This window comes from Candidatus Pelagibacter ubique HIMB140, from assembly GCF_025558165.1.
Classification (GTDB): Bacteria; Pseudomonadota; Alphaproteobacteria; order Pelagibacterales; family Pelagibacteraceae; genus Pelagibacter; species Pelagibacter ubique_T.
In genome coordinates this window covers 1,380,858-1,437,930 of the sequence record NZ_LAMZ01000001.1, presented here as the reverse complement: position 1 = coordinate 1,437,930, position 57,073 = coordinate 1,380,858, and the positions used below count along the sequence as shown (strand labels likewise).

At 31.4% G+C, this 57,073-nt stretch carries 60 protein-coding genes and 1 tRNA gene (1 of these 61 running past the window's edge); 31 read left to right on the top strand and 30 right to left on the bottom strand.

The genetic code is table 11. The annotated features are described in order from the left end of the window. Window positions 1–9: 9 nt before the first annotated feature. Window positions 10–86, bottom strand: a tRNA-Met gene (locus VP90_RS07675). Window positions 87–144: 58 nt separating this feature from the next. Between VP90_RS07675 and VP90_RS07670 the strand changes: the two genes are divergently transcribed. After that, window positions 145–618, top strand: a complete 474-nt coding sequence (locus VP90_RS07670) for a DM13 domain-containing protein (RefSeq protein WP_262590523.1) — start codon at window positions 145–147, stop codon at window positions 616–618. A 9-nt stretch (window positions 619–627) separates the two neighbouring features. Here the strand turns inward: VP90_RS07670 and VP90_RS07665 are convergent, their stop codons facing one another. The 3 genes from VP90_RS07665 to VP90_RS07655 are packed head-to-tail and all read right to left on the bottom strand — an operon-like array spanning window position 628 to window position 5,570. After that, window positions 628–3,072: a GcvT family protein gene (locus VP90_RS07665; protein WP_262590522.1), complete on the bottom strand. Its 2,445-nt coding sequence runs from the start codon at window positions 3,070–3,072 to the stop codon at window positions 628–630. Window positions 3,073–3,074: 2 nt separating this feature from the next. Next, window positions 3,075–4,193, bottom strand: coding sequence for an alanine dehydrogenase (ald, locus tag VP90_RS07660; protein ID WP_262590521.1), 1,119 nt, complete (start codon window positions 4,191–4,193; stop codon window positions 3,075–3,077). 30 nt (window positions 4,194–4,223) lie between these two features. Further along, window positions 4,224–5,570 carry an aspartate aminotransferase family protein gene (locus VP90_RS07655; protein WP_075505902.1) on the bottom strand — a complete coding sequence of 449 codons (1,347 nt, stop codon included), beginning with the start codon at window positions 5,568–5,570 and terminating at the stop codon, window positions 4,224–4,226. A 201-nt stretch (window positions 5,571–5,771) separates the two neighbouring features. On the opposite strand from VP90_RS07655, the gene VP90_RS07650 reads away from it, so the two are divergent. The 4 genes from VP90_RS07650 to VP90_RS07635 all read left to right on the top strand — a co-directional run bounded on the left by VP90_RS07650 (window position 5,772) and on the right by VP90_RS07635 (window position 10,527). After that, window positions 5,772–6,713: an ABC transporter substrate-binding protein gene (locus VP90_RS07650; RefSeq protein ID WP_262590520.1), complete on the top strand. Its 942-nt coding sequence runs from the start codon at window positions 5,772–5,774 to the stop codon at window positions 6,711–6,713. Window positions 6,714–6,799: 86 nt separating this feature from the next. Next, window positions 6,800–7,597, top strand: a complete 798-nt coding sequence (locus VP90_RS07645) for an ABC transporter ATP-binding protein (RefSeq protein WP_262590519.1) — start codon at window positions 6,800–6,802, stop codon at window positions 7,595–7,597. Further along, the gene (locus VP90_RS07640; RefSeq protein WP_262590518.1) at window positions 7,597–9,522 is read left to right on the top strand and encodes an ABC transporter permease; all 1,926 of its coding nucleotides are present in this window, start codon (window positions 7,597–7,599) and stop codon (window positions 9,520–9,522) included. The genes VP90_RS07645 and VP90_RS07640 overlap by 1 nt, the downstream gene beginning before the upstream one ends. After that, complete coding sequence (locus tag VP90_RS07635) at window positions 9,523–10,527, top strand: Ldh family oxidoreductase (protein WP_262590517.1); 1,005 nt, start codon at window positions 9,523–9,525, stop codon at window positions 10,525–10,527. Here VP90_RS07635 and VP90_RS07630 read toward each other — a convergent pair. Further along, complete coding sequence (locus VP90_RS07630; RefSeq protein ID WP_262590516.1) at window positions 10,516–10,713, bottom strand: hypothetical protein; 198 nt, start codon at window positions 10,711–10,713, stop codon at window positions 10,516–10,518. The two genes, VP90_RS07635 and VP90_RS07630, sit on opposite strands and share 12 nt — an antisense overlap. 116 nt (window positions 10,714–10,829) lie before the next feature. On the opposite strand from VP90_RS07630, the gene VP90_RS07625 reads away from it, so the two are divergent. Then, window positions 10,830–11,786, top strand: a complete 957-nt coding sequence (locus VP90_RS07625; RefSeq protein WP_262590515.1) for a MarR family transcriptional regulator — start codon at window positions 10,830–10,832, stop codon at window positions 11,784–11,786. Here the strand turns inward: VP90_RS07625 and VP90_RS07620 are convergent. After that, window positions 11,779–12,627 carry a bile acid:sodium symporter family protein gene (locus tag VP90_RS07620; RefSeq protein ID WP_262590514.1) on the bottom strand — a complete coding sequence of 283 codons (849 nt, stop codon included), beginning with the start codon at window positions 12,625–12,627 and terminating at the stop codon, window positions 11,779–11,781. The genes VP90_RS07625 and VP90_RS07620 overlap by 8 nt on opposite strands. Window positions 12,628–12,782: 155 nt before the next feature. On the opposite strand from VP90_RS07620, the gene VP90_RS07615 reads away from it, so the two are divergent. From VP90_RS07615 to VP90_RS07590, 6 genes are all read left to right on the top strand, one after another. Beyond that, on the top strand, window positions 12,783–13,820 hold the full coding sequence (locus tag VP90_RS07615) for an ABC transporter substrate-binding protein (RefSeq protein ID WP_262590513.1): 1,038 nt from the start codon (window positions 12,783–12,785) through the stop codon (window positions 13,818–13,820). Between the two features lie 12 nt (window positions 13,821–13,832). Then, entirely contained in the window at window positions 13,833–16,025 is a 2,193-nt protein-coding gene (locus VP90_RS07610) for an ABC transporter permease (RefSeq protein ID WP_262590512.1), read from the top strand. A gap of 3 nt (window positions 16,026–16,028) precedes the next feature. Then, window positions 16,029–17,084, top strand: coding sequence for an ABC transporter ATP-binding protein (locus VP90_RS07605; protein WP_262590511.1), 1,056 nt, complete (start codon window positions 16,029–16,031; stop codon window positions 17,082–17,084). A gap of 4 nt (window positions 17,085–17,088) precedes the next feature. Beyond that, window positions 17,089–18,000, top strand: a complete 912-nt coding sequence (locus VP90_RS07600) for a bifunctional enoyl-CoA hydratase/phosphate acetyltransferase (RefSeq protein WP_262590510.1) — start codon at window positions 17,089–17,091, stop codon at window positions 17,998–18,000. A gap of 61 nt (window positions 18,001–18,061) precedes the next feature. Further along, entirely contained in the window at window positions 18,062–19,342 is a 1,281-nt protein-coding gene (gene hisD / locus VP90_RS07595) for a histidinol dehydrogenase (protein ID WP_262590509.1), read from the top strand. A 24-nt stretch (window positions 19,343–19,366) separates the two neighbouring features. Then, the gene (locus VP90_RS07590) at window positions 19,367–19,732 is read left to right on the top strand and encodes a rhodanese-like domain-containing protein (protein ID WP_262590508.1); all 366 of its coding nucleotides are present in this window, start codon (window positions 19,367–19,369) and stop codon (window positions 19,730–19,732) included. On the opposite strand, the gene VP90_RS07585 is transcribed toward VP90_RS07590, so the two are convergent. Then, on the bottom strand, window positions 19,729–20,814 hold the full coding sequence (locus VP90_RS07585; RefSeq protein WP_262590507.1) for an ester cyclase: 1,086 nt from the start codon (window positions 20,812–20,814) through the stop codon (window positions 19,729–19,731). The genes VP90_RS07590 and VP90_RS07585 overlap by 4 nt on opposite strands. A gap of 49 nt (window positions 20,815–20,863) precedes the next feature. Between VP90_RS07585 and VP90_RS07580 the strand changes: the two genes are divergently transcribed. From VP90_RS07580 to VP90_RS07550, 7 genes are all read left to right on the top strand, one after another. Beyond that, window positions 20,864–21,808, top strand: coding sequence for a cupin domain-containing protein (locus VP90_RS07580; protein ID WP_262590506.1), 945 nt, complete (start codon window positions 20,864–20,866; stop codon window positions 21,806–21,808). Further along, window positions 21,778–22,770: an ester cyclase gene (locus tag VP90_RS07575; protein WP_262590505.1), complete on the top strand. Its 993-nt coding sequence runs from the start codon at window positions 21,778–21,780 to the stop codon at window positions 22,768–22,770. Before VP90_RS07580 ends, VP90_RS07575 begins: the two co-directional genes overlap by 31 nt. A gap of 3 nt (window positions 22,771–22,773) precedes the next feature. After that, the gene (locus VP90_RS07570) at window positions 22,774–23,901 is read left to right on the top strand and encodes a cobalamin-independent methionine synthase II family protein (protein WP_262590504.1); all 1,128 of its coding nucleotides are present in this window, start codon (window positions 22,774–22,776) and stop codon (window positions 23,899–23,901) included. An 85-nt stretch (window positions 23,902–23,986) separates the two neighbouring features. After that, a complete protein-coding gene (locus VP90_RS07565) occupies window positions 23,987–25,207 on the top strand; it encodes an ABC transporter substrate-binding protein (RefSeq protein ID WP_262590503.1) in 1,221 nt (406 codons plus the stop codon). 48 nt (window positions 25,208–25,255) lie between these two features. Then, the gene (locus VP90_RS07560) at window positions 25,256–26,284 is read left to right on the top strand and encodes a carbohydrate ABC transporter permease (protein ID WP_262590502.1); all 1,029 of its coding nucleotides are present in this window, start codon (window positions 25,256–25,258) and stop codon (window positions 26,282–26,284) included. Between the two features lie 2 nt (window positions 26,285–26,286). Beyond that, window positions 26,287–27,168, top strand: a complete 882-nt coding sequence (locus VP90_RS07555) for a carbohydrate ABC transporter permease (protein WP_075505887.1) — start codon at window positions 26,287–26,289, stop codon at window positions 27,166–27,168. Beyond that, the gene (locus VP90_RS07550; protein WP_262590501.1) at window positions 27,165–27,830 is read left to right on the top strand and encodes an HAD-IA family hydrolase; all 666 of its coding nucleotides are present in this window, start codon (window positions 27,165–27,167) and stop codon (window positions 27,828–27,830) included. Before VP90_RS07555 ends, VP90_RS07550 begins: the two co-directional genes overlap by 4 nt. Here the strand turns inward: VP90_RS07550 and VP90_RS07545 are convergent. The 6 genes from VP90_RS07545 to VP90_RS07520 form a co-directional block, all read right to left on the bottom strand. Then, the gene (locus tag VP90_RS07545; RefSeq protein WP_262590500.1) at window positions 27,817–28,572 is read right to left on the bottom strand and encodes an alpha/beta fold hydrolase; all 756 of its coding nucleotides are present in this window, start codon (window positions 28,570–28,572) and stop codon (window positions 27,817–27,819) included. The two genes, VP90_RS07550 and VP90_RS07545, sit on opposite strands and share 14 nt — an antisense overlap. Beyond that, complete coding sequence (locus tag VP90_RS07540) at window positions 28,569–29,186, bottom strand: LysE/ArgO family amino acid transporter (RefSeq protein WP_262590499.1); 618 nt, start codon at window positions 29,184–29,186, stop codon at window positions 28,569–28,571. Before VP90_RS07540 ends, VP90_RS07545 begins: the two co-directional genes overlap by 4 nt. Before the next feature lie 9 nt (window positions 29,187–29,195). After that, entirely contained in the window at window positions 29,196–30,701 is a 1,506-nt protein-coding gene (locus VP90_RS07535; RefSeq protein WP_262590498.1) for an ABC transporter permease, read from the bottom strand. Further along, a complete protein-coding gene (locus VP90_RS07530; protein WP_262590497.1) occupies window positions 30,691–31,752 on the bottom strand; it encodes a quaternary amine ABC transporter ATP-binding protein in 1,062 nt (353 codons plus the stop codon). Before VP90_RS07530 ends, VP90_RS07535 begins: the two co-directional genes overlap by 11 nt. Before the next feature lie 68 nt (window positions 31,753–31,820). After that, window positions 31,821–32,783 (bottom strand): glycine betaine ABC transporter substrate-binding protein, encoded by a 963-nt coding sequence (locus tag VP90_RS07525; protein WP_262590496.1) that lies wholly within the window; start codon window positions 32,781–32,783, stop codon window positions 31,821–31,823. A 92-nt stretch (window positions 32,784–32,875) separates the two neighbouring features. Continuing rightward, on the bottom strand, window positions 32,876–33,286 hold the full coding sequence (locus tag VP90_RS07520; protein WP_145595791.1) for a VOC family protein: 411 nt from the start codon (window positions 33,284–33,286) through the stop codon (window positions 32,876–32,878). 73 nt (window positions 33,287–33,359) lie between these two features. Between VP90_RS07520 and epsC the strand changes: the two genes are divergently transcribed. Then, window positions 33,360–33,944, top strand: a complete 585-nt coding sequence (gene epsC / locus VP90_RS07515) for a serine O-acetyltransferase EpsC (RefSeq protein ID WP_262590495.1) — start codon at window positions 33,360–33,362, stop codon at window positions 33,942–33,944. Further along, a complete protein-coding gene (locus VP90_RS07510) occupies window positions 33,937–34,938 on the top strand; it encodes a cysteine synthase A (protein ID WP_262590494.1) in 1,002 nt (333 codons plus the stop codon). The genes epsC and VP90_RS07510 overlap by 8 nt, the downstream gene beginning before the upstream one ends. Here VP90_RS07510 and VP90_RS07505 read toward each other — a convergent pair. Next, window positions 34,935–35,351, bottom strand: coding sequence for a hypothetical protein (locus VP90_RS07505; protein ID WP_262590493.1), 417 nt, complete (start codon window positions 35,349–35,351; stop codon window positions 34,935–34,937). The two genes, VP90_RS07510 and VP90_RS07505, sit on opposite strands and share 4 nt — an antisense overlap. A 163-nt stretch (window positions 35,352–35,514) precedes the next feature. Between VP90_RS07505 and VP90_RS07500 the strand changes: the two genes are divergently transcribed. Genes VP90_RS07500 through VP90_RS07470 form a run of 7 tightly spaced genes read left to right on the top strand, consistent with a single transcriptional unit; the run spans window position 35,515 to window position 38,028 of the window. Further along, the gene (locus tag VP90_RS07500) at window positions 35,515–35,943 is read left to right on the top strand and encodes a hypothetical protein (RefSeq protein WP_262590492.1); all 429 of its coding nucleotides are present in this window, start codon (window positions 35,515–35,517) and stop codon (window positions 35,941–35,943) included. Window positions 35,944–35,956: 13 nt separating this feature from the next. After that, on the top strand, window positions 35,957–36,331 hold the full coding sequence (locus tag VP90_RS07495) for a hypothetical protein (protein WP_262590491.1): 375 nt from the start codon (window positions 35,957–35,959) through the stop codon (window positions 36,329–36,331). A 14-nt stretch (window positions 36,332–36,345) separates the two neighbouring features. Next, window positions 36,346–36,636 (top strand): hypothetical protein, encoded by a 291-nt coding sequence (locus VP90_RS07490; protein WP_262590490.1) that lies wholly within the window; start codon window positions 36,346–36,348, stop codon window positions 36,634–36,636. 26 nt (window positions 36,637–36,662) lie between these two features. Then, complete coding sequence (locus VP90_RS07485; protein ID WP_262590489.1) at window positions 36,663–36,986, top strand: GYD domain-containing protein; 324 nt, start codon at window positions 36,663–36,665, stop codon at window positions 36,984–36,986. A 13-nt stretch (window positions 36,987–36,999) separates the two neighbouring features. Next, entirely contained in the window at window positions 37,000–37,320 is a 321-nt protein-coding gene (locus VP90_RS07480; RefSeq protein ID WP_262590488.1) for a nuclear transport factor 2 family protein, read from the top strand. Between the two features lie 38 nt (window positions 37,321–37,358). Next, a complete protein-coding gene (locus VP90_RS07475) occupies window positions 37,359–37,691 on the top strand; it encodes a DMT family transporter (protein WP_262590487.1) in 333 nt (110 codons plus the stop codon). A 1-nt stretch (window position 37,692) separates the two neighbouring features. Beyond that, window positions 37,693–38,028, top strand: coding sequence for a DMT family transporter (locus VP90_RS07470; RefSeq protein WP_262590486.1), 336 nt, complete (start codon window positions 37,693–37,695; stop codon window positions 38,026–38,028). Here the strand turns inward: VP90_RS07470 and VP90_RS07465 are convergent. From VP90_RS07465 to VP90_RS07455, 3 genes are read right to left on the bottom strand one after another with little or no spacing between them, the layout of a single operon-like run. Beyond that, window positions 38,007–38,378, bottom strand: coding sequence for a DUF952 domain-containing protein (locus VP90_RS07465; RefSeq protein WP_262590485.1), 372 nt, complete (start codon window positions 38,376–38,378; stop codon window positions 38,007–38,009). The genes VP90_RS07470 and VP90_RS07465 overlap by 22 nt on opposite strands. Before the next feature lies 1 nt (window position 38,379). Further along, a complete protein-coding gene (locus VP90_RS07460) occupies window positions 38,380–38,943 on the bottom strand; it encodes a DUF924 family protein (RefSeq protein WP_262590484.1) in 564 nt (187 codons plus the stop codon). Next, window positions 38,940–39,746 carry an inositol monophosphatase family protein gene (locus tag VP90_RS07455; protein WP_262590483.1) on the bottom strand — a complete coding sequence of 269 codons (807 nt, stop codon included), beginning with the start codon at window positions 39,744–39,746 and terminating at the stop codon, window positions 38,940–38,942. Before VP90_RS07455 ends, VP90_RS07460 begins: the two co-directional genes overlap by 4 nt. Before the next feature lie 67 nt (window positions 39,747–39,813). On the opposite strand from VP90_RS07455, the gene VP90_RS07450 reads away from it, so the two are divergent. Continuing rightward, a complete protein-coding gene (locus tag VP90_RS07450) occupies window positions 39,814–40,917 on the top strand; it encodes a TauD/TfdA family dioxygenase (protein WP_262590482.1) in 1,104 nt (367 codons plus the stop codon). Here VP90_RS07450 and VP90_RS07445 read toward each other — a convergent pair. The 13 genes from VP90_RS07445 to VP90_RS07385 form a co-directional block, all read right to left on the bottom strand. Then, window positions 40,907–41,494 carry an FMN-dependent NADH-azoreductase gene (locus VP90_RS07445; protein ID WP_262590481.1) on the bottom strand — a complete coding sequence of 196 codons (588 nt, stop codon included), beginning with the start codon at window positions 41,492–41,494 and terminating at the stop codon, window positions 40,907–40,909. The genes VP90_RS07450 and VP90_RS07445 overlap by 11 nt on opposite strands. 8 nt (window positions 41,495–41,502) lie before the next feature. Then, on the bottom strand, window positions 41,503–42,210 hold the full coding sequence (locus tag VP90_RS07440) for a cytochrome c biogenesis CcdA family protein (protein WP_262590480.1): 708 nt from the start codon (window positions 42,208–42,210) through the stop codon (window positions 41,503–41,505). Further along, window positions 42,211–44,901 (bottom strand): phosphoenolpyruvate carboxylase, encoded by a 2,691-nt coding sequence (ppc, locus tag VP90_RS07435; protein WP_262590479.1) that lies wholly within the window; start codon window positions 44,899–44,901, stop codon window positions 42,211–42,213. It lies immediately after the preceding gene. After that, complete coding sequence (locus VP90_RS07430; protein WP_262590478.1) at window positions 44,876–45,787, bottom strand: SMP-30/gluconolactonase/LRE family protein; 912 nt, start codon at window positions 45,785–45,787, stop codon at window positions 44,876–44,878. Before VP90_RS07430 ends, ppc begins: the two co-directional genes overlap by 26 nt. Further along, a complete protein-coding gene (locus tag VP90_RS07425; RefSeq protein ID WP_262590477.1) occupies window positions 45,780–46,952 on the bottom strand; it encodes a mandelate racemase/muconate lactonizing enzyme family protein in 1,173 nt (390 codons plus the stop codon). The genes VP90_RS07430 and VP90_RS07425 overlap by 8 nt, the downstream gene beginning before the upstream one ends. Before the next feature lie 6 nt (window positions 46,953–46,958). After that, a complete protein-coding gene (locus VP90_RS07420; protein WP_262590476.1) occupies window positions 46,959–47,801 on the bottom strand; it encodes a fumarylacetoacetate hydrolase family protein in 843 nt (280 codons plus the stop codon). A 21-nt stretch (window positions 47,802–47,822) separates the two neighbouring features. Further along, a complete protein-coding gene (locus VP90_RS07415) occupies window positions 47,823–48,566 on the bottom strand; it encodes an SDR family oxidoreductase (protein WP_262590475.1) in 744 nt (247 codons plus the stop codon). Beyond that, a complete protein-coding gene (locus VP90_RS07410; RefSeq protein WP_262590474.1) occupies window positions 48,563–49,432 on the bottom strand; it encodes an NAD(P)-dependent oxidoreductase in 870 nt (289 codons plus the stop codon). The genes VP90_RS07415 and VP90_RS07410 overlap by 4 nt, the downstream gene beginning before the upstream one ends. Next, window positions 49,429–50,751 (bottom strand): TRAP transporter large permease, encoded by a 1,323-nt coding sequence (locus tag VP90_RS07405; RefSeq protein ID WP_075506115.1) that lies wholly within the window; start codon window positions 50,749–50,751, stop codon window positions 49,429–49,431. The genes VP90_RS07410 and VP90_RS07405 overlap by 4 nt, the downstream gene beginning before the upstream one ends. Before the next feature lies 1 nt (window position 50,752). Beyond that, entirely contained in the window at window positions 50,753–51,322 is a 570-nt protein-coding gene (locus VP90_RS07400) for a TRAP transporter small permease subunit (RefSeq protein WP_262590473.1), read from the bottom strand. Window positions 51,323–51,381: 59 nt separating this feature from the next. After that, the gene (dctP, locus tag VP90_RS07395; RefSeq protein ID WP_262590472.1) at window positions 51,382–52,398 is read right to left on the bottom strand and encodes a TRAP transporter substrate-binding protein DctP; all 1,017 of its coding nucleotides are present in this window, start codon (window positions 52,396–52,398) and stop codon (window positions 51,382–51,384) included. 124 nt (window positions 52,399–52,522) lie between these two features. Then, complete coding sequence (locus tag VP90_RS07390; protein WP_262590471.1) at window positions 52,523–53,491, bottom strand: 2-hydroxyacid dehydrogenase; 969 nt, start codon at window positions 53,489–53,491, stop codon at window positions 52,523–52,525. Then, entirely contained in the window at window positions 53,492–55,276 is a 1,785-nt protein-coding gene (locus VP90_RS07385) for an IlvD/Edd family dehydratase (RefSeq protein ID WP_262590470.1), read from the bottom strand. It lies immediately after the preceding gene. A gap of 46 nt (window positions 55,277–55,322) precedes the next feature. Between VP90_RS07385 and VP90_RS07380 the strand changes: the two genes are divergently transcribed. Together VP90_RS07380 and VP90_RS07375 are read left to right on the top strand one after the other, a co-directional pair. Continuing rightward, a complete protein-coding gene (locus tag VP90_RS07380; protein WP_262590469.1) occupies window positions 55,323–56,828 on the top strand; it encodes a UxaA family hydrolase in 1,506 nt (501 codons plus the stop codon). 13 nt (window positions 56,829–56,841) lie between these two features. Then, window positions 56,842–57,073: the start of a DMT family transporter gene (locus VP90_RS07375; protein WP_262590468.1), read on the top strand. Its footprint extends 632 nt past the window's final position; 232 of the gene's 864 nt are visible here — the first part of the coding sequence; it begins with the start codon at window positions 56,842–56,844; its stop codon lies off the right edge, out of view.

Here is a 57,073-nt window from a genome sequence, read left to right as displayed (position 1 = left end):
AAAGGTTTTTGGTAGCGGGAAGTGGAATCGAACCACTGACCTCGGGCTTATGAGTCCCGCGCTCTAACCAACTGAGCTACCCCGCCATAAAGTGAAAGATTTATACTACATTTATTAACTCTTTCAACTATAAGTAAATTTCTTATGAAAAAAAAAATTACTTATCTATTTATTAGTCACTTTTTCTTTTTAATAATTGGCTTTGGCTTAGGTATATATTTTCTACCAATTTTAACTGCGCCAGCGTCAGTCGAAATAAGTAAAATTAATGAGTATGAAAATAAATCTCAATATCAAACTGAGTTTGTTAGAGATTTAAGAGGAAGTGATCCATTTCACTGGGGAGAAGCAAAAGTTACAATTTCAAACACAAAAATTACAGTCAATGGCGCAATTGCACCCGGGCCAGATTACAAACTTTATCTAACAAATGAATTTACACAACATGAAGATGAATTTTTGCCAATTAAAGATGAAGCTAAATATGTTGCAGAGGTTAAAAGTTTTGAAAACTTTGTTGTTGATGTTCCCTCAAATGTAGATGTAAGTAAATTCAATACCGTAGTTATTTGGTGTGAAAGTTTCAGTGAATTTATAACTGCAGCTAAATACCAATAATTTTTTTAATTAACTATTTTTAAAATTAGTTTGCTTTAATGGTTTAAAGATAATTTCAGCAGGATATTTGATTTTTTCAATTTCTATTGAAATATTTCCATTTAGAAGTTCATCATCTGTATAGTCATTATTTATATAACCAAATGCAAGATTTTTTTTGAAATTAAATGAATAATTACCCGATGTAGTTCTTCCAACTATTTTATCATCAAAATAGATTGGTTCATCGTGAAGCAGAAGAGGTTTTCCTGGTTCATTATTTTTAAGGACAAACATAGCAAACTTCCTATCAATTTTTTTATCTTTTATTTTTTCCAATGCTTCTCTTCCAATAAAATTAAATTCTTTCTTGTAACTAACAGTAAAGTTAAGACCTGCCTGGTATTGGTTTTCCTCAGGTGAAATATCATGACCCCAATGTAAAAAACCACTTTCCATTCTCATTGTATCTAATGCATGCATTCCACAATTAGATAAATTGTATTTTTTTCCTTTTTCTATTAATTTCTCATAAATATTTTTAGACTCAGAATTTTTAACATAAAGTTCGTAACCTAACTCACCAACATAAGATAATCTTTGGGTCCATATTTTAGTTCCGTTAATTTCTATATATTTCGAATTCGCAAACTTAAAGTTTTCATTACTAAAATCATCTGAACTTAAATCTTGCATTAACAGCCTACTCTTTGGCCCAAATAATCCAAACACACAATAATCATCAGTAATGTCAGTTAACTCAACATTATCCGATAGATGCTTTTTAATATGAAATTTATCTCTTTCTCTTGTTGCTGCAGAACTAATAATTCTAAAATGATTTTGATCTATACAAACTACTGTAAGATCTGTCTCTATTCCTCCATCTTTATTGAGCATATGAGTATAAGTACATTTTCCAGGTTCCTGTTTTATATTTGATGTGCAAATTCTCTGAAGATCTTCATGAGCTTTTTCAGATTTAATTTCAAATTTAGAGAAAGGAGATAAATCATATAGACCAACATTTGTTAGTGTATTGTTAGTTTCGTATTCAACTGATGGATACCAGTTTTGGTAATTATAACTGTATTCATACTCTGCTTTTTCTCCATCAAGAGCAAACCACATTGGTCTTTCATATCCAGCAGAAACTCCAAAGCATGCACCAAAACTTTTTAATTCATTGTGGTATGGTAATTTTTTTACATTTCTTGATGTTTTGTGTTGTTTATAAGGCCAATGCATTCCATACAAATCCCCAAGTGACTCTGTAATACGATCTTTAATAAAACCTAATTCTGAATGAAACTTTTGAAATCTCTTTATATCGTAATTAAAAATATCTTCATTGATATGACCAGTCATTAACCATTCTGCAGTTACTTTTCCAACTCCACCTCCACTACCAATACCTATGCTATTCAACCCACAGCTAACAAATAAATTTTTAACCTCAGGTACTTCACCTAATAAAGAATTAGTATCAGGCGTAAAAGACTCTGGTCCAGAAAAAAACTTTCTAATTCCAGCTTGCTCTAGAACTGGAAATCGTTTCATGGATTTTTCTAAATATGGTTCAAAATGATCAAAATTTTCTGGAAATTCTCCAAATGAAAAATCTTCTGGAACTTTATTAGTATCTTTAAATGCTGGAATTGACTTACCTTCAAATATTCCAATTAAAAGTTTTCCAGCATCTTCTTTAATATAAGTACTGCTATCAAAATCTCTTATTACAGGTAATGTTGGTGAAAGATTTTCAATTGGCTCTGTAATTACATAAAAATGTTCTGCAGGATATAAAGGAATACTAACTCCTATTTTTTCTCCAATTTGTCTAGACCACATGCCTGTTGCAAGAACAACATATTCACATTCAATATCTTGCCCCTTAACTCTAACACCACTAACTCTACCATTTTTAGTTAATATTGTTTCAACAGGTGATTGCTCAAATATTTTTGCACCACCTAATCTTGCACCTTTTGCCAACATGTGTGTAACACCACTTGGATCAGCAGCACCATCACCTGGCATTAACACTCCACCCTTTAAATCATCCGTATACATAATTGGATAATTTTTCTTAATTTGATCTTTATCTAAAATCTTAATATCAACATCATACAATTGAGCCGTAGTTGCTTGTCTTTGAAGCTCTTGCCATCTAGCATTTGTTTGAGCAATAGATAGAGCTCCGTTAATTCTTAAACCTGCAGAGTGATCAACTTCTTTTTCTAATTTTTTATAAAGGTCTAAAGTATATTTTCTAATTTTTGTAACAGCTGCTGTTGGACCTAACTGGCTAACCAATCCTGCTGCATGCCAAGTTGTACCTGATGTTAATTGATCTCTTTCTAAAAGAACAACATCTTTCCAGCCAAATTTTGTTAAGTGGTAAGCAACGGAACAACCAATGACACCACCTCCAACAACAACTACCTTTGTGCTAGAAGGATATTTTTTTTCCATTGCTAATGTTTGACAGCTTCTCCTGGGTCTACAAAGTTGTGACCAAATACATCTGCAACTGCCTTATAAGTAACCATTCCTTTATGAACATTTAATCCAGCTAAAAAGTTTTTATCTTCACTTAATGCTTTTTGATAACCATTGTTAGCAAGTTTTACAAGATAAGGTAACGTTGCATTGTTTAAAGCTAAAGTAGAAGTTCTTGGAACTCCACCCGGCATATTCGCTACACAATAATGAACAACATCATCAACAATATAAGTTGGTTCGCCGTGAGTAGTTGGTTTGCTTGTTTCAACACATCCTCCCTGGTCAATTGCAACATCAACAATGACAGAACCTCTCTTCATACTTTTAATCATTTCTTTAGTAACTAATTTTGGAGCTTCAGCACCTGGAATTAAAACTCCTCCAACTAATAAGTCTGCTTCAGAAACTAATTTTGGAAGATCAATTTTATCACTTTGTTCAGGAATAATTTTGTCACCAAACATATCAACTAATTGTTTTAATCTAGCTTCTGATTTATCAACTATATGCACTTTAGCTTGCATTCCTGTTGCAATTACTGCAGCGTTTTCACCTACAACACCGCCACCTAAAATAACTACAGTTCCACCAGTCACTCCTGGAGCACCGCCTAACAAAAGTCCTCTTCCATTTTGATTTTTCTCCAGACAATGTGCTCCTGCTTGAACCGACATACGTCCTGCAACTGCACTCATTGGTGCTAATAATGGCAATCTTCCATTGTCATCTGTTACAGTTTCATAAGCTATATTAACACTCTTTGATTTAATTAAACCTTCAGTTAATTCTTTTGCTGCTGCTAAGTGAAGATATGTATAAACAATTTGATTTTCTCTAATCATATCAACCTCAACTTTTTGAGGTTCTTTAACTTTAACAATTATATCTGCATCATTAAAAATATCAGCTGCAGTGTTTGCTATCTTTGCACCTGCATTTGTATATTGATCATTTTCAAATCCAGCTTCAAACCCACCATTGTTTTCAACAATAACTTCGTGACCTTCCGAAACTAAAGTTTTAACACTCTCTGGTGTTAGCCCTATTCTGTTTTCTTGAGGTTTTATCTCCTTAGGTACGCCTATCTTCATAAGCACTCTCCATGTCTTTAATTAAACTAATTAGTTCTTTTGGTTTTTTTGATAGTTCGTAATACCTGTTCTTAGTTTATCAATAATCTCATCTATATGTTTTTCTTCACATATAAATTGAGGAGCGATAATTAGACAGTCACCAGTTGCTTTAAAGTTTACTCCTGCTTCATAACAAGCTTTAAAACATTCATAACCTGCTTTACCTGGTTTAGTATTCATTTTCATATCAATACCACCCATCATTCCATAACCTCTTATGTTTTCAACGGACTCTAAGTCTTGAAGAGAAAATAATCCTTTTTGGAAATAAGGTGCTAAATTTTTTGCTCTATTAAAGATATCTTCTTTTTCAAAAATATCTTGAACAGCTAAACCTGCTGCTACTGCAACTGGAATTCCTGAATAAGTATATCCATGAAATAATTCAACAGATCCCATTGGAGATGCATCCATTACTGCATCATAAATTTCATCTTTACATGCAACTACACCCATTGGAACAACACCATTAGTTGTTGCTTTAGCCATAGTCATTAAATCTGGAGTAACACCAAATTCATGACTTGCAAAAGAGGAACCTGTTCTTCCCCAACCTGTAATCACTTCATCGAATATTAAGAGAATTCCATGCTTGTCACAAATTTCTCTTAATCTTTGTAAATATCCTTTTGGTGGAACTAAAGTCCCAGTAGATCCAGCAATTGGCTCTACGATACAAGCTGCAATATTTTCTGGTCCAAAGTTACTTGCAATTCTCTCTAAATCGTCTGCAAGATCTCCTCCTGTTTCAGGTTGACCGCTAACAAATTTATGTTCTGGTAAATGTGTGTGTCTCATATGTTGAACACCTGGCATTAAAATGCTTGCAAATGTTTTAACATTATTAATCATTCCACCAACTGAAACACATCCAATGTTCATTCCGTGATAACCTCTTTCACGTCCTACAAATCTAAATCTATGAGCATTTCCTTTTGCTCTATGATAAGCAATTGCAATTTTAATTGCAGTTTCAACAGCAGTTGAACCACAAATAGTAAAAAACATTTTATTTAAATCACCTGGAGTATGTTTTGAAATTTTTGTAGCTAATTCAAATGAACCACCAAAACCTTGTTGGAAAGGCTGAGCATAATCTAAAGTCTCTAATTGTTTGGTAACTGCCTCAGTAATTTCTCTTCTACCATGACCTAACGGATTACAAAATAATCCTGAGCTCGCATCAATTTGTGTTTTTCCATGGTGAGTTTTTAAGTAAACTCCTTTTGCTTCAGTAATTAATCTTGGGTTCGCTTTAAAATCTTTATTCGATGTAAACGGCATCCAATGTTCATTTAATGAATTTGGAACTGAAGTTCTTGTTTCTGAGCTCATAAAATTTTTCTCTCTTTATTAACTGTTATAAATATTTCCAACTATTAGACTAAATCAATTAGTTTGCTAGAAATATTTTGACCGCCCAAAATGATGCGTCATAAGTATACAACTTTTAATTGAACTTATCTTTTTGTTTTACAACCGCTCAAAATTGAATTTAAATAACAATAATTTAATTAAATTAACATAGGGGAATAAATGAAAAAAATACTAAGTTTTATTCTAGGATCTATTTTTGCTCTTAACCTTTCAATTTCAGTTGCAAACTCTGCAGCTACTGAAGTTAGAGTTGCATACTTTCTAGAATGGCCAAGTCCAAATCTAGAGGACATGCAGAAGAAAAATTTTGCAAAAGCTCTTGGTGTACCAGTTAAGTGGACAAACTTCACAAACGGTGGAGCTATGACTGATGCAATGTTAGCAGGAGATATTGATATTTCTTACTCACAAGGTTTAGTACCTTTCATCAACGCTGTAAAATCAAATGCACCACTTAAGTTAGTGGATATTGCTATGGAATACGGAATGGGTGGAACTACTTGTGTAACATCAAATGCATCTGGAATTACAAAAGCTAACGCTACTGAATTAGAAGGTAAAAAAGTTGCTGTTCCACTAGGAACAATGGCTGAATACGTTTTTGATGAAAGTATGAAAGTTGTTGGTGCTGACAGAAGTAAAATGGATATCATTCAAATGGACCCTGAAGAAGGTGCTGCTGCATTAGTAAGTGGTGATGTTGTAATGGCATGTTTATTTGGTGGTAACTCTATTAAAGCAGCAACTGCAGTTGGTTCAAGATTATTAACTGTAGATGAAGCAAGAGCTGCTGGTATCTTAGGTATAGATATCACATCTGTTACAGATAAATTCATGAAAGAAAATCCAGGAATGTTAAGAACTTTTATCGAAGTAACTCACGAAGCAAACGACAGATACAGATCAGGTAAATCCGATATGAATGCTATGTCAAAAGCTTCTGAAATGACTGTTGCTGATATGAAAGAAACTTTAAGTGGATTTAAATTCTTAACTCCAAAGGAAACTAAAGCTTCTATGGAGAGCGGAAACCTAGATGGGTTCTTAAAAGGAATGGGAACTCCAGCTGGTAACGTAGACACAAGTTTCTTACCTTTATAATTTTAAAGGTTTAAGACTTTTTAAATAGGCACTGATTTAAAAATTAGTGCCTATTTTTTTTAAAAAATTTCTAATATAAGGGCGCTATGAGTGATCTTGTTTCTCAAAATCTAAATATGATTTTTAAAACTCCAAAAGGAGAAACGGTTCATGCATTAAAAGATGTTAGTTTTACTTTAAAAAAAGGAGAACTACTTACTGTTCTTGGCCCATCTGGTTGTGGAAAAACAACTTTATTAAATATTACTGCTGGATTTTTAAGACCGACTTCGGGAAAAATTACTTTAAACGATAATGAAATAGATGGACCTGGTGTTGAACGAGGAATGGTGTTTCAACAAGGTGCTTTGTTTGAATGGTTAACAGTTGCTGAAAACGTAAACTTTGGTCTTCGTATGAAAAGCGAAGATCCAGAAGTAACAGCAAAAAAAGTTGAAGAATGGTTAGATATAGTTGGGTTAAAAGGATTTGGTAACACTCCAACCTATCAATTATCAGGTGGTATGCAGCAAAGGGTTGCGCTTGCACGATGTTTAATAAATGATCCTGATTTAATTTTAATGGATGAGCCATTGGGTGCTTTAGATGCATTAACAAGAGAAAAGATGCAGTCTTTAGTTTTAAAAATTTGGAAAGAAACTGGAAAAACAATTATTTTAATTACTCATTCTGTTGAAGAAGCTCTTTTACTTGGTGAAAGATTATATGTCATGGCACCAAGACCTGGAAGAATACATAAAGAGTATAATCTTCCATTTGCTGAAATGGGTCTTACTCAAGATTTAAGAGAAATTAAAAAAAATAAAGAATTTTCATCTACTAGAGAAGAAATTTTATCCATGATCTGGAATATGGAAGAAGAAATAATGGGGAAAGATAATTAATGTTAACACAATTTGTAACAATACTTATTATCGTTTCTGTTATTGGGTGTGTTCTTTATGGGAGAAGATTAATTAGAACTGAAAAAGTTGATGCTGTTTTTGGTAATCCAGAAAGAGCCAAAGGTGGAACGCACTGGGTAATTGTTGGTAGTAGTGCAATCTTGATGCTATGGCTTTATTATTCATGGGATATTGCAAAGGGTTTTTATCCAAAATCAGCAAATGAATTATGCCAGGTTGCTAAAATAAATGAGTCTTTATTAGGCTTAAAATATCAGTTCCCTATTGAAGAAAGAGAATTCAAAAGTACATCCATCATTAAAATTGAAAATAAAAATCTTACAAAAATTGCAAATGAAATAAATGGATCTCCTGATCTAAATGATCAACAAAAAACAATTCTTGTAAGCTACATTGATAGAACTTCTAAATTAATTCCATTGTTAACAAGTGAAGAGTTAATGGAAATGGATACCAAAATTAAACTTCAAGAAATAACAGAAGAAATAAAACTTCTAAGCTCAAACTTCCAAAAGAAAGATTATCCCTTTGAGACAGATGCACAAAAAACTGAAAGACAAAAACTTATTGATGAACAAGGTGGTTGGGGAATTACTACAATAGATTCTGGAAGCGGTTCTATTGAAAATACAATTGAAATACCAACTGCACCTCAAACAAATAAAGGTTTAAAATTTCATGCAGCTGCAGCAGAATTAAAAAAAATTGACGACAAATTTTTTAAATTAAAAAACCATAACCCACCTTTCAAAAGTTCAATTAAACAACTTAAAGATGACATTAAAGCTTACAGAAAAGGTTTAGATGATAGTGAAGAAATAGCATCTGACTATGCAAAAAATATTGTTAAAATTGCAAGAAGAATAGAATTTGCAAGTATCTACCCTCCAAATGCATTAAATGAAATGCAAGCAGCAATCATAGAATTTGATGAGTTACAAAACAAAGAACAAGCTGGATTAAGATTAATCGATATACTTTTATTTCCTGCTGGAACAATTGTAGCAAGTGGACCTACTTGTTCAGAACAAGGTTCTGGTAGATGGCTACCTAAACCATCCGATACATTTAATAAGTTTGTATTGATGTCTAAACCAAGTGTTGGATACAAAAATGTTCCTCTTTTATGGATTGAAATGGTTGATGTTAGTAAAATGATTGGCTTCGTTTTACCAGATTGGATAGCCGATATCTTACCTGGTGAATATCCAGTTCATACAAAAGATGGAATAGTTAAAGAAAACTTTAAAAGCAATGTTTTAAAAGTTGTTACTGGTGACTTTAAATTATTCAAAGTTCCAGTTCCATACGGACATATCTGGGATTCTTTTATGCGGGTATTTTTAGGATTAGTGTTTGGAATTATAATTGGTGTTCCATTAGGATTGTTTATGGGTCTAAACAGATTTGCAAAAGGTTTCTTTGATCCATTAATTGAACTTTATAGACCCGTTCCCCCACTTGCTTGGGCTCCATTAATTATTTCTGTACTTGGAATTGATAACTCTGGAAAAATATTTTTATTATTTATGGTCTCTTTATCTATTATGATTATTTCAGCAAGAGCTGGAGCATCAGGAACTCAATTATCAAAAATTCATGCTGCTCACTCATTAGGAGCTACAAAAAAACAAATATTAAGATATGTAATTTTCCCAAATTCTCTTCCAGAAATTTTAACTGGAATAAGAGTTGCAGTTGGTATGTGTTGGGGAACATTGGTTGCAGCAGAATTTTTAGCTGGAACAACTGGTATTGGTTTCGTTGAAAACGTTGCTAAAAAATACTTCCAGTACGAAGTTATTTGGATAACGATATTTATAATGGGTCTTCTTGGTTTATTGTTCGATGTAACTTTAAGAAAGATAATTGATAAAACTATTCCATGGCGTGGAAAAGGATAAATGAAAACTCCTTTGTTAAAAAATCAAGTAATTAAAATTTTTCAAAAATTTGGTTTAAGTAAAGATCATGCTTTAATTTCTGCTAATGCTTTAATCAATGCAGAATTAGTTGGTGCATATGGTCATGGTTTATCAAGACTTAAAATGTATTGTGATAGAATTTCCAAAAAAGTAATTAATCCAAAACCAAAAATAAAAATTAAAAAAATTTCATCTTCTATTTCTCATATTGATGCAAATAATAGTATTGGATTTGTTGCTGCTGATCTTGGAATAAAAACTGCAATTAAACATGCACAAAAAACAGGAATAGGAATGGTAGCTGTAAAAAATAGTGGTCACTATGGTTTATCAGGTTATTACGCTGAACAAGCGGTTAAGAAAAATTTAATTGCAATGATCTATACAAACGCTCCTCCAGCAGTTGCTCCTCATGGTGCATTAAAAACTTTATTTGGAACTAACCCAATTTGTTTTGGAACCCCTACTGGTTCTAAAGTTCCTTTTATTTTAGATACTTCAATCTCAATGATTAACAGAGGTAAAATTAGAGTTGCTGCAAGAAACAATCAAACAATTCCAGCTGGTGTAGCCTTAGATAAATTTGGAAAACCAACTACTGATGCAAAAAAAGCATTAGCAGGAGTTCAATTGCCTATTGCTGGATTTAGAGGTTCGGGACTTGCTTGGATGGTTGATATTTTAAGTGGTGTACTAACTGGAGGAAATCATGCAGGTCGTGTTAAAGATCCTTTTGATGATTTTTCAGGACCACAAAATATTGGACATCTGTTTATAACGTTTAAAGCAAACTTATTTCAAAAAAATTATAACCAAAGAATTAAAGATAATATTAAAACAATTAAAAAACTTCCTAAGATTAAAGGTGTTAAAGAAATAATGTATCCAGGACAAAATAAATTTAACCGTTACAAACAAAATCTTAAAAAAGAAATCAATATTCCAGATATTATTAAAAAAGATTTAGAAACTTTAATAAGTTAAAAAAGTTAAAACTCCTAAAGAAGCAACTACAGAAGAAACAATAATTGTTCTTTTAACTTTTTCCTTTTTTTTCTCTTCAAGAAGTCTTTGCTTTAGAACATCCACATTCACTCTTTGTGGAGCTTCAATATTTTGAGAGGGGTTCTCAATTTCAACGGATGTTCTATTTAAGCTTTCTGTACTCATAATTTTTTAAATACAAAATCATTTAATCATTACTAGTTACATTATTACATATTAGGAATGTCCAAAATGGGTTGACACTTTATTGTGTATTGTCCATATTGGGTTTTTTTTAAATCATGAGCACACTACCAAGCATATCTGACGCACTAGATGAAAAAATGGTTACTTCAGTAATCAATAAAAAATTTAATAATTTCGTTCCAGCTTTTTATAAATTTGTATCTGAATGGATAATTAATGCTTATTCCAATTTCAAAGATATAGAAATGTATATGGTCTTAATCTATTTAGTTAATAATGATTTTAAATTCTATAGAAAAAATGGAATTCAGGTCGATTACAACACCTTTTATAAAGACAAAACTTTAGAAATCGAAGAAATTAAAATTATTGAAATTTCTAGAGATCTTCAAATCCCAAAAGAAAGTGTAAGAAGAAAGATTATTTATTTAGAAAAAATAGGCGTAATAAAACGAACAAGGAAGAAAATTTTTATTGATAGATCTGCTTATGAAACAGTGCAGCCAATAAGTGCATTAAAAAATATATCGTATTTGGTATCAATTTCTTCAAAAATTTTAAAACAAGAAAATAAAATTCCAAACTCTTTTTCTTCCAATGAAATAACAGATACTATTAAGAATAATTTCTCATATTGTTGGTACGAATTTTATAAATTTATTTTTTCTTACTTTTTCAGATGGAGAAAAGAAACAAAAGATTTAGAAACATTATGCGTAGCTTTGCTTATAATATCAAATGCATCATCAAGTAAAAATTTTATTATCCAGGATATAGATATTGAAAAGTGGAGAAAGCGAATATCTTTTGCAGACAAAATTGGTTTAAATTCTATGTCTATATCAGACATTACAGGTATTCCGAGACCAACAGTTGTTAGAAAAGTAAATTCTTTAATCAAAAAAGGTTATGCAAAAATGGATCAAAAAAAATTAATTTCAGTTAAAATTGATGAAAAAATTTTTTCAAAAACCCAAAAAATACAAGAACAAACAGTAAAAGAAATTTCAGAACTAATTTATAAAATTTTAAATAAAGCTACAATTAACTAGATCTTCTTAAAATATATATAAAAATAAATCCCGTAATATACATGACTAAAGCATAAGCAGCTGTTGGTATCATGTAAGCAACATCATTAAAAATTTGAGATGCAACAAATACTGCTAAAGTTCCATTTTGAAGACCACACTCTAAAGAAATGCATTTTCTCTGAGCAACTCCAGTTGCAAAAACTTTAGCAATATAAAAAGCTAAAATCATCATCACTATATTTAAAATTAAAACCGCTATTCCAGCTTGAGCTAAATAATTAAAAATATTTTCTCTTTCTTCAATCCAAATTGCTGCAAATACAATAACAAATAATAAACTAGTAGTTCTATTGACGATGTTAATATTTGAAGAGATAAAATTTTCTGCAAATCCTCTTATAACCATTCCTATAATTACCGGAACAGTTACAACTAAAGCCATTTTAAGTGCGATCCCTGTCATGGTAATCTCTGTAGACATTTCAGTAACCCCTAGCATTCCAGCTGAAGTAAAAACTATAAATGGAACTGATATAATACTAATTAAACTTCCAACAGCTGTTAAAGAAATTGATAAAGCTACATCTCCATCTGCAAACTTAGTAAGAACATTTGATGTAACACCTCCTGGTGCTGCAGCTATAATCATTAAACCTAAAGCTATTTCGATCGGTAATCTTAAAATTAAAACCAATATGTATGCAACAATTGGTAAAAGAATTAATTGGCAAGTTATTCCAATTAAAAAATCTTTTGGATTTCTAATTACTCTAGTAAAATCTTTTACAGATAAACCAAGTCCTAGGCCAAGCATTATCAATGCTAAAGCTAACGGTGCTATTTTAGTTACAATCTCCAAATATCTACCCTCTCAACAGAAATTTTTATATCACACATCTGTTTTGGATAACTAAAAAAAAAATTAAACCTGAAGGTGCATTTTGTAATAAAACGGTAACAATTAAATTAAAATCATATTAACCTTTTAACTAATATAACTTTAGAGAGGATATTATGAATAAACTATTAAAAATAGCATCTATTGTCCTTCTTTTTTCATTAACAATGTTTGGCTTAACAAACAAAGCTTCTGCTGCAAAGTTAACTTTATATTGCAGTGTTGAAATTGATGTTTGTGAAATGCTTGAACAAGCTTATGAAAAAGAAACAGGCACAAAAGTTGCAATGACAAGAGCAAGTAGTGGTGAAACTTTTGCAAAAATTAAAGCAGAAGCTTCTAATCCTAAAGGTGATGTTTGGTTTGGTGGAACTGGTGATCCACACTTAACAGCTGCTCAGGAAAATTTAACTGAAAAATATAAATCAAAACACTTTGATGATTTATTACCAGCGGCTCAAAACCAAGCAAAAAATGCTGACTATAAATCTGTAGGGATTTATGTTGGTGCATTAGGTTTTGGATACAATAAAGATCTTTTAGCAAAAAAAGGTCTTCCAGCTCCTAAATCATGGATGGATTTAACAAAACCTATTTATAAAGGTGAAATCCAAGTAGCAAATCCAAATTCATCTGGAACTGCTTACACAACTTTAGCTACAATTCTTCAAATTTTTGGAGAAGATAAAGGTTGGGATTACATGAAGAAACTTCATGCAAATATAAACACTTATACTAAATCTGGTTCTGCTCCAATTAAGGCTACTGGAAGAGGTGAAAACTTAATTGGTATTTGTTTCCAACACGATGGTGTGAAACAAACTAAGAAAGGTTTGCCTGTTGTAACTGTTTCTCCTGAAGAAGGAACTGGTTATGAAGTTGGATCAATGAGTATTATTGCTGGTGCAAGAAATATGAAGGAAGCTAAAAAGTTTTATGACTGGGCATTAAGTCCTGCAATACAAACTATGGTGTTCACTTCAGGAAAATCTTTGCAAGTACCGTCTAATACTAAAGCAAAAGCTGATCCTGATGCTCCAGATTTATCAACTATAAACTTGATTGATTACAATTTTAAAGTTTATGGAGATAAAGCAACAAGAGCGAGTCTGTTATCTAAGTGGGATAAAGACGTATCTGTAATTCCTAGATAATTTTAGGAATTAATGAGAGGGCTCGTCATTTGTTGGATACTAATTGGTGGAACAGGTTTCTTTCTCTTTCCATGGTATGTAACAGGTGACGGGTTTTTCTCAATCAATTGGATTTTAGAGTATTCTTTAGAAGATTACGGCTCTGCCCTACCTCAAGTTTTTATAAATAAAAAATATTGGTTATTCCCATTAATCTTTCCATTATTTTTACCTTTAACCACAATTAAATTAAATCAAACTAATCCTCTGTATTCAAAAATATTTTTGTACTCAGGTTTATTTGGTTTCTTTTATTTTTTCTTACAAGGTTTTGCTGTTGGGATCAGAGGGTGGAATTATGAAATATTCCAATCAATTTTTGGAGATGTAGAAAATCAATATGGAATGGGTTCAGGTGCAGTACTAACATGTTGTGCTTTTATATTTTATATTACTCACGGCCTTGCATCTCGTGGCTGGTTAAATGGAGATAATTTTATTGTAGGAAGTATTGGAAGTATAATTATTTTAGTATCTACTTTTGTTTTTTTTCCAATATTTAGAATGTTTGGTGTAGCCTTTAAAGGAACTGAAGGTGGTTACGAAATTAGTAATTTTTCAGATAAGATTTTTAACAAAGGGATATGGGGATTAGATTGTTTATATAGTGATTATGCTTGTGGTGTTTTCTGGAACACTATTACCATGGGTACACTTACAGCTTTTTCATCGACAATTTTAGGTTTAGGTTTTGCTCTTTTAATTGCAAGAACCAGTTTTAAATTTAAAAAAACAGTTAGAATATTATCTGTTTTACCAATCATTACCCCTCCATTTGTAATTGGTTTAGCTATCATAATTTTATTTGGAAGAACTGGTGTTGTAAGTTCGTTTCTTGAATGGGGATTTGATATCGAACCTTCAAGGTGGATTTATGGATTACCAGGGATTTGGTTTGCACAAACTCTTGCTTTCACGCCTATTGCATTTCTAGTTTTAATTGGTGTTGTAGAAAGTGTCAGCCCATCAATGGAAGAGGCATCACAAACTTTAAGGGCTTCAAAGTGGCAAGTTTTTAAAACTGTTACATTACCTTTAATGAGGCCAGGAATAGCCAATGCATTTTTACTTGGGTTTATTGAAAGTTTAGCAGACTTTGGAAACCCGTTAGTGCTTGGAGCCGAGTATGATGTTTTATCTACTGAAATATTTTTTGCAATTGTTGGTGCACAATATGATGAAACTAAAGCAGCAATACTTGCTATGATTTTATTGTCTGTTGTCTTAGTTGTATTTTATCTTCAAAATCAGTGGTTAGGAAAAAAATCTTATATTTCAATTTCAGGTAAAGGAGATAGTGGTGTTCATCCTGAGCTACCGAATAAAACAAAATGGGTCATTTATTCAACAGTGCTTCCATGGGCTTTACTAACTTTTATTATCTACGTCATGATTATGTTTGGTGGATTTGTAGAAATGTGGGGCATTGATCATAGCTTTACTTTAAAACATTACATTGAAGCCTTTAGTGTTGAATGGGTAGAAGACAGAGGCTTCTTGTGGACAGGAACTGCGTGGAATTCCTTTAATACAACTTTCACAATTGCTTTAATTTCATCTTTACCAACCGCTGCAATAGGAATTTTGACTGCATATCTTTTAACAAGACATAGATTTAAAGGTAAAAATGCTTTTGAATTTGGAACCATGTTGAGTTTTGCAATACCTGGTAGTGTTATTGGTGTTAGTTATGTTTTTGCTTTTAACGTTCCACCTTTAGAGTTAACAGGAACAGGAATTATTTTAGTAATCGCATTTGTGTTTAGAAACATGCCGGTTGGTGTTAGAGCTGGAATAGCGGCCATGAACCAACTTGATCCTCATTTAGATGAAGCTTCATCAACTTTAAATGCATCAAGTGCTCAAACTTTTAGAAATATAATTCTTCCATTGCTTAAACCAGCAATTACGGCTTCATTAGTATTTAGTTTTGTAAGAGCAATGACAGCAATTAGTGCTGTTATATTCTTAGTCAGTGCAAATTACGATCTAGCAGTATCTTATATTTTAGGAAGATTAGAAAATAATGACTACGGTTTAGCGATAGTATATTCATCTGCTTTAATTGTAGTAATGTTGTTTACAATTATGTTAATGCAATTAATAATAGGAAAACGTAAACTAGGAAGAAGAGATCAAAACTCATCAATTTTACAAGGAATTTAGATAATGAAAAAAGCTGAAGTGAAGTTTGAAAATATTACAAAGAAATTTAATGAAACTACAGCTGTTGATAATGTTAGTTGTAAATTTGAAGCTGGAACTTTGACAACGTTACTTGGTCCATCTGGATGTGGGAAAACAACTTCACTAAGGATTATTGCAGGTCTTGAAAGAGCTACAAGTGGAAAAATTTTAGTTGATGATGAGGACGTAACATTGCTACCTGCAACAGATAGAGATGTGTCTATGGTATTTCAATCTTACGCTTTGTTTCCACACATGAGTGTACTGGAAAATGTTTCTTATGGCTTAAAAATGATCAATGTAAATAAAGAAGAATACGTTCAAAAATCATTAGAAACATTAAAACTAGTAAACCTTGAAGGATATGAAAATAGAATGCCTTCAGAATTATCTGGAGGACAACAACAAAGGGTTGCTGTTGCAAGAGCGATTGTATTGGAACCAAAAGTGCTTCTGTTTGATGAGCCTCTTTCAAACTTGGATGCAAAATTAAGAAGACAGGTGAGAGAAGATATTAGACAAATACAACAAAAGTTAGGAGTAACAACTATTTACGTAACACATGATCAAGAAGAAGCTTTAGCTATTTCAGACAAAGTAATCGTAATGAACAATGCAGTAATTGCTCAAGAAGGCAGCCCGAAAGATCTTTATAATTTTCCTAGAAACAAATTTGTTGCAAACTTTATTGGTGATGCAAATGTTGTCAAAGCCGAGGTCATAAATAAAAATTCAAATTCATATGATATCAAAATAGCTGAAATGAATATCAAAATTCAAAGTGACAATGAATTAAATGGAGATATTTCTGTTGCCTTAAGACCAGAAAAAATATCAATTGATAGAAATAAAGGTGATAATTGTATTCATGCTACTGTAAATAATGCATCTTTTGTGGGCAGTAGTTATCAATATATTTTAAATTCAAAAGTTGGGAAATTATATGTTGTATCTGGTGATACAAATGACATTTTTAAAGTTGGAGAAGAAGTTTTCTTGAGTATAAATGAGCAAGAAGTAAAAATTCTTAACGACTAAAATTATGCTTTCAAATAAAGAAATTGTCTGTCCAAATAAACTGTTAGATATAGCTCACAGTAAAAAAGGAGTTAAGGTTGCAGTTGTAAATGCTGGTAAACCCCTACCCATGCTATCTGTTCAAGACGCTGTAAATGAAAATCTAATTGAACCAGTTTTTATCGGTCATGAAGTTGAAATACAAAAATGTGCTGAAGACCTTGGTTGGGATATTTCAAAATATGAACTTATCCATGAGCCAGTTGAAAACAATACTGCAAAAATTGCAGCTAAACTTGCAAGTGAAGATAAAGTTAAAATAATTGTAAAAGGACATATTCATACTGACGTTCTAATGAAAGAAGTTTTAAAGCGAGAGTATAACTTGTTAGGGAAAACTAGATTAAGTCATATCTGGCATATGACAGTCGATAAAGAGGATAAGCCATTAATAATAACTGATGGCGCTTTAAATGTATTGCCAAATGTTAAAACAAAAATGCATATACTAAAAAATGTGATAAATTTTTCAAATCGTATTGGAATTGAAAGACCAAAAGTTTCTGTATTATCTGCAACTGAAGAAGTTTTAGAAAGTGTGCCAAGTTCAATTGAAGCAGCTGAAATAACAAAGCTTGCTAAAGAAGAAAATTTGAATGCAGATGTTTTTGGACCTTTAGCTTTTGATAATAGTATTTCAAAAAAATCTGCTGGTATTAAAGGTATTAAAAATTTAGTTGCAGGAGAAGCTGATGTATTATTAGTACCAAGTGTTGAAACCGGAAATGCCCTAGTTAAAATGATGATTTATTTTATGGGTGCATGTGCTGCAGGTGTTGTGGTGGGAGGAAAAGTCCCGGTTGTAATAACTAGTAGATCAGATGAAGCACAAGCAAGATTAGCATCAATAGCTGCGGCAGTCGTAGCTTTGGACTAAATGATTAATTGAATTTTATTAGAAATTAACCTAAAAAACTTTAAATTTTAAAAGGAGAGAAATGGCAATTACATACTTAAAAAAATCACCGAAAACTTCATCAACTGACGACACAAAAACAAGAGAGATTGTTGAAAATATTCTTAAGGATATTGAAACAAGCAAAGAAGAAGGATGCAAAGAGCTTTCAAAAAAATTTGATAAATACGAAGGTGATGTAATTGTTTCTAAAGAAAAAATTGAAGAGATTAAAAAAAATTTAGATCAAAAAACTAAAGATGATGTCCAGTTTGCTCATGAAAGAGTGAGAAAATTTGCAGAAGCTCAATTAAAAAATTATGGTCAAGATTTTGAAGTTGAATTGTCTGAAGGTTTATATGCGGGTCAAAGATTAATTCCTGTTAATACAGCTGGATGTTATGTACCTGCTGGAAGATATGCTCACATTGCATCTGCAGTAATGAGTGTAACAACTGCTAAAGTTGCTGGGGTCAAAAATATTTTAGTATGTAGCTCTCCAAAACCTGGTGTTGGCGTTCATCCAACTATTGTTTACACAGCTGATCTTTGTGGTGCAGATGTAATTATGAACCTAGGTGGTGTTCAAGCAATAGCTGCAATGACAAATGGTTTATTTGGAAATGCGCCTGCTGATATATTAGTGGGTCCTGGAAACCAATTTGTTGCTGAAGCTAAAAGAATTTTATTTGGTAAAGTGGGTATTGATTTATTTGCAGGCCCGACAGAAATTGGAATTATTGCTGATGAAAACGCAGATCCAGAAATCGTTGCAGTAGATTTAGTTGGTCAAGCAGAGCACGGATACAATTCACCAGCATGGCTTTGGACAACAAGTAAAGAATTAGCAGAAAAGGTAATTAAAAGAGTGCCTGAACTTATTGCTGATCTTCCTGAGTTACCAAGAACTAATGCTGAAGCTGCTTGGAGGGATTACGGAGAAGTTGTTCTTTGTGATACAGACGAGGAAATGGCTACAATTAGTGATGAGTACGCACCTGAACACTTGGAAGTTCAAACTAAAAACTTAGAGTGGTTCCACAAAAGATTAAAAAATTACGGTTCTTTATTTATCGGTGAAGAAACAACTGTTGCTTATGGTGATAAATGTTCAGGAACAAATCATATTCTTCCAACTAAAGGTGCTGGAAGATATACGGGTGGTTTGTTTGTTGGTAAATTTATCAAAACTTTAAGTTTCCAAAGAATGACTAAAGAATCTACTGAACTTGTTGGGGCAGCTGCTGCTAGACTTTCAAGATATGAAGGGATGGAAGCTCATGCAAGAACTGGTGATGTTAGATTGAAAAAATACGGTTACTAAACAATTTATTAGATAGGATTTAACATGAAAAAATTTGAAGAAGTAATGAGCGTTAGCAACGAAATTGAAAACATCACTGCCGAAGAAGCAAAGAAGAAATTAAATGATCCTAATGTTCAATTTATTGATGTTAGAGATAAAGAAAGTTTTTCTAAAGGTACTATTGGAAATGCAATGCATTTAGATAGAGGTTTGCTAGAATTTTATTTAGCTGAAGGAAGTCCTATTGAAAACGATACTTTTAAAAATAATCCTGACAAAGAATATGTTGTATTTTGTGGTTTAGGTGGTCAAGGAACTCTTGCTACAAAAACAATGAAAGAAATGGGAATTAAAAACGTTAAAAATATTTCAGGCGGTATGTCTGAGTGGGATAAGTTAAAAGATTAGTCCTTAATTAACTCTAAAACATCAATTCCTATTTGCTTAAGTATATGTATTAAGTCTATAGGCACCCAATTTTCTCTAATTTTACCTTCGTGGTGATGGTAAAAATCCATCACTCTCATAGTAACGTTTTGATTATTAGATTTGTATCCTAACCAGTCATCTGATCCATAAATTGCTTGTATGCTATGCCAACCAGCAGTCATTGAAAAGTTTCCATCACCAAGTTCACAGTAATGTCCTAGTTTCCAATAATTTCTTTCTTTAAAAGTTTTTCTAAATGGTAACTGATGGTTATCAACAAATCCCTCTAGGTTTCTTCCAGTACCTATTCCACTTGGTCCATACCATATCATTTTATCATGCCAGAATTCACTTTGTGGATGATTAATTAATTTATCTTTTAATTCTTCGTCTGAATTAGTTTCCAACTCTGGCTTTATGTTCAAGCTTCTTTGCATCGTTAAAGATTGTTCTAAACTTGCTTCAGAAACTTTCATATCTTTTTCAAAATAATTTACACCATCGGTATTAATTGGATTTAGCCAATTTCCCTCTGAACCTCTTGAAGGTTTAATTGGATTTTTTCCTGTTTGAAATATCAAATCTAATAAATCAATTAAGATATAACTCTCTACAATTTTATCATTTTTCAATTCATGGACTTCGCAGCATTTAAGATTTACCATTTTATTAATTGGCTTAATTCCAAAAATAGGTTTTTTGAATGTGCCTGAAAGCATAGATACTGATCCAACTTGAACTTTATCTCTAAATGTACCTCCAATGACTATCTGTTCTCTTCTCTCAATGTCTGGAAAAGCTTCAAATAGAGGTAGCCAAAATTTTTCTTTAAATGTATTTGCACCCTCAAATTCATTAACAGGGTGAAAACAATTAACTTTTACATCTTTATCAAAATAATTTTCTATATTTTGATCTAATTTAGATATTCCACCTTCTATAATTGTTTTTAAATAGCCTCTTACTTTTGTTTTATTATTGAAATTTTCTTCAGGTGTAATTTCTAATTTTTTTACACCTTGCTGTTCTTTTAAACCTGTATCAAATTGTTGTATTGGCATTTATAATAATTTAAGTAGGGTTAATATCATAATTCAATTAGAAAAACATATGGAAAATAGGTTAGCAAAATTTAATGAGCTGGTTCCAAGTACCCTGCCCTTTGTAGAAGGTAAACTTGAAGGTCACAAAGAAAGAAAAAATTATTCTATAGTTGGACCTGGTGTAGCTGAAGATAGCAAACAATTTATAAAAATTGCTATGCCTCATAGTTTTAATTTAGGCGCTGTGTCAGCACTTCCCCAAAATGGTTCAGGCCTACATAGTCACACAACTGCAGAAGTATTTGTTATTTATTCTGGTAGATGGAGATTTTATTGGGGAGCAGAAGGAAAAGATGAAACAATTTTGAATGCTGGTGACATAATTTCAATGCCAACTAACATGTTTAGAGCATTTGAAAACGCAGGTGACGAAGAAGGATTAATTTTTGTTGTTTTAGGTGGAGATGATCCTGGAATAATAACTTGGGTTCCAAGTGTTTTAGAAAAAGCAAAAAAAACTGGTATGGCACTATTAAATGATAATTCATTAATTGATTTATCTGTTAATCAAATTCCAGACGGAAAAACAATTCTCGAGCCTATTTCTCAAGAGGAAATAAAAAAATTTGATAACTATAAATTGGATCAACTAGAAAAGTTTATATGTAAAAGTAATGAAAATTCAAAACATGAAAACAAACTCAATGAGAATGTTAATTTAATTCAAATTCTTGGAAACAAATTTGAAAAAAAAGAGTTCTCTCCAGTAATAAATCAAGATACCGGATTTAATCTTTCAATTTTAAAATCCAGCAAAGGTCATATAACTAATTTAAAATTTGAAAAACCTACAATAATGTTCTCAAGAACTGGAAAATGGGAAATAATGATTGATGATTTTCAGTGTGTTTTAAATGCTAAAGATACAATCTCTATTCCAATTAATTCAAACGTTAATATTAAAATAGATGAAAATGAGGAATGTTACTTAAATTGTGTAACTCAAATCTAATGAAAGGTTTTGATCCAAAATATAAAAACTTTCCTGATTACATACTAAAAATAACTAAACAAATTTGGGAAAATAAAGATGTTGAGTCTATTGGTCAATTTTATAGCGACAATATTCCAGTTAGATCACCTTTTGGTGTCACGTATGGAAATAAACCTGTAATTGATGCAACTTATGCGACCTTAAAAGAATTTCCTAACAGACAATTGCTTGGAGAAGATGTGATTTGGAATGGAAATGATGATATCGGTTATCATTCATCTCATAGAATTTTAAGTAAAGGAACACATCTTGGTGATGGTTCATACGGCAAACCAACTGATAAAGATATTTATTATAGGGTAATTGCTGATTGTGCATGCAAAAATAATCAAGTCTATGATGAATGGATTGTTCGTGATCAAGGAGCAATGGTAAGACAAATAGGATTTACACCAAAAGATTTCGCTCAAATGCTTATAGATAAAGAAGGCGGCGTTGAAAAAGCAAAACAATTATTTAATTCAAATTCTGAGATGAATTCAGATTACAAACAAGGCGTTGTACCTGATGATTCTGCTGGAAGTAAATACTCCAAAATATTAAAAAATATCTTTAAAGATGATTATGATTTTTCTGACTATGCAAGAGCTGCAACCATTTATTGGCCTGGAAACAAAATCGGACATGGGAGAGAAGATATAATCAAATTTTGGAATGCTTTAAAAAATACTTTGAGTGATATGAAGTTTTCTGTTGAGCATATTGGTTATTTAGAAGAAGCAGATAAAAATCCTAAAGCATCAATACGATGGTTTCTGCAAGGTAATCATTCAAAAGATACTAAAGAATTTGGAGAAAAATCAAATAAAAATATTTTTATAATGGGTATAAACCATGCAGAAATAATTGATGGAAATGTTATAAGAGAATGGGTTTTGTTTGATGAGGTTGCAATTTGGAAACAAATTTTAATGAAATAAATTATGAGTAAAATTAAAACAACACATGTGGGAAGTTTACCAAGATCAAATGAATTATCTGATCTTTTATTTAAAAAAGATCAAAAAGAAAAAATAGATTTAAATCAATTTGATGAAATTGTTCAAAGAGATGTAGATAATATTGTTAAAAAACAAAAAGAAGTTGGAATTGACTTTATTAGTGACGGTGAAATGTCTAAGATTAGCTATGCAACTTATGTTAAAGATAGAATTGATGGCTTTTCAGGAGAGAGTGAAAGAAAAGCACCAAAAGATTTAGATGACTTTCCATCTTTTAAAGAAAGAATTGCAAGAACAGGTGGCACTCCTACTTACACAAGACCTTGTTGTACAAGTGAGTTAAAAATTAAAGACAAAACTTCTCTAACAAAAGATATAAATAATTTTAAACAAGCTTTAGAAAAAAATAATCATAAAGATGCGTTTATGAATGCTGCTTCGCCAGGAGTTATTTCAGCTTTCTTACCCAATAAATTTTATAAAAATGATGATGAATATTTAGAAAATTTATCTAACCTGATGAAAGATGAATATGAAGAAATTACATCAAATGGATTAAAACTTCAGTTAGATTGTCCAGATTTAGCTCTTGCAAGACACATGACTTTTAAAGATTTATCAGAAGAAGAATTTTTAATAAGAGCAGAAAAACAAATAGAATGTTTAAATAACGCTATTAGTAATATAGATAGCTCCAAAATAAGAATGCACATTTGCTGGGGTAATTATGAAGGACCTCATTTACATGACATTGCGCTAGAAAAAATTATGCCTATAGCTTTAAAGGCTAATATACAAACATACTTAATTGAGTCGTCAAATCCAAGACATTCTCATGAGTGGCAAATTTTTGAAAATTTAAAAATCCCAAATGACAAAATAATTGCTCCTGGGGTAATCGACTCAACAACAAACTTTGTTGAACATCCCGAGGTTGTAAAAAATAGAATTGTAACCTATTCAAAAGTTGTTGAGAAAGATCAACTGGTTGCTGGAACAGATTGTGGTTTTAGTACCTTTGCGGGCTTTGGAAATGTTGATGAAAATATTGTTTATAAGAAGCTAGAGTCTTTGGTACTTGGCGCAGAACTTGCGTCAAAAGTGATTTAATTTCCTCTTTAATTTAAACTTCCTAATAGATATAGTTTTTGAACTTAAATTATAATTTAACAATAAATATAAAGAGAGAAAACATATGAGAAAAATACTAGTTACTTTATTGTTTTTACTTTTTGGAACTTCTGCTTATGCAGATTGTAACATTAAAAGTGGTTCAATAAATATTTTGGCTAATGATTTTCCTGCATTAAGAACTTTCGTTGAAACTTCTAAACAATGTAAAGGAAGTGCAGATTTTAAAGTGACTCATTCATCTGAGCACAATAAAATCGCAGTGCCAGCTCTTACTGCAAATCCATCTGAATTTTCAGCTAGAATTGCAGCAAACAGTTCAATCGTTCCTTTAATGAACCAAGACTTAATAAGACCTTTAGATGATCTTGTTAAAAAATATGGAAAAGGAATTCAAGACTCTCAATTGATCACAATTGATGGAAAAGTAATGGCTGTAGCATTTATGGCTAACACTCAACACTTATACTATAGAGAAGACGTTTTAAAAGATCTTGGTATAGCTGTTCCAAAAACATATGAAGAGGTAGTTGCTGCTTCTGAAAAAATTAGAGCTTCAGGAAAAATGCAATATCCATATGCTGCTGCTTACAAAGCAGGTTGGAACTTAGCAGAAGAGTTTGTGAACATGTACATTGGTCATGGTGGTGAATTCTTTAAGTCTGGAAGTGCAGAACCAAATGTAAATAATGCAAAAGGTGTTGCTACTTTAAACATGCTAAAAAAATTATCTGAATTAAGTAACCCAGATTATTTAACACATGATAGTGAAGCTATTAAAGTTGAATGGGAAGCTGGAAATGTTGCTTTAATGACATTATGGGCTTCTAGATCAGGTACACTTTTAGATGATGAAGGTGATGCTAATATTACTAAAGCTACAAAACTAACAGGTCCAGCTACTGTTGCTGGCGGAAATATCCCAGCTGCAACTTTATGGTGGGATGGTTTCACACTTGCAAAAAATAGACCTGATGCTGATGCTGAAGCAACATTTAGAGCTTTAGCGCACGCTGCATCAAACAAGAAAATGGTTGCTGATGCTGCTGACCAAGCTGTTTGGTTAGTAGAAGGATTTGTTCCAGGACCAAAATCTATTGGTGTAATTGAAGCTGTAAAAATGGGTGCAAAACCATATCCAATGTTACCACAAATGGGTTTAATGCATGGTGCATTAGGAAGTGAGATTGTTGAGTTTTTACAAGGTAAAGAGTCAGCTGAACAAGCATTGAAAGATGTTGAGGCTGCTTACACTAGTAAAGCTAAAGAACAAGGCTTTCTATAAAATCTAATCTTTAAGTGGGGACTTGATCCCCACTTAACTAAAATTTTCATGCCTAATAAAACTTTTTTTTGGTTTTTTTTACCAACAGGATTAGCAATGGTCCTATTTATTGGGCTTCCTATCATTTCTACTGGAGTTCAATCCTTTTATGCTCAGCATGATCAAGTAGTTAAAGAAGTTAAAAAATGTGATCCATTTGGCTGTACTGTTTCAATTGTAGTCGACAATGAAGCAACTACTAAAATTAGAGAAGCAAAACCTTTGGGGAAATTTAATGGTTTTGGGACGTATATAGATAGAAACCATTTAGCAACAGAGGAAATAAAAAAATTTTGGAATGAAACAGAAACTTTTGGTGAATTTGTTGATCAAGTAACCAATCTACCATTTTATAAAGCGCTAATCTTTACATTAACTTATTGTATATTTGTAACTCCAAATGTTTTGTTATTAGGTTTTATTATAGCTTTGAGTTTAAACGCAATCTCAAGAAAAATTAGAGGTCCTTTAATTTTTGGTACTATTTTGCCAATGATTGTAACTCCATTAGTTGGGTCGTTAGTATTATTCTGGATGATAGACTCTCAAGGAATAATTGGAGCTAATATTCAAAATTTAATGAATGATCCATATTTGTCTTTGAAATCCTCTAAAACCCTCACGTGGATAACAATTATTATATATGGAATTTGGCATCACTCCCCTTTTGCATTTGTAGTTTTCTATGCTGCGCTTCAAACAGTTCCTCAAGAACCAATTGAAGCTGCAATTATTGATGGTGCTTCTAGATTTCAGAGAATTAAACATATTGTGCTCCCTCATATTTACCCAGTGGTAACATTTGTTGCATTAATTTCATTAATGGACAATTTTAGAGTATTTGAACCAATTATAGGTTTTAGTGCTGAAGGTAGTGCGCAATCTCTTTCATGGTTAATTTACGATAACCTGGTAAATGAAGAAGTGATTTTATTTGGTTCTGCTGCAGCGACATCAATGATGACAATCATCGGAATAGCTATTTTGCTTGCCCCTGTATTAGTTAGAACATGGAAAGAATTTAAAACTGCGAGATAAATATGGATTACGGTTTAGATAAAAAATCAAATACTTTAAAAACATTTAATACCATATTCATTATTTCTTGGTTGTTAGTTGCATGCTTTCCATTCATCTGGACTTTTTGGGGATCATTTAAAGTAAGAGCAGATTTTTTCTCAAGGTCAGATTGGTGGTACGCTGTTTCTGCATTCAACACTTTAATTGAAACTGGAGAAAAATTTACAACAAATGCATATCATGAAGCATGGTTTGAGGGTGAATTTTGGAAAGCATCCAAAAATACCATTATTGTTACTGTGTTTGTTGTTAGTATTTCATTGTTTTTGGGAACTTTAGGAGCGTACGCTCTTTCAAGATCAACTGAGAAATATGCATTTTGGATTTTAATGGCAGCTTTAATCTTTAGAGCTATGCCACATATAACTCTAGTCTCGGGTTATCTATTTCCATTTTTTGAATTACAAATATGGGGCATACTACCAACAACTATTGTTGTTTTAGTTGCTATTAATCAACCATTTACTTTATGGTTACTCTATTCATTCTTTAAAACAATTCCAAAAGAGCTTGATGAAAGTGCGTTGATTGATGGATGTTCATATTTTCAAGCATTTAGACATATCATAATGCCAGTGATGTGGCCTGGAGTTATTACTGCTGGATTATTTAGTTTAATGCTTGCTTACAATGATTTCACTGTAACGGCTTTACTACTTAATCAAGAAAATCATACAATGGTTCCAAAGATACAAAGTTATTTAGGAACTAACCAACATGAGGGTAATCTAATGTGGGCAGTTTCAGCAGTAGTTTCTGCAACGGCACCATTATTTATGTTGGTCATGTTCTTCCAGAGACAAGTTATCAGTGGTTTAACTACTGGAGCTGTAAAAGGTTGAAGAAATATTACAAAGCTTTGTTATTCGGTTCTATTGGAACCCTTGTTGAAACATCAGAAATTCAGAGAAAATCCTTTAATGAAGCTTTTAAAAAAAAAGGATTGGATTGGTATTGGACTAAAAAAGAATATATCAAACTTCTAAACAAATCAGGTGGTAAAGATAGAATAACAGAATATGCAAGAACAAAAGGTATTAAAGTTAATGCTAAGCAATTAAGAGATTTAAAAACTAAACTATTCAATAATTACTTAAAGAAAAATCATTTTAAATTAAGACCAGGTGTTAAAAATATAATTAATCTTTGTAATAAAGAAAAAATTAAATTAGCTTTTGTAACCTCTACCTCAAAAAATAATATTAATTCTATTCTTTTCTCATTAAGAAAATCAATTAGTCAAAAAAACTTTGACTTTATTGGAAATTCAAAATTGGTTAAAAATTTAAAACCAAAACCAGACATATACCTTCTTGCATTAAAAAAGCTTAAATTAAAACCTAGGGAATGTTTAGCTATTGAGGATTCTCAAGAAAGTTTGAATTCAGCAATTAATGCAAAAATTAAATGCATCATTTTTCCAGGAAAGTTTCACTTAAACAAAAAGTTTAAGAACGCTTTTAAAAAATTAGAGAAATTAAATAAAAATATTATTCTGAGATAAAATCATTTACCAGATTATTAAATCTATCTGGTTCTTCTAAGTGAACATTGTGACTGCAATTTTCAAATATTTCTAGTCTACTATTTTTAATATTTTTATTTAACGTGTCGACTTGTTGAAAATTGTAGGAGATGTCTTTATCACCCCATATAATTAAGGTGTCATTTTTAATGTTTTTTAAATTATCAATACCTCTCCAATTTTTCATTGCAAGCAAGGCGTTATCAGCAGTTTCTAATGAAACATTTTTAACTGCATTAGCACATAAAAAATAATTTTTATCTTTATCCCCTTTTACAAACCATTTAGGTGGAACTCTTGAAAATGATACTTCAGCACCCTCTTTCTTAAGTTTCTCTCTTGTTTCGTCCATGGTTTCAAATCTACCGGGGATATCTCCAATAGATCCTGTTGCAAAACAGATTAATTTATTAACTCTATCACCAATTAATTTTGTTATTTCTTGAACAATCATTCCACCCATTGAATGTCCAATTAAATTAAATTTTTCGATTTTTTTTTCATCTAGTATTTCAATGATTTTTTTTGCCATCGCATTAATAGAATTTAATGATTGTGCACTATGACTTTCACCAAAACCAGGAAGTGCTGGTGCAATAACTCTAAAATTTTTTGAAAAGTAATCTTTTTGAAAGCACCACATCTCTGAGGAGCCTAAATATCCATGTACTAAAACAAATGGAAAACCTTCACCTTTATCATCTACAAAAATATTACTCATAAAAGCTTAATTATCATTTCCTTTAAAATAAACAAAACTAAAAAACTCATAAAAACTATGATGAATATATTTATTACCTGCCATATTTTTTTGTCATTAGCATACTTAGAAAGGTAATTTGATAAATATCCTAGAATAAAAAAAAATAAAAAAGAGGCTAAAGATGCGCCTATCGCAAATGAAAGTTTTTGATTTAATAAGTAGTTCTTAGAGAAATTTCCAAGAATAAAAACCGTATCCGAGTAAACATGTGGATTTAAATATGTGAACCCCAATGTTTTTAAGAAAATATTTAACCTTGATACTGTGCTAACATCACTTTGAAAATTAACTTCTTTGTAATGAGTTTTAATTTTTGAATAAATAAAGTGAATTAAAAAAACCACTAAAAGAAGGTTAAAAATAAATTCTACTATTGGATTAAAATATTGATTAAAAAAATGAAATAAAAAAATTCCAAAAAAAATTAATATTAAATCAGAGACTGAGCAAATAAAACAAACTAGAAATACATGTTGTTTTTTTAAACCTTGTTCAATTACAAAAATGTTTTGAGCACCAATTGCTAAAATTAAACTTAGGCCAGTAAAAAAACCTAACAGTGCGTATTCCATTGATTTTTCTTAAACTCTTTTTCTACCCTGAACAACTCTATCAAGAATAAGAGCTACAAATAATATAGCAACACCTGCTAAAATACCTTGCCCTACATTTGCGTATTGAAGTGCTTCTAATACATCTTGACCTAAACCTTTGGCTCCAATTAATGATGCTACAACTACCATTGCTAAACTTAACATTACTGTTTGGTTAACACCTGCTAATATAGATGGAGTTGCTAATGGTAAATCTACTTTTCTAAGCAAATACCATTTGGATGCACCATAAGCGATTGCAGCTTCTCTAATTGTTTCAGGCACTCCTCTTAAACCAAGAACTGTTAGTCTAACTACAGGTGTTCCACCAAATATCATTGTAATAATAACTGCTGCAACTTTTCCGGTTCCAAAAAATGCTATAACAGGAATCATGAATACGAAAGCAGGCATTGTTTGCATGAAATCCATAATTGGTCTGATCATTGAATAAAATCTTTGTCGCCTTGCACAAAAAATTCCTAGAGGAATACCAATTACAATACTTAACACTGCTGCTGTTCCTAAAAGAGCTAATGTTGTCATAGCTTTAACCCAGAAACCTAAAAATCCCATGTAACATAAAAATCCTGCTGAATATATTGCAGCTCGAGGTCCTGCTGCTAATCCAGTTAAGGTTACAATGGTTGTTATAATTACTATCCAAGGAGTTTTTACAAATAGTAACTCTAAGAAATCTAGTACTGATCTAATTCCAATTGTAATTGCTGTAAATAACGCATCTCCTTTTAATACAGCATAATCGAAGATTGTTTCTACCCATTTTATTGATGTTAACCTGATATCTGGATGAGTTGGGAAGTCATCCATTAATGTAATGACACCAGGAAAACTATAATGCACTACAGAAAAAAACATAATAACTGCAGAAAACATTGTACTCGAGACAAAATTCTTAACTTGCATTCCAGGTCTTAGAGTTTTGTCTGATAACCATTCTGAATATCTTTTTTCTAATATCGAGTTGGCTAGTATTCCTTGAACAACTTTAACAGCAATTAACAATCCAATACCAAAAATTGTAATCCAAATAGCTGATGCCTCAATCTTTGCTACTTCATCTATGTAGCCTTGCATTGCATCTTCTAGTGATTTGATATTTCTTTTATAAACCTCAACTTTGTCTGGATTATTTGTAATAGCTGCTTCTAACTGTTTGTTTCTAAAAGCTATTGTTGACTCAACTTGTTTGATTTTTTCTACAGCTTCTTTAGTAATATTACCGAACAAACCTCTTATTATTTGAACAACAGAAAAAGTTTCAATAATTAGAAAAGCTAAAGCCCAATTCCAAATATTTCTCATTCCAAACCAAATTGGCCCTAGAATTCCAGCATACAAATTAAATGAAAAAGAAAAAGAAGGTTTGCTTCCAATTTTTTGAAATTCTTTAATATAATATTCAGGATTAGATTTTACAAAATCTGTAATTAATTCTGATCTGGTTGGATTATGAATTTGTTTATTCTCCATCTCCACCCTCTATAACCGCTTTTAAAAGATCTGATTGTGTTAACACACCAACATTATTTTGATTATTATCTTTAACTAACAATGGTCCTTCACTAGATTTTGATAACTCAATGAGCTTGCTTAATAATTCATTTTCTCCAACACTGTTGCAGTTTTCATTTAATTTTCCATTAGTGCTCTCGTAACCCTCAATGGATTGCATAATTGTTTTTGCTTGAACAACTTTAAGTCTTGAAATTCCTTTTACAAAGTCGGCAACATATTCATCTGCAGGACTTACAACTATTTCTTCAGGTGTACCTATTTGGATAACTTTTCCATCTCTCATTATTGCAATTCTGTGTCCTACTCTTACTGCTTCATCTAAATCATGAGTAATAAATACTGTAGTTTTTTTCATTTGTTTTGAGAGTTTGATGAATTCAGCCTGAAGCTGTCTTCTAATCAGTGGATCTAATGCGCTAAAAGGTTCGTCCATTAACAGAAACTCTGGATCAGCTGCTAGCGCTCTTGCAAGACCTACCCTTTGTTGCATTCCTCCAGATAGTTCGTGAGCAAACTTATTACCCCAACCTTGTAGCTCTACAATTTCTAAAATTTTATTTGCAGCGTCTAATCTATCATTTTTGCTTACACCTCTTATCTCAAGCGGCATTGCAATGTTATCAACAACAGATCTATGAGGCATTAGTGCAAAGTTTTGAAAAACCATTCCTATTTTTTTGTTTCTTAATTCTTGAAGGTTTTCTCTATCTAAGGCCATTACATCCTGACCATTAATTAAAATTTTACCTGATGTTGGTTCTAAAAGTCTATTAATATGCCTAACTAATGTAGATTTTCCACTTCCAGAAAGCCCCATTACACAGAATATTTCACCTTGTTTAACATCAAATGAAACATCTGAAACACCAATAACTGAGTTGTAATTTTCTAAGGCTTCTGTTTTTGAAATTTTTTTATTTTGGATTGCATCTAATGCTTCTTTAGAAGTATTGCCAAATACTTTCCAAATATTTTGAATTTGTATTGCTGAACTCGATGAATCCATTTTTGTCTTTTATTATAGGAAAATATACTCGGCAATCTTAAATTGCCGAGTATAGATTTTGATTTAGATTATAGTCCTAACCAACCGTCTACAGTTGATTTATTTGCTTCCATCCAAGCTCTTGCTACATCAGCTGGATCTTTTTTCTCAACTGAAACTGCATAAGCCATTGCAGAAACATCATCAGCTGTTAATTGAAAATTCTTAAAGAATTCTACAATTGCTGGTGATTGACTCTCTAAAGAAGTAGCCCAACCGATTTGGATTTGCTTAAGAGCATCTTTTGATGCAACATAAGATTTCTTGTACCAGTCAGCATCTGCTTTAGGTTGAATCATTTTATATTTCGCAGGATCATATTTTGGTTCTGTTAACATTACTACGTCAGCCATTCCCCAAATTGCATGAGGTTTGTAACAATAGAATGCATAACCTTCACCTTTTTTGATTGAGTCTAGTACTCTTGCATTTTTAACTGCTTCAGCAGCTCTAACTGCTTCGATACCAGCATCATATAAACCATAGTCTCTTAATTTAACCTGGTTAACATTTGCAGAAGCCCAACCATCAGCACCAATCCAAAACTCACCTTTACCATTTCCATCACTGTCCATTGCTTTAACAACTTCTGGTCTAGCTAAGTCTTCAATAGCTGTAATGTTCATTTTTTTAGCAAACTGCTGTGAAACACAATAACCTTGGTTTCCTTCATATGGTTTGCTGCTTAATTTTAAAGTTCCTTTTGGAACTAAATCATTAGTGTAAGCTTCTTGGTTTGGTAACCAAATATCAGGGTGAACATCGATTTCACCTTTTCCTCTGTCAATTGCTGCATAAATTGCAGTATTGTTTCCAGGAACTAATTCTGCTTCACCACCCATTTTGTCTATAACTACTGCAGCAAGTAAATTTGCAATTGCAGTTGCACCTGTCCAACCTGGATCTCCAATTTTAACTTTTTCTGCGTTTGCAGAGAAAATTGATAAAATTGAAATTAATCCAGCTACAAGTGTAGATTTGATTATTTTCATTATCTCTCCTTAATTATTTATAAATAAAGTCTAACGCGAATTGAGAGAAGGTGTCAAAGAAAATAAGTATCTAAAAATTAGATGTATTTTTACTATTCTGGGTTAGATGTAAGAGTTTTAATCTCTAGTATATTTTCGTTAGGGTCTTTTACAAAGAATGTTTCTTGTTCATACTTAGTGCCTTTAAATCTTAAGTATGGTTCATCATAATATTTAGTGCCACTATCTTTTAATCTTTGTTTAAGTGCATCAAAATCTTTTCGAGATAAGTGTACACCAAAATGGGGTACCGACACATTTCCCATGTCCACATCATGTCTTTCATTATCTAATTTATGATCACTTTTATGAAGTGTTAATTCATTACCCCAAAAGTCAACATCGGCCCACTCTTGTGCAGAATTATCCAATCTACATCCTAAAGTTTCGCTGTAAAATTTTTTTGCAACCTCTAGATCACCACAAGGTATAGCTAAATGAAAACAATTAGTGTTTTTGTACATAATTAATCTTTAATAAAAGAATTTAATGACTATATAAGCCACTTATTAAAATTTCAAGTGAGCATAAAATACAATGAATGATTATTTACAATCGATAATTGATAGAGATCCTGCAGCAAAATCAAAGCTTAGTTTGATTTTAACCTATCCAGGCGTCAAAGCAGTATTCTTTCATCGTATAGCTAATTTTTTTAGTACTGCTAAATTTTATCTCGTTGCAAGAATCATTTCTCAATTTTCAAGATTCTTAACTGGAATTGAAATTCATCCTAATGCAAAAATTGGAAAAAATTTATTTATAGATCATGGTATGGGAGTTGTGATTGGTGAAACTTCAGATATTGGTGATAATGTTACTATCTACCATATGGTTACATTGGGTGGAATTGCACCAAGTATAAATTCAAACGATCAAAGAAACATGAAAAGACATCCAACAATTAAAGATGAAGTAGTGATTGGATCAGGAGCGCAAGTGTTAGGTCCAGTAACTGTTGGACGATGTGCAAAAATTGGAGCAAACGCAGTAATTACAAAAGATGTTCCTGAAAATGCAGTGATGGTTGGAATTCCTGCTAAGAATGTTGGAATAGCTGATAGTGAATTTAAACCTTACGGAATTACTCCTGATAGTGATAAAAAATCAGAAAATGAATAATACACAAAACGATTTTATTTCTGGAATTGGAAATACTCCACTTATAAAACTTAGAGCTGCATCAGAGATTACTGGTTGCAATATTTATGGTAAGGCAGAATTTTTAAATCCAGGCGGATCTGTAAAAGATAGAGCCGCACTTGCATTAATTAAAGATGCACAAGAAAAAAAATTGATTTCTAAAGGTGGAACTGTTGTTGAAGGTACAGCTGGAAACACTGGAATTGGATTGGGTCTTTTGGGAAATTCTTTAGGTTACAAAACGATTATTGTAATGAATGACAATCAAACTCAAGAGAAAAAAGATTTACTAAGAAACCTTGGTGCTGAGTTAAGATTAGTTGAACCGAAGCCCTATAAAGATGAGAATAACTTTGTAAAGGTTGCTGCAAGACTTGCAGATGAATTAAGACCTTCAAATAACAATGGAGTTATTTGGGCTAACCAATTTGATAATACTGCAAATGCAAAAGGTCATTATGAGGGAACAGGTCAAGAGATCTGGGAACAGACAGATGGTAAGGTAGATGGTTTTGTGTGTTCATCTGGAACTGGGGGCACCATTTCGGGTGTAAGTAATGCATTAAAAGAAAAGAATAAAGATATCAAAATTTACCTTTCAGATCCTAAAGGTTCTGCTCTTTATAATTATATAAAGAATGGAGAATTAAAATCTGAAGGAGGATCTATAACAGAGGGAATTGGTTCAAGTAGAGTTACAGCAAACTTTGGTGAGGCTAAAATTGATGATGCTTACTCTATTGATGACCATGAGGCTCTACCTATTCTTTATGATTTAATTCAAAATGAGGGTCTAAGTTTAGGAACTAGTTGTGGAATAAATATCGCTGGCGCTATTAGAATGGGAAAAGAATTAGGACCTGGTAAAACTATCGTTACTATCCTTTGTGACAGAAGCGATAAATATGCAACTAAAATGTTCAATAAAAAATTCTTAGAAGAAAAAGGTCTACCAATACCTAGTTGGTTTTAGATATAAATCTTATCTGCTAATCCGTAACAAAGTATTGCACTTAACAAAGTTAGAATACCTGGTGCAATAATTCCTTCATTAGATGTTTGTGGTGTGTGACCGAGCTTATTGATTTTAATATTATATATACCAACAATAAAAGCTGAAAGGTTTTGTAAAAACACTAAATTAAAAAATGCCCATGTTCCTTGAAGACCATCAGGTCTAATAAAGCCAACCCATATTGCCATCGCAACAGCACCTATAAACAAAGAACCAAAAAATCTGGTCATTCCAGCACCAGTATCATCAATACCGAACTTATCTAAAAATTTCTTTGTAGCGAAAACGGTTTGATATGCATAAACAGCAAAAACAATAAAATGTAATAAAAATACAATTAAATAAAAAATTCCATTAAATTTTTCGATCATATTAAAACCCTATCAAATTTTATCATCAGATAAAACAACATAATCAGCAATTTTTGTGCTCCTTAATTGCATAACTGACGCGCGTTATAAACACGAGAGACTTTGTCATGAATATGTAACAGTCTTCGATTAATTATAATTAATTCTTAAAAAGAAAGATAAAATGAAAAAAATAATAATAATTTTGGTGCTTAGTTTATTTACTACAATTGCTAACGCTGACGGCCATGCAAAAGCAAATGCGTTTGCTATTACTTTAAAAGTTCCAGCTAGTGATGTAGCTAAAGTTGAAGAAATGTTGAAAACACACCATAAATGGATGAAAGAAACTCATCCAATGACCGGTGAAAAAAAATTAAATTCATATTCAGTTATCAAAGGACCTGAATGGAATAATCCTGCAGATCCTTCACAAGGTATGACTGGAAATATGTATTTTATTTTAACTGAGTATTATGAAAATCCTGCTGGTTTTCAAAATCATCAAGAGCTTGGAAGCAAATGGCCAATGATACAGGAATTTCAACAAATGCTATTTAGTTATGTTGTGGGATATACATTTCCTGGAACAACTGTTGTCACGATAGAATAGAGGTTAGAAAATTATGAGAAAAATAATAATAACTTTATTCAGTATTTTATTTGTAACATCTGTACACGCGGATATGTCTGATAGTGACAAGAGTAAAGCTTGGGAATGTAGTGGGATTTATATGGCTAACTATTTCTTGCCAATTGGCGAAACGTTTGAATATAGTATGAAAGAAAAATCTATGGCATCAGTTAAAGTTTTAAAAGCTTATGCTTTAGAACTTGGAATTCCTGAAAAGCAATGGGATGAAGGAGTAAACAAAGCTGTTGATAAGTTTTATGGATCTAAATTTGACGAGGACAAAACTAATGCCTGTCATGAATTTGTAAACTCAACAGTGCCTAATGGAGAAGATAGAGTTAAAAAAGTAGTTCAAACTCTATATTAGGAAGGAATAAAAATATGATAGTAAAAATAGAAGGACCAATAGAAACTTTTGCTAAATGGAAAGCGATGGTTCACAATAATTCAGAGAAGGTTAAAAAATATGGAATGACATTTTTGTACGCTGGAACTGAAAAGAGTGATGATACTAAATTCATAACTATTGTAAAATTTGACACGATGGAAGGTATGCAAGGTTTCAAAAATGATGAGGAATTGCATAAAGAAAGAGCAGCAGCTGGAGTTGATTTAGAAAAAAATGTAACAACTCCAATGAGTGATGACTTTCTTGAACAGTATAAAGGTTAAATTAAACTATTAGGAAAGGAGAAAATATGTCTAAATTTTATATTATTGGAAAGATCAGTCGTGATCTTGCAAAAAGAATGCAAAGTGATCCTAATGCAGATAGAGGAGCAGCGATCAAATCTATTTGTGATACTGTTGGAGTAAAGTTTCATAGTTATGAGTGGGTTCGAGGAAGATTTGATGTGATCAATGTTATTGAAGGAGATTACGAAAGTGTTCTTGGAATGAAAGTTGCGATTATGAACGCAGGTTTAATGGAAGATATTATGATTCATGAGGTATTTGATTATAATAAAACTTTCAACAAAGCTGCAGATGCTGGAAAAAACTTTAAAAAACCAGGTGAATAAACGAAAGGAATAAATGTCTATCTTAGAAAAATATAGTGCTGCATTAAAAAATAAAGACGAAGCAGCTATGAATGAGCTCTTGCATGATGATTTTAGATTTACAATGCATAAATCAGGAAATGTTTTAACAAAAGGTGATGTTATCAAATGGGCAATGAGTGGTGATATCAATCAAGATAAAGTTAGAATTGTTTATGAGAATGATGAAGTTGGAATTCATCATGCTTTTGTTACATTTAACGATGGAAATGTTGAGGCAGTAATGGCAGTTTATAAATATGACAATGGAAAAATTGTTAGTTTAGAAACTGGTGCTACTCCAATGCCTAAATAATTATATATATTTAGCGGGATTTCATTTAATATTATTAAATGAGTCTCGCTACTTCATACTTGTTCCTAGGTATTGCTGTATTCCTAGGAGTTACCTCAAATAGTTTTGCTAAAAGTGCTGAAGGTTTTACTCTTCTCTTTCCAAGTATAATTACTGCAATTACAATTGTTTTGTGCATGTATGCACTTTCATTAGTGATGAAGAATATACCAATGGGTATCACTTACGCTTCATTTGCAGGGTTAACAATCATTGCAACAGTTATAGTAGGTGTAATTAAATATAATCAAGTTCCAAATCTTTACTCCATGATCGGACTAGCATTTATAATTATTGGAGTTTTAATGGTTAATTTGTTAGGCAGTAAATAATATGAAACCTTTTATAGGATATTTATTTTTAGCTAATGGCATAATTTTTGGAATAGCTTCAAACAGTTTTGCTAAAATTTCTGAAGGTTTTACAAAGCTAACTCCTTCAATTTTATGTATCCTTTTTATGTGTATTACAATGTTTTCAATTGCAAAAGCGATGCATGCAATACCTGTTGGATTTGCTTATTCAATTTATAGTGGTTTGACAGTAACAGGAGTTGTTCTTTTCGCGGTATTAAAATTTAACCAAGTTCCTAATGTTTATGGGATAATTGGAATTGCTTTAATTATTATTGGCGTAGTAATGGTTAATTACTTAGGTCGATTAAATTGATATTTTTTTAAAATGTCTGGAAGTTTATAACTTCCATCTTCATTTAAAGATAGCTCATATTCATTAACAACAGTGCTTGTATCTAATGGAGAATATAAATGTGGGTACATATCACCATTTGATGCTTGTTCCCAAAGTAAGTGTTCAAGTTTAAAAGCATTTACTCTCAATAAAACTAGGTTTTCTTTATTTGGGAAATGTTTTTTTAAGGTTTCCTCGACCTGATCTTCTTCTGAGAAATGAATATAGCCATCTTTAATATCTTTTTCAGATCCACCATAAGTTCCTGATTGCTTAGCTTTTTGCCATTCTTCTTTATCTATGACTTTAAAAATAAATTCTAAATTCATTTTACCAGGAAGAGTTTGGTCCTTTTAAAAATTCTAGTTCTTCTTCAGTAGACTCTCTTCCTAAAATTTCATTTCTATGTGGATATCTATGAAACTGTCTAATTGCTTTAGTGTGGTCTTGCCAAAATTTTTTAATCTTATTGTATCCTTCATGTTCCCTTAAATATTTATTTAATAAGTAATAAGCCATTTCATGATCACTAATTTCTTCACTGTGAATTAAAGGTAAAAGCATAAAAAATCTTTGGTCAACATTCATAGCTTCTAAATATCCAGAATACACTGCATCATTTACTATCAATCTAGTTTTTTGATCTTGAGCAAATGCTTTTTTATCATCCCTAAACATATTTCTTGAAAATTGATCAAACAAAATTACCAAAGCTAAACAGCTCATAGGATTATCCTGCCAATCATCATATTCATTTTGACAAGCAAGTTCATAATCTTTTAAAAAATTATCTTTTATCTTTTGATCAAATTTATCATCCTTCTTAAATCTCATTTCAAAAGGAGTTTCTTTAAACCAGAAATCTAAAATTGATTGCGCTCGTTCTGGTATCATTCAGCTAAAGGTTTTAATAATTTTAATATTTGTTTATGATTTGCTTTATTATTTGAGACAATAATATTCCCTCCTACCACAGGATTTCTATTACCCCACGTAGTTACTATGGCCCCACTTGCTCTCACTATTGGCATTATTGGATGAATGTCCCAAATCTTGTTTGCACACTGTGCAACCATTTCCAATCTACCTTCAGCTAGTTGACAATATGTTAAAGCATCAAAACATGGAAATTGCATTCGTTTAATAAATTTTTGAATTTTGGATTGTTGTTTTAAGGTTAATTGATTATGAAAAGCTGCAGCTAACTTCGAATTTGCAAAATTTAGTTTAGAATTAACCTTAAGTTTTCTTTTTTTATTATTTTCAAAAACGTATGCGGTGTTTTTATTTACATTTAAGTAATATTTTTTCATTTTAGGGAAATTTGCTAATCCTAAAATTGGCTCTCCATTATAATTTAATGAAATCAAATTACTCCAACTAGGATTACCAACAACATACGATCTAGTTCCATCAATTGGGTCTATTACCCATGAAAATTCACTTTTAGTATTTTTGTGACCGTATTCCTCACCTATAATTTGATGATCTGGAAATCTTTTAGAAATTTTAGACCTTATAAACTTTTCAAAAGCTTTGTCCGATGTAGTTACTGGATCGTAACCTTTGCCTTTCATTTTATTGGTTATCTTGAATGGCTTATCCAACTTAGCATAATAAAATTTAGTTAGATCTTTTGCTAACTGGTTTAAAAAACTTGAAAATACTGGATATTTTTTTGTATCAAAATTATTCACAAAGAATTCTTACTATTTAATTTATATTGATTAAAGTTAAATTTTAAATAATGCTCAAGTATTATTTATGAAAATTGAGCTTCACGAAAATAAAGTTTACTTCAATAATGGTACTGAGAAAAAAGAAATACATCCTTTTTGGTTAAGAGAAAGAGTGGATGGTGAAGAATTTGTTGATAAAGGAACTCAACAAAGACTTTTTGACCCAACTAGTTTGAGCAATGATATAATCATTAATAAAGCCTCTATTCATGAGGAATTTTTAGAAGTTAACTTTAATGATGGAATTAGTTCTAAACTTAATCTTAATAAAATTGCTTTAGAATTCTCAAAAGAAGATACAGTTATAAAATCTATAGAAAAAACTAAATGGGATTCTAGTCTAAGTAATATCAAAAATTTTGAATACGAAGATAATTTTTATGAAAGTAAAGAAATGCATGACTTACTCGTTTCTTTCTATAAGTTTGGATTTGTAGTAATTAAAAATATACCAACAACTAAAAATTATATCGTTGAATTTGCAAACTCAATTGGCAGTGTAAGAAGAACTAACTTTGGAGAATATTTTGATGTTAAATCAAAACCTGATCCTAATGATCTTGCATATACTTCTTTAGCTCTTGCACCGCACACAGATAATCCATATCGAAACCCAGTTCCATGCATCCAACTTTTACATTGCATAGAGAGTAAAGTTTCAGGAGGATATTCTACATTGGTTGATGGATATACTGTTACTGAAGATTTAAAAAAAAGTTATCCTGATTATTATAAAATCTTAACAGAAGTAAAAGTAAGATTTAAATTTATTGATAAAGAAGTAATTTTAGAATCTTTATGTCCTTTAATTGAATTAGATGAGTATAAAAATTTTAAACAAGTAAGATTTAGTCCAAGATTAGATTTTGTTCCAATCTTAGATAAAGAAGAGTTAGATTTATACTATCAAGCAAGAAAAAAACTGTCTGAAATGTACAATTCAGATAAATATAGAATAGAATTTAAACTTGCTCCAAAAGATTTAATGATGATGGATAATCATAGATTGCTTCATGGACGAACAGTTTATGATGCTAATGAAGGCGAAAGATTTTTACAAGGTTGCTATATAGACTACGATAGTACCGAAGGAAAATTAAGACACTTAAAAAGAAAGTTTAATCTATAGAAATATTTTCTATTTGAGCTTCTGCATCCCTAATAGATTTTTCATAGTCTAAAGCCATTTGATCAGCGCTTATAACTTCAACTTTTTCAATTCCAAAAAAATTTAAAATAAATTTTAACCAAGGCGTTAAAAAATCTTCTGAGCTATTTAGTTTTGTTCCGCCAGAAGTAATTACAAGGTATGCTTTTTTATTTTTTAATAACCCTTCTCTTCTACCATTAGGTTTAAATTTAAAGGTTTCCCCTATTCTTGCAGCTAAATCTGACCAAGCTTTAAGAGTTGCGGGTGGTCCGTAATTATATATTGGAGCTGAAATTATAATAATATCACTCTCTTTTAATTCTTTTACAAGCTTGTCAGAAAGTTCAAACATTTTCTTATGTTCTGCAGTTTGATCCTTCTCATCAATTTTCATTCCAGATTCTGTTAAGCCACTTACAAAAAGCATTTCATCATCTAAATCTCTATAAATTACTTCATCCTCCGGTTTTTTGATTTTTTCCAAAAGTTTTTTTGCTAACGCTCTTGATGTTGAGCCTTTTTTTCTAGCGCTTGAATCTATTTGATAAATTTTCATTAATTACTTTAACCAAAGTTTTGCATAAAAGGAAAGATCTCAATTAAATAAAACCCAATTGCTTGCAATTTATTTGTAATAATTAATATTCCAGTTACTAAAAGAATTCCACCACCTACTTTTGAGATAATATTTATATACTGACGCATATTTTTTGAAAAAATTAAAAACTTTTGAATTAAATATCCTGATAAAACAAAAGGTATAGCCAAACCTAAAGAGTAAAAACTTAATAAAATTATTGCTCTTGATAAAGTATCTTCAATTGAAGCTAAAGCTAAAATTGATCCTAGTATTGGACCGATACAAGGTGTCCATCCAAATCCAAAAGCAGCACCAATTATCACAGGAAAGAAAAAACTATCAATTTTTTTAAAATCAAATCTTCTATCAATGTTTAAAAATCCAAAATTAAAAACACCTAATAATTGTAGTGAAAAAAATATAACAATCAGTCCTGCAATTAATCTTAAGGATTGAGAATTCTCTAACAATACTTGTCCCAAAAAAGATGCTGAAGCTCCAAAAATGATAAAAACTAATGAAAAACCAAAACAAAATTTAATTAAGGGAATAATATTAAAATTTTGTTTCTCAGTTATTTCTTTAAGAGATTGGCCTGATACAAAAGATATATATCCAGGTATCAAAGGTAAAACACAAGGAGATAAAAAACTTATTAACCCTGCCCCAAAAGCAATTAAATATTCAATCATCTATCCAGTGTTTTTCATTGCTGCAGAAATTCCTGCGATAGATGTCATTAAAGCATCGTCTAAATATTTCTTATCTAAATTTTTATATTTTTTATTTGTTAATTTATTCATTATATTTGCCTGAAGAATGTTTAGCATCTCAGTGTAGTTGTTTCTGATAAATAATGCTTTTCTAAACTCTTTTCTCTCTTTTATAACTTCTTTTGGGGTAATTTTATTGTGCAATTTGACCAATGCATCAAATTGAAACCTTAATCTTTTTCCAATTCTTATCAAAGATTTGTCAGCTAAATTATTTTCATAAATTACTGATATTTCAGGATCAACCTTTGAAATCACCATGTCCAAAATATCCATTGTTGATACAAAATAAGGCCAGTTCCTCTCCATGTCTGTCATAGTTTTTTTAAATTTTTTAATTGATCCATATCTCAAAGCCTCAGTTGTACCGAGCCAAGCAGGAAGCATTAGTCTAATTTGCGTCCAAGCAAATACCCAAGGGATAGCTCTTAAACTTTGAATATTATCAACATTTTTTCTCTTGGTGGGTCTTGAACCAATTGCAAGTTTTCCAAGAGATTTATGTGGAGTAACAGTTTTAAAATATCTAATAAAATCTTCACTTTGATTTAAATACTTTCTGTAAGCAGATGTAGAAATCTCAGACATTTTTTGAATAAGCTCTCGCCAATTTGGTTTTGATCTAGGAGGTGGATTTAAAGTAGCCTCCATTACTGCTCCAATATAACTACATAGATTGTATTCAGCTAAAGGCTTATATCCATATTTTTGCTGTATCACCTCTCCTTGATCAGTAATTCTAATTTTTCCATTTACTGTTCCAGATGGTTGAGATTTAAGAGTTGCCTGAATTGGTCCTCCTCCTCTTCCTGGAGATCCTCCTCTTCCATGAAAAAATACAAGATCTATTTTATATTTTTTAGCTAAATTTCTAAGTTCTTCTTGAAGTTTGTATTGATGCCAACTTGCAGATAGTTTTCCTGCATCTTTACTAGAGTCTGAATATCCAATCATTACTTCTTGTTTTGAGTTTATCATTTTTCTGTACCAAGGAAGTTTAAATAAATTTTGCATAACACCATTGGCATTCTTTAAATCATCTAAAGTTTCAAAAAGTGGTACTACTCTTAACAAATTCTTTGTTTCGGCCTGTAATTGCAATAAATAAACAGATAAAATATCAGATGCTTTTGAAGTCATTGAAATCACATACGCGCCCATACATTGCTCTGGCTCTTTAGATATTTGTTTAAATGTTTTCCAAACTTCTAAATTCTCTTTGTCCCTTAAATTAATTTTATTAACAAAAGATTTTTTTTGTTTTATTGATTTATTAAGTAATTCAATTTTCTTTTCTTCAGGTAATTGTGAATAATTAATTTTATTTTTCTTTTTAAATATTTCATTTAAAAGTTTTTCATGTCTATCAGACTCTTGTCTGATATCTAATCTTGCTAAATTTATTCCAAAACATCTAACTCTTCTTATCAAATCTAACAAATCTGCATTTGCAATATGTTGACCTTTGTTCATGTTTAAGGAAGTTCTAACTTCTCTTAATGGATTTATGATTTCGTACTTATCTTTTAGTAATTTATTTTCATCTAATGGCTTATTATAATTTATATGTGCTTCAATTAACTGATGTGTTCTTCTTACTTTGTCTCTTAAAGGTCTTAAATAAACTCTGTAAGGTTCAAAACTATTTCCAGTAACTTTTTTGATTTTATTAGAACATTCTTCCATTGATAAATCTTGAATTAATTTTGTAAGTTCTCTTTCGTATAACTTTGCAGCTTGCCATCTTGAAAATAAAATCACTTTTTTTGTTACTTCAGATGTAACATTTGGATTTCCATCTCTATCACCACCCATCCAGGAACCAAATTGAATAGGATTAAAATTTCTAGGAAGATCTTTATTTAGATTTTTCCTAAAAATATCATTCAATCTTTTGTAAACTCTTGGAATTGTATCCCATAAACTATCTTCTATTACAGCCAAGCCCCATCTAGCTTCATCAAGTGGTGATGGTTTGGTTCTTTTTAATTCATCAGTTTTCCAAATAATGGCTATCTCCGAATATAATTTTCGATTTATTTCAATAATCTTTGCGGGGTATTTTTTATAAAGATGACGTTGTTCCATCAAGGTGGTTAAATTTGCGTATTTTTGAATTAGTGTTCTTCTCTTAACTTCTGTTGGATGTGCGGTGAGAACTATTCCAATATCAAGTTTTGTTGCCTGATCATAAATTTTTTTGTCAGAGATTTTTCTATTTTTAAATAGATTATTAATAATATCCTCAATAAATAGATTTTGTTTTTTGTTCTTAAAATATGGATTATCGTATTCATTAAGTTTTCTAGATGCATCTAACGACTCAGCTAAATTCATTAAATTTAGAATATGCGAAAAAGCTCTAGTGACCTTAAAAGTAATTTCAGGTGAAAGCTTTCTTATGTCTTTTGAAATTTTGGAAAATACTTTACTTTTATTTTTATCTAACAAGGTATTTTTAGATAATAATCTTAATCGCTCAACAATATTAAAAAATTTTGTGCCTTCTTGATCTTTGATTACTCTTCCAAGAAAAGTTCCTAATAATCTTATATCTTCTCTTAAAAGCTTAGTAGGTATTCGTTCATAGTAAAGATCTCTCTGCTTCATTGCTTAAAATAAATTTTTTTTGTAAAACTCCTTTTGTGTTTGTTTTTACACCAAAAAAGAATCCTGAATATCTAAATTTTCGCAAATCAGCCTTGTCCATTCCTTTTGTAGCTGTTGAAACGTACAGTTCTTGATTATTCTTACCACCAAACGCACAATTAGTAATATTTTTGGCTGGAAACTTAATTCTGTGAATTAATTTTGCTCTACTATTAAATACTGAGACACATGCCCCACGAAAATGTGCAACCCACAAATTTTTATTCCTATCTACAGTCATTCCATCTGGTGAACCTTCGTCTAAAGATAATTTTTTAAATATTTTTTTACTAATTATTTTATTATTTTTATTAATCTTAATTTTATAGATTGTTTTTTTAGGACTATCTGTGTGGTAAAAATTATATTGATCAATAAATGCTGGGCCATTTGTAATTCTATAATTTTTATCAACTCTTGTTAATTTTAGATTTTTATCTAATTTATACAAAGATCCTTTTTCAATTTTTCTCTCTAAGTTATCCATAGTTCCAAACCAAAGATTTCCAGCAGGATCTGTTTTACCGTCGTTTATTCTATTCAATTTTAATTTAGGTTCTATAGGTATCGATTTTAAAACTTTTTTTGATTTTAAATTTTGAATTCTTATTTCACCCTGCAATCCTAAAATAAATATATGATCTCTTACATGAGCAATGAAACCTACTTCTTTATTTACTTTAAATATTTTCTTTTTTTTATTTTTAATATTTAAAGAACAAATTTTCTTTTTCTTTATATCAACAAAATAAATTGAGTTGTGTTCTTTAACCCAAAGTGTTCCTTCGCCTAAAGTACATCTTATTTTCCAAATAGGTTTTGGCTCTGTAGTTTTAATTTTATTCATTTACTTCAAACTCCTTAATAAAGTCCTCATTAGGATTTATACCAATACCTACATTGTCTGTCACTGATGCAAATCCATTATTGTTTTTAACTTGATCTAAAATTGAAAAATTTTCTTTTGGTAGATCTGTAATAAAGATATTTTTCTCTGTTGTATCAAATTCTAGCATAGTTTTTGTTGGGAATAGTCCCCCTGGCATATCTGGTTGCGCAGTCAATAAATGAAGATTTACCGCTATACTTACAGCAGATCCCCAAACATGATTAATTACAGGAACAAAGTTAGCCTGCGCCAAGGCTGCGACTTTCAAATATTCTGTAATACCTCCTAACCCACATACTTCTGGTTGAGCTATATCAATACAATTATTGGTAATTAATTTATTCCATCCATACTTTGTAAATTCTGCTTCACCTCCAGCAACACTGGTTGATATATTTTTTTTTAATTCTCGGTAACCGTTGTAATCTTCAGGAGCGACAGGTTCTTCAAACCAATAAACATCTAGTTCATCAAGTCCTTTTCCAACATAAAGAGCATCTTTCAGATTATAAGCATGGTTAGCATCCACCATTAATTTGAAATCTTTACCTATAGAATTTCTAACTGCTTGAACCAACTTTAAATCTTCTTTTGGACCTAATCCAACCTTCATTTTCATTGCTTTAAAGTTTTTTGATTTAATCTGTTTAGCTTCTTCTTCAAACAACGGAATTAGTTCATCCACTGATTTTTTTTGTAACATCATTCCATATCCATAAACAGGAACTTCATTATTACATTTCCCACCAACAAGTTGGTAAAGAGGAGAGTTTGTTTTTTTTCCTAAGATATCCCATAGTGCTATGTCAACTCCTGACAAAGCTTGTATTGGCATTCCTTTTTGACCACTATCTCTTAAAAGATTGTAAACTTTTTGCCAGATATGTTCTTTATTCAAAGGATCCTCGCCTATTATTAAAGGCTGAATTACCTTTTCAACAATGAACTTATTGGCTAAAGCAATATTACCTGGACCAAAACATTCACCCCATCCCGTAATGCCTTCGTCAGTTTGTACTTCAATCAAATGGGCTGTTCGGTGTTTATAATATTGTTGTGAATAACCTAGTTCTTTCTCTAACTCATATTTAAGTACATGACTTTTAATAGAAGTTATTTTCACAAAAGATTATAAAGCAACTACTTTAGAGTTTTGCTCTCCTAAATTTTCAATTGATAATCTCATTGTATCACCAGCTTTCAAGAATTGTTGTGGTTTCATTCCCATACCAACTCCTGGAGGTGTACCAGTTGTAATTATATCACCTGGCTGTAATGACATAAATTTACTTAAATAAGATACAATAACGTTAACATTAAAGATCATAGTATTAGTATTTCCAGTCTGCATTCTTTGACCGTTAACATCCAAACTCATTTTTAAATTATTGATGTCAGCAATTTCATCTTTAGTTACCAAGTAAGGTCCAATTGGTCCATACGTGTCATGAGATTTTCCTTTTACCCATTGACCCATTTTTTCTATTTGCCATTCTCTTTCACTAATATCGTTTACTAAACAATATCCTAAGATGTGATCTTGTGATTGAGCTTCTGAAATATGTTTTGTATGTTTTCCAATTACAATTCCTAATTCTACTTCCCAGTCTAATTTTTTTGAACCAGACACAATTTCGATATCATCGTTAGGACCATTGATACAACTTGTTGCTTTCATAAAAGTAATTGGCTCAGATGGAACTTCTGCTCCTGTTTCAGCAGCGTGATCTGAAAAGTTTAAACCAATTGCAATAAATTTTCCTGGTTTTGTAATACATGAACCAATTCTTTCACTTGAAGATATTTCTGGAAGACTTGCTAAATCAGCGCCTTGTAATTTTGAAATAGTTTCAAAATTTAAATGATCAGGATTTAAATCTGAAATATGTGAACTAATATCTCTAATTTTACCATCTTTGTCTAAAGCTGCTGGTTTTTCTTGTCCTTTTTGACCTACTCTTAATAATTTCATAATTGTCCTTTTGTTATTAAATTATATTGAAATTCCACCATCAACAGAAATTGTAGTTCCTGTTGTAAATGTTGCATCATCACTTGCGAGATAAACAGCAACTGCAGCAATCTCTTCTGCAGTTCCTAATCTTCCCATTGGTTGTCTTGCAATAAAATCTTTTTTTGCCTGAACTGGATCTGGGCTCTGGTTTACTCTGTCTTGCCAAGATGGTGAGAAAACTGTTCCAGGAGCAATTGAATTACATCTGATATTTTGTTTTACAAAGTCAGCAGCAATTGCTTTAGTTAAACCTATTACAGCGCCCTTTGTTGTTCCGTAGACAAATCTGTTTGGAAAACCTTTTAAACTTGAAGCACATGAAGATACATTAATTATGCTTCCACCATTTTGTTTTACCATCAATGGTAATATCGCCTTACACATAAAATACATTGATTTCACATTCACATTTGATGAGAAATCCCAATCTTTTTCATCACATTCAAGAATTGTTCCATGGTGAACAAATCCAACTGCATTAAATAATACATCTACTTTATCAAGAGTTTTAGTAAATTCTAAGATAGCGTTGTTATCAGTTGAGTCTAATTTGGTAACTTTAATATCTGGATATTCTTTATTTAATTCTGCTAAAGTTTTATCGTTTAAATCTGTAGCCGTTACATGAGCTCCTTCTTTATGAAATGCAATTGCTGTTGCTTTTCCAATTCCTTGTCCTGCTGCTGTTACAACAATTTGTTTGCCATTAAGTCTTCCACTCATTTTTTATTTATCCTTTCAATCTCGTTATAAAGTGAACTGTGATCAGTGTTACCATGACCATTATCAACTAAGGTCTTATACATTTCTTTAACTAAATTTGAAATAGGTAAATGAGTATTATAAGAATTTGCACATTCTAAAATGTTGTTCATATCTTTCAAATGAGTATAGGTCTTACCCTTAGGGCTAAAATCTTTATCAATCATTCTTTTTCCATGTGTTTGAAGTATTTTACTATCCGCCCATCCACCTGAAAGAGCTTTGATTAATTTATTTGGATCTGCTCCAGCTTTTTCACATAATGTTATGGCTTCTGCAACAGCTCCTATTGTAACTCCAACAACAATTTGGTTTGCTAGTTTTGATACTTGTCCACTTCCAATAGGTCCAACTAATGTTGGGTTCCCCATTGCTTTTAAAATTTTTTCAGAATTATCAAAAACACTTTGATCACCACCAACCATGATGGCTAGTGAAGCTTCTTCTGCTCCGATTGTTCCTCCTGAAACTGGTGCATCTAAATAATTTACATTTTTTGATTTTAAATTAGTTCCATGTTTTGTTGCTGTTGTGGGTTTTACAGAACTCATATCAATGACTGTTGAGCTTGATTTTAAATTGTCTAGAAAATCTGAACTAGAGGTTATTGCATCTACAGCACTATCATCAGTTAACATGGTAATGACAAAATCACTATCCTTAACTACATCGCTTATTGTTTTTGAAATTTCTGCACCAAACTCTTTTAGTGGTTCTGCTTTTTCTATTGATCTATTAAAGGCTTTTAATTTAAATCCAGATTTTAATATATTTTTAGCCATTGGAAGGCCCATTAGGCCTGTTCCAATAAATCCAATTGTTATCATGGTTTTGGTTTAAACTCGTGGAAATTTTGTGTCATTGCTTCAGGGAAGAACATAACACATGCTAATACAATTAACTGAATTACTATAAATGGAGCAAAACCTCTAAAGATATCTGTTAAAGATATGTGTGGAGGAGCAACCGATTTTAAATAGAAAGCGGCGGGCCCAAATGGTGGACTTAAAAATGAAACCTGCATATTTACACAGAATAATATTCCAAACCAAATAGGATCAAAACCAAGTGCAATTACAATTGGTAAAAATACTGGCATTGCTAATAATACAATTCCAACCCAGTCCATAAATGCTCCCATGATTAAGAACATAATCTGCATCATGAAAATTAAATACATTGGTTTCAAATCATACGCTAAAATTGTTTCTGCTACATATTTCGGTCCACCAGCAAGAGAATAAGCTCCTGCTAAAACTGTTGCACCAAAAGTAATTGTTAAAATGGTTCCAGATGCTTTAAAAGTTCGTGTTAATGCATCTTTAAATAAAAACCATGTCAGTTCTTTTCTTGCAAAAATAATAATCAAAGTAGCAACAACACCCATTCCTGCAGCTTCAGTGATACCAGTCATTCCAGAATAAATTGAACCTAATACAATAATTACAATTCCAATTGGAGGAAGTAGACCTGGTAGGTAAGACATTTTTTCTTTTAAAGTTAAAGCCGGCTCATCACTTAATGGAGCTAAATGAGGCTGTAATCTTGTTCTAATAAGAATGTATGTAATAATTAAACCTGAGATCATTAAACCCGGAACAATTGCTTCTTGGAATAACATCGTAATAGAAGTCTCTGTTGTTAATCCATAAATAATTAAAACAATTGATGGAGGTATCATTGTTCCTAAAGATCCAGATGCACAAATAATACCAATAGACATGTCTTGATCATATTTAAGTCTTAACATTTGTGGTAATGCAATTAATCCTAATAAAACTATTTCTCCTCCAATAATTCCACTCATTGCAGCCATGATGGTTGCCATGATTGCAGTAACTACACCTACTCCACCTCTAGTTTTTCTTAACCACGCGTTTAAAGCATCATAAAGATCTCGTGCAATATTCGAGCGTTCGAGCAAGGAGGCCATAAAGATAAATAAAGGCACTGACAAAAATGAATAAGTAACAACCAGTGAATAATACCTTGAAAGCAATATTCCTAATGCATGCTCACCTATGTATAAAAATACTAGTACTGCACCCATGAAACCTGATGCAAATCCCATCGGAACACCAATAGATATCAGTGCTAATAATCCAACTATTAATATTATCGAGAGTGTTCCTATTTCAAATTCCATCTTACTTTAATTCTTTAGAAGGGTCGTATTGTTTCTCTTTTGGATTTCTCCAATCAATGATTAGGTTATTTACAGATTGAACTGCTATAAGAAATACACATAAAAGTGTAAGTGGTTTCATTGTAGCTGGAATTGGAGGATCCCAATAAGTTGCAAATCTCTCCCAGGTAGTGAAAGATCTGTGTGCATCTTCCCATCCACCATAAATTACTGCTGTAGCAAAAAGAACAATAATTATAGTACTAATTAAGTCAAAAATTCTTTGAGTTGGTCTTCCAACCCAGTCGTAAAGTAAAACTATTCTAATATGGCTTCTTAATCTTGTTGCATATATTCCACCAACTAAATAGCAAACACCTGCAAGCCACAAACATAACTCATTAGCCCATAAAGTTGGCTTAAATAAAACATATCGCATAAAAATTTCATACATCATCACAATTACAATTACAGGAATTAAATATTTTATTGTGTGACTTAAAAATAAGGAAACTCTATCAATCCAATTAATTGGAAAATCATCTTTACTCGCTACTTTTTCGTTTTGTTCTTGTAACTCTTTATCTATCATTGAGTAAAAATTTTAGATTTTATTCGAAGGGCCTTTTCAGGCCCTTCAAAAATTATTTATTACATAATACCATTAGCTTTCATGTAAGCTTTGTGTATTTCGATTAAAGCCGCAGCTTCTGGAGATTTAGTCTTCCATTCTTCCCAAGCAGCAAGTGCAGCTGTTCTGAATTTAAGTCTATCTTCTCTAGACCAGTCATGAAGAGTAACGCCCATTTCATTTAAAGCTTTAACAGCTTCAGCGTTTTTTCTCTCAACTAAGCTAGTAATAGTTCTTCCAGCGATTTCTATTCCTGCTTTCATAGCACCTTGCTCATGAGGCTTTAACTTGTTCCATACTTTTGTGTTACAAGCTAAGTGGTCAGCCGGCATAGAGTGGAAACCTGGATATGTAGCATATTTGTTTTGCTCATAGTGTCCACCAGCATAGTTAGTTGCTAAAGATGAATAGTCAGCACCATCGATTAGACCAGTTTGTAAAGCTGTAGGTACTTCACCAAAGTCCATAACGATTGGTTTCGCACCTAAAGTTGTAAAGATCATACTTTCCATTCCTGGAGGTGATCTAAATTTAAAGTCTTTCAATGAAGCAACATCTGGAATTGGTCTGCTAGATATTAAAGACTCATGTCCTGGTATCCACCAACCAATTAAAGTCATTCCATATTTGTTGTATAATGCATCAACAGCATCTTGAGCACCTGGGTAGTTCAAGAATTCATATTGTTGGTATGGGTTATCGTATCCACCCATTACATCACCTGCGAATTGGAACGCTGCATTTTTACCAGTTTGGTAACCAGCACCAGTCATATCACAATCGATAATTCCAGTTTGTGCAGAGTTAAATACCTCAGCAGATTTACCTGTTACTGAAGATGAGTAGAACATTTCAATTTTCAAGCTTCCACCAGAAAACTTCTCTACATTTTTTGCGAACTGAGCCGCAACTTCACCATTTGGTGAGCTAGCAGTAAAGTGAGTTTCAATCTTTAAAGTCTTTGCATTTGCAGAGCCAAATAAAGCAACTGAAACCATAGCCACCGCTGCTAAAGTTTTAGATATTAATTTAAACATTATCTTCCTCTCGTTTATGTTTTTTGAAAGTTAATCATAAAAGATTTTCTATTTCAATTAAATCAGTTTAGTTATTATATATAGAAATTATATATATTTTATAAACACAGAGAATAGAATTGTTCTAAACTACCTCTGAAATCAAAGGTTTTTTATTGAAAAAACAGTAAATATTATCAACTGCCATCATACTCATTGCAAGACGTGTTTCATGTGTCGCACTACCTACATGAGGAAGTACAAAACAGTTATCTAGTTTTAAATATCTGTTATCTAAATTTGGTTCATTGTTGAAAACATCTAAACCGGCTGCATAAATTTTTTTATTTTCTAGTGCATCAATTAATGCATCGTCATCTATTGTTGAACCTCTTGATGTGTTTATAACAACTGCATGTTTGGGTAATAAGCTTATTGTATCTTTATTAAGAATGTATTTTGTTTCTGCGGTAGCTGGTGTGTGTATACTTACAAAATCGCAATTTGGTAACATTGAATTTAAATCTGAATAATATTTTGCACCATCCTCTAAATCTGCAGACAACTTGTTTCTATTATAATAAATTATTTTCATGCCAAATGCTTTTGCACTTTTAGCAGCCATTCTTCCTATTCGTCCCATACCAATAATACCTAAAGTTTTGCCAGTAACTGAGTTACCAATCATAAATTTAGTTAAGTCAGGTTTTTGATTTTTCCAATTATCAGTTCTTACTAAATTATAAGCTTCACCAATTCTTCTTGAGGCAGCTAATATTAAAAGAATAGTTAGCTCTGCAACAGCTTCGTTTAATACGTTAGGTGTATTGGTAACTTTTATTTTTTTTTCTAAAGCAGAGTTAACAGAAATATTATCGTACCCTACTCCTACCTGAGCAATGATTTTTAATTTACCATTTAGATTATTGAAAAAATTTTCTCCAATTTTATCAAACCCTGTAGAAATCATCCCATCATAGTCGTTTATTATCTTAATTAACTCGCTTTCAGGAATTGGTTCGTCTTTTGGATTTAATGTTACATCAAATTCTTTGCTTAATTTTTCTTCTGCTAAATCTGAAATTTTTCTAGAAACTAATATCTTAGGTTTCATTTAATGTGAATCTCTAGGTAAACCTTTTGTATGAGATACATCCAAGTATTTTCCTCTAGAATTAATACAAGCACCATCATCTAATTGACCTACTGTATTTCTAAATATTTCTTGCCAAGGTGTTTGATTATTTGCTTTAAATTTCTTTTTATTTTTTCTTCGCTTCTTAAACTCAGCCTGAGAAATTAGTAAATCAACTCTTCTTTTATTTAGATCAATTTTAATTTTATCACCTGTTTTGACTATTCCTAAATCTCCTCCAACTGCAGACTCTGGAGATACATGAAGTATAGAAGGACTTTCAGATGTTCCACTTTGTCTTCCATCTCCTAAAGTAGGTAGATGTCTAATACCTTTTTTTAACAACCTGTCAGGTGGTTGCATGTTCACAACTTCTGCAGAACCAGGGTAACCTACTGGACCACATCCTCTAACAATTAATATTGAGTTCTCATCAATTTTTAATTTCTTATCATTAAGTCTTTTATGGTAATCTTCAGGACCTTCAAAAACGATCGCTTTACACTCAAATGCATTAGGGTGTTTAGGATTTGACAGATATTGATCTCTAAATTCTTTACTAATTACTGATGTTTTCATGATTGCAGATGAGAAGAAATTACTTCTCATAACTAAGAAACCAGCTTTTTCTGTTAAAGCATTTTTAAATGTTTTGATTACTTTGCTATCTACATCAATTTTCTTTTTCAAATTTTCACCAACTGTCTTTCCAGTTACAGTCTTTATATTGGTGTGAATTTTTTTATTCTTAATTAATTCTTTCATAACAGCTGGTATTGCACCTGCTCTGTGAAAACTTTCCATTAAATATTCGCCAGCTGGCTGACAGTTCACTAGCAAAGGAATATCGTGACCTAATTTTTGCCAATCAGATAAATCAAACTTAATTCCCATGTGTTTAGCTATTGCACTTAAATGTGTGGTGCAGTTACTTGATCCACCTATTGCACTTGCAACAACTACTGCGTTTTCAAAAGCTTTACGTGTCATTATTTTTGAAGGTGTTAAATCTTCATGAACCATTCCAACAATTCTTTGTCCTGTTTCATATGAAATCTGTTCTCTTTCTCTGTAAGGTGCAGGAATTACAGCTCCTCCAGGTAGGGACATGCCTAAAGCTTCTGCAACTGAATTCATAGAAGATGCTGTTCCCATAGTATTGCAATGACCAGCGCTTGGCGCAGAAGATGCAACCATGTCCATAAATTCTTCGTATTTAATTTCTCCCTTAGCTAACATTTTTCTAGCTTCCCAAACTACTAATCCAGATCCAGCAAGTTTTCCTTTGTAAACTCCATCTAACATTGGGCCACCTGAAAGAACTATTGCGGGAATATTAACTGTGGCTGCTGCCATTAATGCTGCAGGAGTAGTTTTATCACACCCTGTAGTTAAAATAACTCCATCGATTGGATAACCATACAAAACTTCTACCAAAGATAAATAAGATAGATTTCTGTCCAACATAGCTGTTGGTCTTTTTCCAGTTTCTTGAATAGGATGAGTTGGAAATTCCATTGGAATTCCTCCAGCTCTTCTGATCCCATCTTTAATTCTTTTTGTTAAAGACATAAAATGTCTGTTACATGGAGAAAGATCACTGCCTGATTGAGCAATACCTATAATTGGATTTCCAGATTGCAATTCTTTTCTTGTAAGACCATAATTTAAGTACCTTTCTAAATATAAAGCCGTCATGTCAGGGTTTTTTGGATTATTGAACCACTGTTGACTTCGGAAACTCTTTTTTCTTTTTTTAGGCATAATTAATATAATGGTTTGTTTAAGTTATTGGTTATATAATAAATTTATGAATAATCTAATAGTTTTAAATGGCAATGACAATGTTGGCGTAAGTCAATTTATCATACCAGAAAAAACAAAAATTGAAGGACATAATATAAGTACGTTGGATCCAATCCCTTTTGGTCACAAAGTATGTTTAAAAGAGATTAAAAAAGGTGATCCTATTATTAAATATGATCAAATTATTGGATTTGCTTTAAATGATATTAAACCTGGAGAACATGTTCACTCTCATAATTTAGAATTTAGAGAATTTAAAAGAGATTTCAAAGTAACTGATAAATCAAATAATATTGAAGAAAAAGCAGACACTTTTTTCAATGGAATATTAAGAGATAACGGCCAAGTAGCTACAAGAAATTATATTGGAATAGTTAGTACTGTTAATTGCTCTGCAACAGTTACTAAAATGATTGTTGAAAAAATAAAATATTCAGAAATTTTAAAAGATTATCCAAATATAGATGGAATTGTGCCTATTACTCACTCAACAGGATGTGGAATGAATACTGAAAGTGAGGGAATGCAAATTTTTCAAAGAACGATTGATGGTTTTAAAAATCATCCAAATTTTTCTCATGTTTTTGTTATAGGTTTAGGTTGTGAATGTGCTCAGGTAAGTTTATTTGATGAGTCTCTTAAAAAACACAATAGAATTCACTTCTTAACTATCCAAGATGAAGGTGGAACTAAAAAAATTGTTGATAAAGTATTATCTCAAATAAAAAATCTTTTATCTGAAGCAAATAATGTTCAAAGAACATCTCAGCCTGTTAGTCATTTAACTTTAGCCTTACAATGTGGAGGATCTGATGGTTATTCAGGAATTACAGCTAATCCTGCATTAGGAGTCGCTGCGGATCTTTTAGTTAAAAAAGGTGGAAGTTCAATTTTATCTGAAACTCCAGAAATTTATGGAGCAGAACATTTATTAATTAACAGAGCTAATTCACAACAAACTGCAGATAAATTAATAAAAAGAATTGAATGGTGGAGACATTATACATCAATAAATAATAGTTCTATGGATAATAACCCTGCACCTGGAAATAAAAAAGGTGGACTTACAACTATTTTAGAAAAATCTTTAGGAGCAGTTGCTAAAGGTGGAAACTCAATTTTACAAGATGTATTGAATTATGCTGAACCTCTTAAAAATAAAGGTTTCAATTTTATGGATTCACCTGGATATGATCCAGTATCTGTTACAGGGCAAGTTGCATCAGGTGCAAATGTAATTTGTTTTACAACTGGAAGAGGATCTTGTTTTGGATGTAAACCAGTACCAAGTTTAAAACTCTCAACTAATTCAGCAATGTTTGAAAGAATGTCAGAAGATATGGATATTAATTGTGGAACAATAGCTGAAGGAAAAGAAAAAGTTGAAGAAGTTGGTCAAAAAATATTTGAATTAGTAGTAAATACTGCATCAGGAAATAAATCTAAGAGTGAAATCAATGGCTACGGTGACGAGGAGTTTAATCCTTGGCAAGTAGGCGTTGTAATGTAAAAAATTTCCTAAAGTGCAAAATCAAACATCTTTATTAAACGTAATTTTATTAGCAGCTGGCGGATTCTTTATGTTTGTTTGTATGGACTCTACTGCAAAATACCTGGGAACAGTCATGCCTGTTACACAGGCTATTTGGGGAAGATTTTTTTTTCATTTAGTATCTTTAATTGTATTTTTTTTAATATTTAAGCCGAAAGTAAACTTAAAAAAAAATTTTAAAGTTCAAATAATTAGATCAACAT

What these genes read in the sequence shown, in the direction of transcription:
- VP90_RS07610 (WP_262590512.1), top strand. Translation starts at nt 13,833, where the DNA reads ATGAGAGGGCTCGTCATTTGTTGGATACTAATTGGTGGAACAGGTTTC.
- VP90_RS07490 (WP_262590490.1), top strand. Translation starts at nt 36,346, where the DNA reads ATGATAGTAAAAATAGAAGGACCAATAGAAACTTTTGCTAAATGGAAA.
- VP90_RS07465 (WP_262590485.1), bottom strand. Translation starts at nt 38,378, where the DNA reads ATGAATTTAGAATTTATTTTTAAAGTCATAGATAAAGAAGAATGGCAA.
- VP90_RS07525 (WP_262590496.1), bottom strand. Translation starts at nt 32,783, where the DNA reads ATGAAAATAATCAAATCTACACTTGTAGCTGGATTAATTTCAATTTTA.
- VP90_RS07570 (WP_262590504.1), top strand. Translation starts at nt 22,774, where the DNA reads ATGAGTAAAATTAAAACAACACATGTGGGAAGTTTACCAAGATCAAAT.
- VP90_RS07450 (WP_262590482.1), top strand. Translation starts at nt 39,814, where the DNA reads ATGAAAATTGAGCTTCACGAAAATAAAGTTTACTTCAATAATGGTACT.
- VP90_RS07580 (WP_262590506.1), top strand. Translation starts at nt 20,864, where the DNA reads ATGGAAAATAGGTTAGCAAAATTTAATGAGCTGGTTCCAAGTACCCTG.
- VP90_RS07400 (WP_262590473.1), bottom strand. Translation starts at nt 51,322, where the DNA reads ATGATAGATAAAGAGTTACAAGAACAAAACGAAAAAGTAGCGAGTAAA.
- VP90_RS07635 (WP_262590517.1), top strand. Translation starts at nt 9,523, where the DNA reads ATGAAAACTCCTTTGTTAAAAAATCAAGTAATTAAAATTTTTCAAAAA.
- VP90_RS07605 (WP_262590511.1), top strand. Translation starts at nt 16,029, where the DNA reads ATGAAAAAAGCTGAAGTGAAGTTTGAAAATATTACAAAGAAATTTAAT.
- VP90_RS07430 (WP_262590478.1), bottom strand. Translation starts at nt 45,787, where the DNA reads ATGAATAAAATTAAAACTACAGAGCCAAAACCTATTTGGAAAATAAGA.
- VP90_RS07505 (WP_262590493.1), bottom strand. Translation starts at nt 35,351, where the DNA reads ATGATCGAAAAATTTAATGGAATTTTTTATTTAATTGTATTTTTATTA.
- VP90_RS07615 (WP_262590513.1), top strand. Translation starts at nt 12,783, where the DNA reads ATGAATAAACTATTAAAAATAGCATCTATTGTCCTTCTTTTTTCATTA.
- VP90_RS07575 (WP_262590505.1), top strand. Translation starts at nt 21,778, where the DNA reads ATGTTACTTAAATTGTGTAACTCAAATCTAATGAAAGGTTTTGATCCA.
- epsC (WP_262590495.1), top strand. Translation starts at nt 33,360, where the DNA reads ATGAATGATTATTTACAATCGATAATTGATAGAGATCCTGCAGCAAAA.
- VP90_RS07510 (WP_262590494.1), top strand. Translation starts at nt 33,937, where the DNA reads ATGAATAATACACAAAACGATTTTATTTCTGGAATTGGAAATACTCCA.
- VP90_RS07585 (WP_262590507.1), bottom strand. Translation starts at nt 20,814, where the DNA reads ATGCCAATACAACAATTTGATACAGGTTTAAAAGAACAGCAAGGTGTA.
- VP90_RS07560 (WP_262590502.1), top strand. Translation starts at nt 25,256, where the DNA reads ATGCCTAATAAAACTTTTTTTTGGTTTTTTTTACCAACAGGATTAGCA.
- VP90_RS07410 (WP_262590474.1), bottom strand. Translation starts at nt 49,432, where the DNA reads ATGATAACAATTGGATTTATTGGAACAGGCCTAATGGGCCTTCCAATG.
- dctP (WP_262590472.1), bottom strand. Translation starts at nt 52,398, where the DNA reads ATGTTTAAATTAATATCTAAAACTTTAGCAGCGGTGGCTATGGTTTCA.
- VP90_RS07440 (WP_262590480.1), bottom strand. Translation starts at nt 42,210, where the DNA reads ATGATTGAATATTTAATTGCTTTTGGGGCAGGGTTAATAAGTTTTTTA.
- VP90_RS07565 (WP_262590503.1), top strand. Translation starts at nt 23,987, where the DNA reads ATGAGAAAAATACTAGTTACTTTATTGTTTTTACTTTTTGGAACTTCT.
- VP90_RS07630 (WP_262590516.1), bottom strand. Translation starts at nt 10,713, where the DNA reads ATGAGTACAGAAAGCTTAAATAGAACATCCGTTGAAATTGAGAACCCC.
- VP90_RS07500 (WP_262590492.1), top strand. Translation starts at nt 35,515, where the DNA reads ATGAAAAAAATAATAATAATTTTGGTGCTTAGTTTATTTACTACAATT.
- ald (WP_262590521.1), bottom strand. Translation starts at nt 4,193, where the DNA reads ATGAAGATAGGCGTACCTAAGGAGATAAAACCTCAAGAAAACAGAATA.
- VP90_RS07420 (WP_262590476.1), bottom strand. Translation starts at nt 47,801, where the DNA reads ATGAAATTATTAAGAGTAGGTCAAAAAGGACAAGAAAAACCAGCAGCT.
- VP90_RS07645 (WP_262590519.1), top strand. Translation starts at nt 6,800, where the DNA reads ATGAGTGATCTTGTTTCTCAAAATCTAAATATGATTTTTAAAACTCCA.
- VP90_RS07545 (WP_262590500.1), bottom strand. Translation starts at nt 28,572, where the DNA reads ATGAGTAATATTTTTGTAGATGATAAAGGTGAAGGTTTTCCATTTGTT.
- VP90_RS07380 (WP_262590469.1), top strand. Translation starts at nt 55,323, where the DNA reads ATGAATAATCTAATAGTTTTAAATGGCAATGACAATGTTGGCGTAAGT.
- hisD (WP_262590509.1), top strand. Translation starts at nt 18,062, where the DNA reads ATGGCAATTACATACTTAAAAAAATCACCGAAAACTTCATCAACTGAC.
- VP90_RS07485 (WP_262590489.1), top strand. Translation starts at nt 36,663, where the DNA reads ATGTCTAAATTTTATATTATTGGAAAGATCAGTCGTGATCTTGCAAAA.
- VP90_RS07555 (WP_075505887.1), top strand. Translation starts at nt 26,287, where the DNA reads ATGGATTACGGTTTAGATAAAAAATCAAATACTTTAAAAACATTTAAT.
- VP90_RS07390 (WP_262590471.1), bottom strand. Translation starts at nt 53,491, where the DNA reads ATGAAACCTAAGATATTAGTTTCTAGAAAAATTTCAGATTTAGCAGAA.
- VP90_RS07445 (WP_262590481.1), bottom strand. Translation starts at nt 41,494, where the DNA reads ATGAAAATTTATCAAATAGATTCAAGCGCTAGAAAAAAAGGCTCAACA.
- VP90_RS07520 (WP_145595791.1), bottom strand. Translation starts at nt 33,286, where the DNA reads ATGTACAAAAACACTAATTGTTTTCATTTAGCTATACCTTGTGGTGAT.
- VP90_RS07475 (WP_262590487.1), top strand. Translation starts at nt 37,359, where the DNA reads ATGAGTCTCGCTACTTCATACTTGTTCCTAGGTATTGCTGTATTCCTA.
- VP90_RS07535 (WP_262590498.1), bottom strand. Translation starts at nt 30,701, where the DNA reads ATGGAGAATAAACAAATTCATAATCCAACCAGATCAGAATTAATTACA.
- VP90_RS07385 (WP_262590470.1), bottom strand. Translation starts at nt 55,276, where the DNA reads ATGCCTAAAAAAAGAAAAAAGAGTTTCCGAAGTCAACAGTGGTTCAAT.
- VP90_RS07625 (WP_262590515.1), top strand. Translation starts at nt 10,830, where the DNA reads ATGAGCACACTACCAAGCATATCTGACGCACTAGATGAAAAAATGGTT.
- VP90_RS07590 (WP_262590508.1), top strand. Translation starts at nt 19,367, where the DNA reads ATGAAAAAATTTGAAGAAGTAATGAGCGTTAGCAACGAAATTGAAAAC.
- VP90_RS07655 (WP_075505902.1), bottom strand. Translation starts at nt 5,570, where the DNA reads ATGAGCTCAGAAACAAGAACTTCAGTTCCAAATTCATTAAATGAACAT.
- VP90_RS07600 (WP_262590510.1), top strand. Translation starts at nt 17,089, where the DNA reads ATGCTTTCAAATAAAGAAATTGTCTGTCCAAATAAACTGTTAGATATA.
- VP90_RS07480 (WP_262590488.1), top strand. Translation starts at nt 37,000, where the DNA reads ATGTCTATCTTAGAAAAATATAGTGCTGCATTAAAAAATAAAGACGAA.
- VP90_RS07530 (WP_262590497.1), bottom strand. Translation starts at nt 31,752, where the DNA reads ATGGATTCATCGAGTTCAGCAATACAAATTCAAAATATTTGGAAAGTA.
- VP90_RS07460 (WP_262590484.1), bottom strand. Translation starts at nt 38,943, where the DNA reads ATGATACCAGAACGAGCGCAATCAATTTTAGATTTCTGGTTTAAAGAA.
- ppc (WP_262590479.1), bottom strand. Translation starts at nt 44,901, where the DNA reads ATGAAGCAGAGAGATCTTTACTATGAACGAATACCTACTAAGCTTTTA.
- VP90_RS07415 (WP_262590475.1), bottom strand. Translation starts at nt 48,566, where the DNA reads ATGAGTGGAAGACTTAATGGCAAACAAATTGTTGTAACAGCAGCAGGA.
- VP90_RS07540 (WP_262590499.1), bottom strand. Translation starts at nt 29,186, where the DNA reads ATGGAATACGCACTGTTAGGTTTTTTTACTGGCCTAAGTTTAATTTTA.
- VP90_RS07670 (WP_262590523.1), top strand. Translation starts at nt 145, where the DNA reads ATGAAAAAAAAAATTACTTATCTATTTATTAGTCACTTTTTCTTTTTA.
- VP90_RS07470 (WP_262590486.1), top strand. Translation starts at nt 37,693, where the DNA reads ATGAAACCTTTTATAGGATATTTATTTTTAGCTAATGGCATAATTTTT.
- VP90_RS07405 (WP_075506115.1), bottom strand. Translation starts at nt 50,751, where the DNA reads ATGGAATTTGAAATAGGAACACTCTCGATAATATTAATAGTTGGATTA.
- VP90_RS07650 (WP_262590520.1), top strand. Translation starts at nt 5,772, where the DNA reads ATGAAAAAAATACTAAGTTTTATTCTAGGATCTATTTTTGCTCTTAAC.
- VP90_RS07640 (WP_262590518.1), top strand. Translation starts at nt 7,597, where the DNA reads ATGTTAACACAATTTGTAACAATACTTATTATCGTTTCTGTTATTGGG.
- VP90_RS07665 (WP_262590522.1), bottom strand. Translation starts at nt 3,072, where the DNA reads ATGGAAAAAAAATATCCTTCTAGCACAAAGGTAGTTGTTGTTGGAGGT.
- VP90_RS07495 (WP_262590491.1), top strand. Translation starts at nt 35,957, where the DNA reads ATGAGAAAAATAATAATAACTTTATTCAGTATTTTATTTGTAACATCT.